Here is a 53,196-nt window from a genome sequence, read left to right on the forward strand (position 1 = left end):
CGAAGCCGGCGAGACGTTCACCGAGACGCGGACGTTCCGGCCCGAAGACGTCGACCAGTTCGCCGTCCTCTCCGGCGACGACCAGGCCCGCCACACCGACCCCGACGCGGAGGGTCGGCGGATGGTTCAGGGGTTGCTCACCGCGTCACTGCTTACCAGCATCGGCGGGGACCTCGAAGTGCTCGCCTCGCGGATGGACCTGCGGTTCCAGCGGCCGGTGTACACCGGCCAGCCGCTGGTCTGTGAACTGACGGTGACGAGCGTGGAGCCACGGGCCGACGGCGGCGTGGCCATCGTCGGCGACGTGACCGTCCGGCGCGTCGACCGCGGCGACGAAGCCGACCGGGCTGACGCGACCGCCGCGGAACCGGCCGGCGGGGACGGCACCGTCGTCCTCGAAGCCACCGTCGAAGGAATAATCAGGGAATGAGCTGTTCGCCGTCGTCGTCGTAGACGGTGATGGCGTCGACCGGGCAGGACCGGGCGGCGAACTTCGCGTCCAGTTCGGCGTCGTCCGGGACCTCCCGGACAAACACGTCTTCGTCCTGTTCTTCGCTGTCCGCCAGCACCGCTTTGCCGGCGTCCTCGTCGCGTTCGAAGGCGTCCCACTCCGCGACACACTGGAACATCCCGATACAGGTGTCGTAGTCGTACTCGACTCGCATACCTCGTGTTAGCCGCTCGCGGGCAAAGGCGTTCCCCTCGGTGCTCGATGGGCCAGCGGACCGAGCGGGTGCAGTGCGACAGTTTAAATCGGGGCAGGACCCAATCGGGGTGTAATGGACGTTGCGGACCTGCCGGGCGTGCCCGAGTGGCTCCCGGACCACCTGCGCGACGACGGCATCGAGGAGCTGTATCCGCCACAGGCCGAGGCCGTCGAGGCCGGCGTCACCGAGGGGGAGAACCTGGTCGCGTCGATTCCGACGGCCAGCGGGAAGACGCTCATCGCCGAGCTAGCGATGCTCTCTTCGGTCGCTCGCGGCGGCAAGGCACTGTACATCGTTCCGCTGCGGGCGCTGGCAAGCGAGAAGCAGGCCGACTTCGAGGAGTTCGAACAGTACGGCCTCGACATCGGTGTCTCGACGGGCAACTACGAGTCGGAGGGCGGGTGGCTCGCGGACAAGGACATCGTCGTCGCCACCAGCGAGAAAGTGGACTCGCTCGTGCGCAACGACGCCCCCTGGATAGAGGACCTCACCTGCGTCGTCACCGACGAGGTCCACCTCGTGGACGACGGCGAGCGCGGGCCGACGCTGGAGGTGACGCTGGCGAAGCTCCGGCGGCTCAATCCCGACCTGCAGACGGTGGCGCTGTCGGCGACCATCGGCAACGCCGAAGCGCTGGCGACGTGGCTCGACGCGGGCCTCGTCGACTCCGACTGGCGGCCCATCGACCTCCAGAAGGGGGTTCACTACGGGCAGGCGCTGCATCTCGAAGACGGGAGCCAGCAGCGCCTTTCGGTGCAGAATAACGAGAAACAGACGGCGGCCATCGTCCGGGATACGCTGGAAGACGACGGGTCGACGCTGGTGTTTGTCAACTCCCGGCGCAACGCCGAGGCGGCGGCGGGCCGGCTGGCAAACACCGTCCGGCCCCACCTCACCGATGAGGAGCGGGCCCAACTGGCCAACATCGCCGAGGAGATCCGCGACGTGAGCGATACCGAGACGAGCGACGACCTCGCGGACGCCGTCGCGGGCGGGGCGGCGTTCCACCACGCCGGCCTCTCGCGAGGCCACCGCGAACTCGTCGAGGACGCCTTCCGGGACCGGCTGGTGAAGGTCGTCTGTGCGACGCCGACGCTCGCGGCCGGCGTCAACACGCCCTCGCGCCGCGTCGTCGTCCGCGACTGGCGGCGCTACGACGGCTCGGCCGGCGGGATGGCCCCGTTGTCCGTACTGGAGGTCCACCAGATGATGGGGCGGGCCGGCCGGCCGGGGCTAGACCCCTACGGCGAGGCGGTCCTCATCGCGTCCAGCCACGACGAGGTGGACGAGCTGTTCGAGCGGTACGTCTGGGCCGATCCCGAGCCGGTCCGGTCGAAACTGGCCGCCGAGCCGGCCCTGCGGACGCACATCCTCGCGACCGTCGCCTCCGGCTTCGCCCGCTCGCGGTCGGGCCTGCTCGAATTCCTCGAACAGACGCTGTACGCCAGCCAGACCGACGAGGGCGGCCAGCTCGAACGGGTCGTCGACGACGTGCTCACGTACCTCCAGCGCAACGACTTTCTGGAAATCGACGACGGGGAACTGGACGCCACGTCGCTGGGCCACACCGTCTCGCGGCTCTATCTGGACCCGATGAGCGCCGCCGAAATCGTCGACGGCCTGCGGGACTGGGAACGGGGAGCCAGCGATAGCACGTCGGCAAGTGGGTCGCCGGCTGACACGCAAGCGGAACCGCCAGCGGACAGCGGCTTCACAACCGCAAGCGAACTGGCCGAGGACGCTCACGAAAGCGACGACGACAGGGACCCGGACGATATCTCAGCGCTGGGCCTGTACCATCTCGTCTCGCGCACGCCGGACATGTACCAGCTGTACCTCCGCTCGGGCGACCGCGAGGAGTACGAGATGGAACTGTTCGAGCGCGAGCAGGAGCTACTCGGCCCCACGCCCTCGGAGTTCGAGGAGGGCCGCTTCGAGGACTGGCTCTCGGCGCTGAAGACTGCCCGGCTGCTCGAAGACTGGGCGACGGAGGTCGACGAGGCGACCATCACGGAGCGGTACGGCGTCGGCCCGGGCGACATCCGCGGGAAGGTCGAGACGGCCCAGTGGCTGCTGGGGGCCGCCGAATCGCTGGCCAGCGAGGTCGACCTAGACGCCGCGCGGGCCATCAGCGAGGCCCGCATCCGCGTCGAACACGGTGTCCGCGAGGAGCTGGTCGACCTGGCCGGCGTCCGCGGCGTCGGCCGCAAGCGTGCCCGCCGGCTGTTCCAGGCCGGTATCACCGACCGCGCCGAACTCCGGGACGCCGAGAAACCGGTCGTGCTGGCGGCGCTCCGGGGCCGCCGGAAGACGGCTGAGAACGTGCTGGAAAACGCCGGTCACCGTGACCCGTCGATGGAGGGCGTCGAGCCCGCGGCGGACGTCTCGGTCGACCTCGACGACGGCGAAACGGACACGAACGAGGAAGCGACGGCAAGCGACGACCAGTCCAGTCTAGGTGATTTCTAATGGAGGTTGTCGAAGGCACTGCTGAAATCGACGAGGTGGGGTCGTTCGTGGAGACGCTCGGCGCTATCAGCGACCGCCACGGCGTCACGGTGCAGGCGTTCGACGCCCGCTACGTCGCGGACCGTGCCCATCTCGAACTGGCCGTCGACCTCGCCGCCCGAGCGCACGCCCGCGACGACGCCATCGCCGACGACTTCGGCGTCGAGATACTGCTGTACGCGGCCGGTCGCCGCCAGATAAACCGCGCGCTGACGATGGGCGTCAGTGAGGGGCACTGTCCCGTCGTGGCTGTCGTCGTCGACCCCGACGCGGACGGTTCCCACATGGGCAAAAACGGGGCTGGGGACATCGGCGCGGCCGCAGACGAGGTTCGTGACCGCCTCGCGCCCGCGTCGACGGTCGGCGAGTACGACGAGGACCGCGTCCGGTCGTTTTTCGACGTGACCGACACCGAACTCGCCGCGACGGCCGGCGGCCTCCCCGACGCCGTCCGGGAGCGGGTCGCGTTGTTGCCGGTCGAGAAGTAGCGATAGTGTTTTTGACGACGAGTGTGTTATTTCCACACATGAATCCACAGCGGACGGCACGGCAGCGGGCCAGCGAACGCGCCCGCCGGGTCGAAGCGACGGTCGGCCGCACCACCGGCGGCGACGCGTACCCGGTCCGCGTGGAGGAACTGGCAGACGAGTACGGCAGCACCACGCCACCCGCCGAGGACCGCCCGGCCGCGCTTGCTCACAGCACCGACGGCGAATTCGACTCGCCGACGGAGGTCCGGGCGGCCATCCAGCAGGCGACAGCGCGGGACAGCGCCCGCACAGCAGCGACGTTCGACGAGCGCGAGCAGTCGTGACTGCGCTGGAGACGCCGCTGTCCATCGGCGGCGTCGAGGTCCCCAACCGGCTGTATCGCGCACCGGTACTGGAGTGTGCCGGCAACGGCGAGGGGGCGGTCGACACCCTCGTCGACGAACTCGAACCGACGGCCGCCTCCGGGGTCGGCCTCCTCTTCCAGGGCGCGAGCATCGTCACCGACCGCGGTGGCTGCGCCGCGCCGAACATGACGCGGGTCCACGACCCGGCCTTCGTCGAGCGGCTCTCCCGGCTCACCGGAGCGGTCCACGACCACGGGGGCCGAATCTTCCTGCAACTGGCCCACGGCGGCCTCCGGAGCATGGCGACCTGGCACGCCGAGTACCGCCGACGGCACCCGGACCAGCGCCAACTGGCCGTCAGCCGCCCGCCCTGGCAACTCCGGGCGCTCGACCGGGCCGGCCTGATATCCCTGCGACCGGACGTGCTATCGACCGGCGAGGTGTGGGACCTGGCCGAGCAGTTCGGCCGGTGTGCCGGCTACGCCGTCGACGCCGGCTACGACGGCATCCACCTCTCGGCGGCGAACATGAGCCTGATCCAGCAGTTCCTCTCGCCGTTCTACAATCGCCGGGACGACGAGTTCGGCGACGGCGTCCGGTTCCTCGAAGCGATTCACGACGCCGTCCGCGACCACGCCGGGGACGTGCCGCTGGTCACGAAGGTCCCCGCGGAGACCGCTGCACCGGCTTTCGTTCGAAGGCACCTTTCCCGGGCCGACGGTGTGAGCATCGCCGAGCGGGCGGCGGCCATCGGCTACGACGGACTCGTCCCGGTCGAGGTGTCGCCGTTCTGGGACATGAGCATCGTCCGCGGCGCGTTCCCCGACCGCGCTTGGGCGGCCAGCGACCTGCAGGACGACTATGCGGCGGTCTTCGGCGGCCGACTGCGAGCGCACGCTGTCCAACTGCTCAACAGACTGCAGGCCCGCCGGTTCGGCCGCGACCCGGGCTGGAACGCCGCGTTCTGTCGGGCGGTCCGCGAGCGCGTGGACGTGCCGGTCCTGCTTGAGGGCGGACTCCGGACGCGCGCCGACTGCGACCGGTATCTCGGCGCGACCGGGGCCGCCCCCGCCGCCGACGCTGTCGGGATGGCCCGCCCCTTCTACGCGGAGCCGCGGCTCGGCGCGCGCCTGCTCGACGGCGCGGACGCGCTGTGTGAGAGCTGTAACAACTGCACCGTGCCACAGGTCACCGGCGAGCCAGGCCGGTGTCGGACGCCGGCCGTCGTCCGCGAACAGGCCCGGCTCCGAAAGGACGGTGCGTACGAGCGAACCGAGTGACGGGCTGTCGGAACTGAAAGGCTGATACGCGTCCGGTCCCGAACGAACGCCGATGACTACAGGGATTCGGTCCGAACGCGTCGAACTCTCCGTCGACGGTGAGGACGTCGACATCCACTACCGGACCGGCGGCGAGGGACCGCCTCTGGTGTTTCTCCACGGCATCGGGCTGGACGCCGCGACCGTCTCGTGGCGGCACGCGCTCCCCGCGCTCGCGCCGGATCGAACGGTGTACGCGCTCGATTTGCCGGGCCACGGCGACAGCGACAAGCCCGACCGCGCGTACACGACCGACTACTACCTGGAGACCCTCGCCGAGTTCCTCGACGCGCTCGGCATCGAGGAGCCCGCGCTGGCCGGCCTCTCGATGGGCGGCGCAATCGCGCTCGGCCACGCGCTCGATGGTGGTCCCGTCGAGCGGCTGGTGCTGGTCGACAGCTACGGACTGGGAGCCGATGCCTACTGGCGGACAGCGGCCAGCAGCGTCCTGCAGACCCCGATAGTCGGGAACATGCTCTGGCAGGGCGTCGGATCGTCCCAGTCGGCGATCCGAAACAGTCTCCGAAGTATGAGTCCCGGCGAACCGCCACAGCAACTGGTCGAGGACGTCAATAGCGCTGTCGACCGACAGACCGTCCGGGCGATGCGGCGCTGGCAGCGCAGCGAGTTTCAGTGGTGTGGGTTCCGGACCGACTACTCCGACCGATTAGCGGAACTAGACGTGCCGACGATGCTGATTCACGGGGCTGTCGACCCGCTGCTCCCCCGTCGATGGTCCGAGCGGGCGGCTGGGATGGTCACCGATAGCACGCTGAAAATATTCGACGACTGCGGGCACTGTCCACCGCGGGAACATCCCGACCGTTTCAACCGGGCCGTTCGAGCGTTCTGCTGAGTTATTCCGGCAACTCGTCGATGAGGACGACCGCTTCGCCGTCGATGACGACGTCGTCGTCAGCGAGGACGCGCGTGGTCAGCCGGTACTGTTCGTCGCCGAGGTCCTCGACGATTTCACATTCGGCAGTGAGCCGGTCACCGATACGGACCGGGTTGTGGAACTCCAGGTCCTGTGAGAGATAGATAGTCAGCCCCGGCAGCCGTGCCAGCGCCGCGCTGATGAGGCTCCCGACGAGCGTCCCGTGGGCGATACGGCCGCGAAAACGTGTCTGCTCCGCGAACTCGTCGTCAAGGTGAAGCGGATTCGTGTCGCCACTCGCGGCGGCGAACTGTTGCACGTCGTTTTCCGAGATTGTCTTTGTGAAATCGACGTGGTCGCCGACGCCGAGGCGGCCCGGGTGGTCTTCGGAGATCGAGACGTGCCATTCCGGGAGATCTTCGTCTGGTTCGATACGGTCTGCGGGCGTTACGCCGTCTTCGTCCTCCTGCTGGACGCCGAACGCGGCAAACGCTGCCCGGTTAGCTGCGACGACGCTGTTGAACATGTGTGACGATGTTTCAGTCCATGTGTCTAACAGCGGGTTTCGTGGCGATTCAGAACTCATCTGTCCTGCTAGTTTATTGGTCGGCTTATTAAACCTTGGCGTTGGTTTCGTCTCAGCTGTCGGTAAACGCCGTCTAACGGGCGTCAGACGGGTGTTTGGGCTTACCGTTACCGGTGCTACAGGGCGTAGCACGTCCCTCGCCGCTCATGAACCGCTGATACCACTCTTTACCATTCATTGGTACTCAATGGTTTTCAGCGGAAAGTTTATACTGTTGAGGAGAGTACATGTAGTTGACCGATGGCCGACGAGGATGATGGCCTGCTGTGGCCTCCGATGTTCAAGGGGATGCAACAGGCGAGCGAGAACGCGATGGAACAGCAACAGCAGCTGATGAAACAGATGTTCGCCAACGGTGGCATGCCGAGTTTCGATATGAATCAGCTCGGTGCCATGAGCCAGATGGCGACGTTCAAGACCCGCGTGCAGAGCGGGGGTCGGATCAGCATCCCCGATGCGGAGCGAGAGGCGCTGGGTATCGACGAAGGCGACATCGTGCAAGCCGTCGTCCTCCCGGTCACTAACAACAACAGCGAGTAACCCAACAATGGTAGACTACACAACCCCCGTCACGACAGCGTTCGAGATGCAGCGTGCGACGATAGAGCAGAGCCAGAAAGCGCTCGAGCAGAGCGTTTCCTTCCAGCAGAACGTCAACAACGCGGTTATCGACAGCCTCGACACACAGGAGTCGGCACAGCGCCGCGGTGTCGAGCTCCAGCAGACCGCGTTCCACAGCTACCTCGACGCGATGGCGTCGACGATGCCCGGCATGACCGAAACCGTCGAGCAGATCCGCGAGACCGTCGACGAGCAGTTCGACTTCCTGCTTGAGAACCACGCCGAACTGTTCGACAACATGGAAACGGAACTCGAAGAGGGCGTCGACACCTACGACGAGATGACCGACGAGTACGTCACAGCCGTCAACGACCAGATCGACATGCTCGTCGAGGCCCACGAGGAACTCGAATCGCAGTCTGTCGAGGCCGCCGAACAGTTCGGCGAGCAACTCGAAGAAGTCCAAGAACAGGTCGAGGAGATTCAGGAGCAGGTCGAGGAAGTGCAGGCCGAAGCCGCCGACGCTGTCGACGTCGAAGCGTAACTACGACAGTCGGCTTTTTTGTGCGCCCGCCGCCGAAGTACTATTATGAGCAACACAAACGACATTCAGGAGGAATGGACGGAGATGGTTGAGGAGATGAACAACGCGGTCGCCGACTCGATGGAGCAGAACATGAAGGCCCAGGCGGCCTTCGTGGAGTCGTGGGCCGATGCTGTCGAGGATACGATCCCGGAGCAAGAGGACCTTGCCGAGGGGATGGACGGCTACAACCGCGCCTACGAGGAGTGGATGGACGCCGCCGAGCAGATGGTCGAACGCTCTACCGACGCCGCTCGGGGCGAGGACGTCGATCCCGCCGAGTTCCGTGACATCTGGCTGCAGTCCGCCAACGAGGCGTTCAAACACGTCATGGGAACCTCGGCTTTTGCGGCCGCCAACGGCCAGCTCGTCGAGTCGATGATGGAGATGCAACAAGAAGCGGACGACCTGAGCCAGGACACGCTGGAACAGCTCGGCTTCCCGACGCGAGACGATGTCGACGAGGTCGGCGAGCGACTCATCGAGCTTGAGCGCCGACAGCACGCGGTCGAACAGAAACTCGACCGCGTGCTTGAACACTTAGAAGAGTAATCATGTCAAGCAATCCTTTCAATCCGTTCGAGGCCGCGCTCAACTGGCAGCGCAAGACACTGGAGAACATGACCGACGCCGCCGAGACCAGTCAGATCGCAGACGAGCGGCTGGAACTGCTGGAGTCCGTCGAAGTCGGTCAGACGCCAAGCAACGTCGTGTACGAGGAGAACAAGCTCGAACTCCTCCATTACGACGCCGAGGCTGCCGGCATCGAGGTACCGGACGAGGAGAAGGAAGATGTCCCGATCCTCATCGTCTACGCCCTCATTAACCGGCCGTACATCCTCGATCTGCAGGAGGAGCGGTCGGTCGTCCGACGGTTGCTTGAGGCAGGCCACGACGTGTACCTCATCGACTGGAACGAGCCCTCGCGGCTCGACCAGCACCTCACCCTCGACGACTACGTCAACCGTTACATGGACAACTGCGTCGACGTGGTCCGCGAGCGCTCCGGCCAGGACGCCATCAACATCCTCGGCTACTGCATGGGCGGGACGATGTCGGTGATGTACACCGCACTCCACAAGGAGAAAGTCAACGCTCTCGGGCTGATGGCCGCAGGACTGTGTTTCGACCACACCGGTGGCGTCCTCGAAGAGTGGGGCTCCGACGAGTACTACGAACCCAGCGACGTGACCGACACCTTCGGCAACGTCCCCGCGGACATGCTCGATATCGGGTTTGCGCTGATGGACCCCGTCGAGAACTACGTCACGAAGTACATCCGGTTCGCGGAGAACATGGAGAACGAGGGCTTTGTCGAGAACTTCGGCCGGATGGAGAAGTGGCTCGGCGACGGCATCGACGTGGCCGGCGAGGCCTACGTTCAGTTCCTCGAAGACGTGTATCAGGACAACAAGCTCTACAGGAACGAGCTGGAGCTCAACGGCAAGCACGTCGATCTGGACAACATCGACATGCCGGTCCTCCAGCTGATGGGCGAGTACGACCACCTCATCCCGCCGGAGGCCTCCAAGCCGTTCAACGATGTCATCGCTAGCGACGACACGCGCACCATCGAGTTCTCGACGGGCCACATCGGCCTCTCCGTCTCGTCGTCGACTCACGCCGACCTCTGGCCCGAGGTCGCCGAGTGGTACTCGGAGCGCAACGAGAGCGAGGAGGTCGACATCGAGGTTGAGTCCCCCGATTCCGGTGCCGAAGACGGTGACGACCAGTCGGAACTCACCGACATCGACGTTGACGCGACTGGTGACACTGCGGACGATGTGGAGGCCGACGACGAGCCCGCGGATGTGGATAGCGTCTCCGGTATCGGCCCGACCTACGCCGACCGTCTGCACGACGCTGGCATCCACAGCGTTGCGGACTTGGCTGAATACGACGCGGCCGAACTGGCTGACATCGCCGAGACCACCGAGTCCCGCGCGCAGGACTGGCTCGACCAGCTGTAATCCGGGGCCGTTTTTCCGTTCTCCCGCACATGTCCAGCTATGCGCGTTTCGGTCATCGGCGGGTCGACAGTCACAGACGAACAGTACCGACAGGCGCGTGAGGTGGGCCGGAACCTCGCCGAGCGGGGCCACGACGTGGTGTGTGGCGGGCTGTCCGGGGTGATGGAAGCGGTCTGTCGAGGCGCGAGCGAGGCTGACGGCCACACTATCGGCATCCTTCCCGGTGAGCGCCGGGCCGCCGCGAACGACTACGTCGAGACGGCGATAGCGACGGGACTCGGAAACGCCCGCAACGTCCTCGTCGTCATGAACGGCGCGGCTGTCATCGCCGTCGACGGCGGCACCGGGACGCTCTCGGAACTCGGCCACGCGCTTGACATGGGCCGGCCCGTCGCCGGGCTTGGAACCCACCGCCTCGACGGCGGCGACGCAATCGAACACGTCGACACACCTGCCGAAGCCGTCGAATACGTCGAGTCTGCCGTGCAGTAGCTTTTACTCCAACAGCCGCTTGAGAGCCGCCGCGACAGCCAGGAATCCGACGCCGAGCAGTCTGACCCGACGGCGGGACCCCTCCTGTGGCGTAAACTCTACCGCCAGCACCCAGCGATAGCCCAGTCGGGCCAGCGACAGTAACAGCCCCGGCACGAGCAGGTGAACCACGCCCGCAAGCGTCGTTCCGTTCCACAGCAGCCGTCGTTCGGTCCGTGTCAGGTCCATACCGGCCCAAGGTACTGTGTCGGTTTGACCGTGGCGTCTGCGCGTGACGCGTGGGCAGTGCGACAGCCGACAGAACGACAGCGTCGTGACTGGGTCGGATTGAAGACAGAGAAGATAGAACCGCGGTGATTGTCGCTCGAATCGGCGGGAAGTATCCGGCGCGCGCAGCGCGCCGGTTCAATCGCAGCGAGTGACTACCGCGCGCCGAAGGCGCGCGACAGGAACGAGCAGCGATTTTTCCCCAAGTTTTTGCACGACTGAGGGCGCGAAGCGCCCGAAGGAGTTGCAAAAAGTGGGTTTACATCATGCCGCCCATGCCGCCGCCCATGCCGCCCATGCCGCCGCCCATTCCGCCGGGCGCGCCGCCTGGGCCGCCAGGTCCGCCTTCGTCCTCGTCGTCGTCGCCCTGGCCACCCTTGAGGTCGCCAGCAGCGATGACGTCATCGATGCGGAGGATCATGACGGCTGCTTCGGTTGCGCTTTCGACAGCCTGGGTCTTGACACGGAGCGGCTCGACGACGCCGTCGTCTTCCATGTCGACGACCTCACCGGTGTAGGCGTCAAGCCCGGAGGTGACTGCGCCACCGTCGTGCTTGCTGCGGAGGTCGACCAGCGAGTCGATCGGGTCGAGACCGGCGTTCTCCGCGAGGGTGCGCGGGATGACGTCGATGGCGTCGGCGAAGGCCTCGACAGCGAGCTGTTCGCGCCCACCGACGGAGTCGGCGTAGTCACGCAGGCCGAGTGCGAGCTGCGTCTCGGGGGCACCGCCGCCGGGCAGGACCTTGCCGTCCTCCAGCGTGGCGGCGACGACGCCGAGCGAGTCCTCGATGGCGCGCTCGACTTCGTCGACGACGTGTTCGGTGCCGCCGCGGAGAATCATCGTGACAGCGCGGGCGTCCTCGACGTCCTCGACGAAGATGCGCTCGTCGCCAGCGATGTCCTTCTGGGCGACGGAGCCGGCGAAGCCGAGGTCGTCGGCTTCGATGTCGTCGATGTTGGAGATGATGCGCGCACCGGTCGAGCGCGAGAGCGCTTCGATGTCGGACTTCTTGGCGCGGCGAACAGCGAGGATGCCTTCCTGCGCGAGGTAGTGCTGGGCCATGTCGTCGATGCCCTTCTGGCAGAAGACGACGTCAGCACCGGCCTCGGCGAGCTTGTCGACCATTTCCTTGAGCTGTTTCTCTTCCTGGTCGAGGAACTGCTGGAGCTGGTCGGGGTCGGTGACGTTGACCTCGGTGTCGAGCTCCGTTTCCGGAACCTCGATGGCCGTGTCAAGCAGGGCCACGTCGGCGTCCTCGACGGCGAACGGCATGTTGTCGTGGACGCGCTCCTTGTCGACGATGACGCCCTCGACGAGTTCGGACTCGTCGGTTGCGCCGCCGACGACGGTCTCGATCTGGATGTTGTCGGTGTCGACGCTGCCGTCGTCGTCGACGACGGACTGTGCGGCGCGGACGACGAGTTCGGCGAGGACGTCCTTGGAGGATTCGGCGCCCTTGCCGGTCATCGCGGTCGCGGCGACCTTCTCGAGGGTCTCCGTGTCGTCGGCGTCGACGTCGATGGCGTTGTCTTCGAGAATCTCCTTGGCTTTCTCGGCGGCCTGGCGGTATCCCTGGGCCAGGATGCTGGCGTGGATGTCCTGGTCGAGGAGTTCCTCGGCCTTCGAGAGGAGTTCGCCGGCCATGACGACCGCCGTGGTCGTGCCGTCGCCCACTTCGTCTTCCTGCGTCTGGGCGACCTCGACGATCATGTTGGCGGCGGGGTGTTCGATGTCCATCTCGTCGAGGATGGTGACGCCGTCGTTCGTGACGACGACCGAGCCCGAGTTGTCGACGAGCATCTTGTCCATGCCCTTCGGACCCAGTGTCGTCCGAACGGCCTCGGCGACGGCCGTCCCGGCCGTGATGTTCATCGACTGCGCGTCCTTTCCGGATGTCCGCTGGGACTCCTCGGAAAGTACAATCATGGGCTGGTTGCCCATCTGCTGTTGAGCCATAGTCAAACGATGATTGAATGTGATTCTATATAAAAGCTGTGGTCACGGGCGGTATATCGCCCCACTGCATGCCACACTCGACAGTGTGATACTACCTAACGTGGGTGGTTTATATACCCATTCAGGACCGCTCAGCGACCCATTCCGAACCGTCGGTGGCGCAGTTCCGGCGTGATCTGGATGCGGGAGATGTCCTGCCCGGTTCGGTACCAGACGAACGCCGCTCTGGTGAACAGTTCGCGACACTCGATGCGGACTTCCCTGGGGTTGCCCTCCGTCCGCTCGTGGATGTCCTCGATTGCGGCCCGGGTGAACAGGTCCGGGGCCTGCCCTTCATAGGGGTCGTCCCGGAAGTACGCAAGCGAGCGGGCGGCGTACTCGGCCACGTCGTCCGGCGAGAACGGGTCGATACCCTCGTAGTACCGCAGCCGGGAGTCCAGCGTCCCGCGAATCTCGGCGACGCGCCGTTTCCCCTCCGGTGTCCCGGTGAGAAAGAGTCGGACGCCGGCGTCGCCGGCCACCTGCAGCGGCGACAGCAGGTCCGCCTCCAGCACCTCGATTTCGTCGACGACCAGCAGGAGTGTCTTGCCGTCCTCGCGCACGCGATGGACGATTTCGTGAACGGCGTCTTTCGCCTCCGCGGTCGCCCACGGAATCCCGTCGCGGACCTGCGAGTAGTTTCGCTGGTCGATGGAGTACCCTGCGGCGTAGGCGGCGGTCAACACCGTCTGGTACAGTTTCCGGGGCGTCGTCTCCCGCGGGTTGTCCAGGTGCGTGATGACAAACCCCTCGTGTTTCGAGAGGTCCCGAAGGACGATTTCGCGGAACGCCGTCTTTCCGGTGCCGTAAGGACTCACTAACCCGATGTGCTGGTCCTGGAGGAGCCAGGACGTGACCTGATTCAGCATCTCGGTGTCGTGGCGGACGTACAGCGGTTCGGGCATGTGGTCCAGCCCGGCTTCCTCTGTAAACGGGAGGTCTGTCACGGTGTCGGCGGTGCCGCCCAACGCCTCGCCGAAGGCCAGCAGCCGCTGTTCGACCTCCTTCAGCTGGTCCAGCAGGACGCCGGCGGTGGCGCTCTCGGCGCGTTCTTCCTCCGCAGACCGGAGCGATTCGAGCCGGTCCATCACCTCAGAGACGGACTGTCCCGAACCGCTGGCCTTCGGTTGCTCTGTGTCGTCCACCACGGCTATCTCTCTCAGTCTTGCTGGTCCGGCGCGTTATATGTTACGCCCGAATTTCGGGGAAGATAACGGACCTGCGGTGTTAGAACGGTAGCGGGAACGGAACCGAGCCGTAGGCGTACCCGTCCATGCTGCCGTCCGGTCGAGCGCGGAACACGATTGTCGGTGAGTACCCTACATCCGGCTGTTCGCCGTACACCCGTTTCCAGTCGTCGTCCGGGAAGGAACTGCAGTCGACCACGAGGACCGCACCGGGATGGGCTGCTAGCTGGTCGCGTGTCTTCGCGTCCCCGGAGGCCTTCACCGCACCAACGGCAGTGTCGACCTGCCGTCGGGACGGCGGCCGCGGCCGAGTGACTTCGACGAGCGTGTCTTCGACCCGGAAGTCGACGGAGTGCCCCGAGTCAAGTTCGACCTCGGGCGTGATGTCGTTGCCCGCATCGACGAGCAGCTTGGCGACGTTGAACTCGCCCATCGTCGCCCGCATTCGCGAGAGATCAAAGCCCTCGCTGGTCCCGAGTTTGCTCGCCATCGTGTAGCGGTAGTCGTCGAGTTCGCTGGTCGCGAGGAAGTCATCGTAGAATGCCAGCCCGTCCGCCCGGTCGGCGTCCGGGAAGCCGCCGGCGTGGTCTCGGAAGAACGTCCGTGTCGACTCGCGACCGTCCTTCGACAGAAACACAGGGAGGAAGAAGTGCGCCAGCGCCTCGTACTCGGTGAGCCACGGGTCTTCCACCTCTAGCTGTGCGAACAGTTCGCGCTGGACCCACTCGCTGATGTCGTCGGGGACCTCGTCGAACGTGTATTTTTCTGTCCGCCACAGCGTCTCCGGTGTCTCCGTGTTTCCGACCCAGTAGGCGCGCTGACCGTTCCAGCAAAACAGCGCCAGATCACCGTTGTCCATCTCCAGCCGGCGCGCGGCCCACCCTTCCGGCGGGGCGAACCACGGGCCCTCCATCGTCGCACCGAAGGTGTTCTGCAGCGGTGTCAGCAGGTCGTTCCGGACCCGATCTTCGCTCCATCGCTCGTTCGACTGTCGCAGACGTAAGGGACCAGCCACAGGGTCGTGTAGACGGTCAGTGGTCTTGGGCGTTCCGCCCTGCCGAAACGCCGCCGTTCGGACTGATTGATAGCTCTATCGCCCGTGTGGGACAGTTTCTGGGACCACCGTTACATTGATAGTCACTACCAGCCAAGTTTCACTGTGGTAACCTATGTCGATGGGAGCGTACGACGACGACGAACACGAACGCCGTGAACGCAAGAACAGCGAGGTCGACCTGTCGGAAGACGACGACCGGAGTACATACCACGGGAGTGTCGATTACGACGGCGAGGAGTCGACAGAGGAACTCCTCGACCAGTTCAAGCAGATTAACTCCGACTGACGCCGGCCGTTCTCGACCGGTAGCGCAATAGTCCGACAGAGACGGCCGTCACGGCTGTGACGGCTATCACGTGGCCGACCAGCGCCGCGAGCAACACCGGCTGGTCGAGGACGAATGGCACGAGTACGAGCTGGAGAACGCCAAAGCCCCAGATCTCTAAGTCGGCCCGCATGAACACCCGCGCTGTCTCGGGGTCGAACCGGTAGCGAGCCGACCGCCACAGGCCTGTGACGCTGGCCCACCACCCCGTCCCGATGCGGTAACTCACATCCCAGAGAATGAGCAGCGTCAGGTACACGACCAGTACCGGCGGCTCCGACCCGAACAGCCGGTTCAGCAGCGGCATCGAACTGACCTGTGGGTCGAACACGAACAGATGGGTGAGCAATGCGATGTACGCGAGGACGGACAACACGACTTCGACGTTCGAGGCGAACAGCAGCGCACGGTAGGTCGGTGGCACGTCGATACGCCGGATGAGCGTGCTGATCCGGAGCATTTCTGCGCTTCCGATGGTGGCGACGAACACGACGACGGTTCCAGCGATTGCGGCGCTCCAGACCTCGTAGTACCACGACAGGGCGATGATGGCAACCTCGAAGACGAGGAGCTGAATCGCCATCGCCGCCCACGTCGGGAGCCGAATCCCCGGCAGCGCGCCGATGATGCTCTCGTACACCCACGTTTCCCCGTACTCTGGCCGGGCGCTGTCGCCGCTCATCTGCCCGCACCACCCGTGGCTGCGGCCGCCCGTGCCGCGTCTCGACTCCGCGGCTCGCTGAGCGCCAGCCTGACCGCATCCGCGAACGATGTCGGGTCAACGGCGAACTGTGCCTGAGCAGCCTCGGTGTCCGCGACCACCGGCGTTTTCAGCCCGTGGATGAGCGGACGGGCGACACTTGATGGCACGTCGGTCATCAGGGCGACCCAGTACGCTGATAGTTTCGGCGTCAACACCGGTATCGGCACGATTGTCGGCTCACCGCTCCCCATGAGTCGCCCTGTCTGTTTCAGGATCTCAGCGTAGGTCAGCACCTCGGGGCCGCCGATTTCATAGGTTTCGCCGGCCGTTCCCGGCTTGTCGAGCACGCCGAACAAGTACGAGACGACGTCGTCGATAGCGATGGGGTGGCAGTCCGTCCGTACCCAGCGCGGTGTCAGCATCACGGGCAGTCGCGTCGTTAGCTCGCGTATCATCCGGAAGCTCGCCGAACCCGCGCCGATGATGATGGCCGCCCGGAACGTCGTCAGGTCGTACTCGCCGTCTCGGAGAATGAACTCGACCTCCCGGCGCGACCGGAGGTGTTTCGACAGCATCTCGTCGTCCTCGCCGAGGCCGCCGAGGTAGACGACCCGGTCGACGCCGGCTTCGTCGGCTGCTCGACGGAAGTTCCGCGCCGCCCGTCGGTCCCGCTCGGCGTAGTCGCTCCCGGCACGCATCGAATGGACCAGATAGTACGCGACATCGACGCCGTCGAGGCCGGCATCGAAACTGCCCGCGTCGAGCAGGTCACCTGTCACCACGTCGACGCCGTCGGGTGGAGCGTACTCGCTTGGGTCGCGAACGAGCGCGCGGACGCTGTGACCGGCCGCGAGGAGCGCCGGGACGAGGTGGTTCCCGACAAACCCCGTCGCACCGGTCACGAGCACATGCATACCCTTCCTGCAGGACGGAACGAGGTTAAAACCGTGGCCTGTTCGGTTGCCGTCGTGTCAGACTGCCTGCGATTCAGGACTGTCGAACGAGCGGCTCGTACCAGTCGCGGTTGTCTCGATACCAGTCGATGAACTTCGAGACGCCCTCTCGGATGGTGTGGTCCGGGTCGTAGCCCAGCAGTTCCTCGGCACGGTCGGTCGCGGCGTGGGTGTGTTCGGCGTCGGCGTCGTGGCGTTCCTCGTAGACCAGCTCGAGGTCCGGGTCGATCTGGTCGCGGATCTCCGTCGCGAGCGTCTTGATCTCGATGTTGTCGGTCGACCCGATGTTCACGGCCTTGCCGTCTGCAGCGTCTTCGTGTAGCAGCGTCATGTTCGCGTCGATGACGTCCTCGATGTAGGTGAAATCCCGCGTCTGCGTGCCGTCGCCGTAGATGACCGGTGGCTCGCCGTTGTGACACCGGGAGACGAAATTCGAGATGGCCATGTTCGGGCGCATCCGCGGGCCGTACACGGTGAAATAGCGGAGGGCAACGGCGGGGAGGTCATACACCTCGCTGTAGGCGCAAGCGTAGCGCTCGGCCGCGAGCTTCGACGCGCCGTAGGGAGAAACCGGTGTCGTCGGGTGCTCCTCGTCGTAGGGCAGGTACTGTGGCTTGCCATAGACCGAGGAGGAGGAGGCCATCACGAACCGCTCGATACCCTCGTCGCGACAGGCATCGAGGAGGTTCAGCGTCCCGTCAACGTTGACCTCGTCGTACTTGCGGGGGTTCTGGACGCTTGGACGGACGCCGGCTTGAGCGGCCTGGTGGTAGACGTAGTCCGCGTCGGCGACGAGCTCTGTCACCAGCTCCGCGTCGCGGACGTCGCCCTCGATAAACTCGTAGCTCCCGCCGCTGTTCCGGGCGGCTTCCCGTCCCGCTTCGACGTTGTGGTGCTTGATATCAAGATCATAAAATGGGTCGCGGTTGTCCAGTACGACGACATCGTGGCTGTCGGCGGCGAACCGCTGTGCTAGGTGACCGCCGATGAACCCGGCACCGCCTGTTACGAGTATTTGCATTACCTTGACGGAACCCATCAGATGATAAAAGTATGTCGAGAGTTAACCGTACTGAACTGTCGAAGGGGCCAGCTACCTTGAAGTATACACAGTGCATAAATATGGTTTAATGGCCTCTAGAGCCTGCGACGGGTGCGATACGAGCGTCTCGATAGCTGGCGGCATCGCCAATATCTGGTCGCAGGAGTCTCGCCCGACCGAGGGCATCGTTCTCGAACTCGGCGACGATACGGAGCATTTCCTCTGTTATGACTGCATTGACCAGTTGCCCGACGACCGGGAAGTAACGGCGGCGGATGTGGCCGCCCTCTAACGTCGTCGCGTCTCCCGTTCGAACCTCGGCGTCCACTGCGTCACGCGCTCGTCGATTCTGAGACGGCCGTCGCGCCAGCGAGCGTACGCCAGTAGCAGGAGGCCCCCGACGACGACGAAGAGCGAGTAGACGACTCCTTCCTCGCCGACCCAGCGAGCGGGACCGACGGTCTCGACGGCGAGCAGTTCGGGCGTCTGCTGGGAGTGACCGAGACCGAACACCGCGCTCTGAGTGAAGTTGTACCAGACGTGAAAGCCGATGGGGAGCGCGAGGTCGCCGGTGAGCACGTACGCGCCGCTCAGGACGAGTCCGGCGAGCAGGTAGTAGCCGTACTGGCTCGGGTGGTCGACCTTGCCCCCGTGCAGGAAGGCGAAGACGAGCGAACTCGCGAGTACTGCGACCCCGACCGCCGCCCAGCGCGGGACCGGACCGTCCGCCCCCTCGGCGAGGTTCTTCAACATTGCGCCCCGGAAGACGACCTCCTCCCACGCCGACGCGAGGGCGACGTACGTGAAGACGACGACCATCGCCGGCAGAAACGGGAGGTCGCCCGCACCCTCCGCGACGCCGACGACCGTGGCCCAGCCCGCGCCGACAGCAACGGCGAGCGCGCCGGCGTTGACGACGGTCGCTATCGCGCCGCCGACGGCGAACGACCGCCACCAGCGGCGGTCGAGTGACAGGCCGTACTCGTCGATGGGTCGACGGTCGAGGAGACGCGCGCTGACGAACACGGTGGCGACGAGGACCGCTCCGATTCCGGCCGCTTCGACCGGTTCTCGGATGGGATGTGTGAACTGCGCTCGAACGACGGTCTGTAGCGCCGCGAGGGCGAGAAACGACAGCACTGCCGGAAGCACGGCGCGGAGTGGTGCTCTGAGCCTGCCGTCTGCGCTGTTCCAGACCGGCCAGAGGACACGAGAGACGACCCGCTCGACGACGCTCTGGCTCTCCCGGCCGTCTCGCTGTTTCGGTGGCATACACTGGCGGTCTGCCGGAGCCGACATGTCCCCGCGGGCACTGCTTCTGAGTCGGAAGCCAGTGGACCGTTTTTATTGCGTCCCGTACGCTGGAAGCGAGCATGGACGCGGTCGGCGACGACGAGTTGCTCGCGCTGCTCGAAGACGAGTACGCGCGGGCCATCATCGCCGAACTCACCACCGGACCGATGTCAGTCTCCGAACTCTGTACGGCCTGTGAGATGTCCGACCCGACGGCGTACCGCCGCCTTGACCGACTGGAGGACGCCGGCCTCGTCGCCGAACGGCAGGCCGTCGATCCCGACGGTCACCACTACAAGCGCTACGTCGCGACGGTTGAGGACGTGAGCGTGACGTTTGCCGACGGCACGTACGACGTAACGGTCACGCGGTCCTCGAAGGACCCGGCGGACCGGTTCACCGACTTATTCGAGGGACTGTCCTGAGATGCTCGCGACGCTACTCCAGTTACGAACGGGCGGAACCGAGCCGGGAATCGCGCTAGCCGTCGTCGCGCTCTCGCTCCTCTCGGTCGCGCTCTCGGCCGCCATCGCCGTCGTCCTCGTCCGCGGTTACCGTCGCGGGCCGGGCCGGACCGGCATGCTGATGCTTGCCATCGGGCTGCTCCTGCTCACGACCGTGCCGGAACTCCTCCGAATCGCGCTGCCCACGGCCACCGGCGTCGGCGTCGTCGGGCGGTCGCTCCTCGTGAGCGCCTGCGAACTGCTGGGACTCGGAACGATCCTGTGGACCGTTTACAGGGGTGGGTCGTCGTGACGGTGGTCCTCGACTTGCTCGCACCGGATCTCGTCGCGGAACTCTCGCGGGCCGTGACGGCCGTCGTCGGACTGTTCGTCGCGTCGCTGGCCTACCGCGGCTACCGGCGCAACGACGCACCGAAGATGCAGTGGCTCGCCGTCGGCATTGCGTCGCTAACTGCCGGCGTCTACGCCGCCGTCACCGTCACTGACTGGGCGGGCGCGGGAACCGGGATCGTGTTACTCGTCAGGGGTCTCGTGACCGTTGCAGGGCTCTGTGCCGTGCTGTACGCGCTGCTCGTCGAGTGAGCTTCGATAAGAACAAGTGTCAGATACGGTCGCCGAGCGACCGGAAATCTGCCTTAGTTGCGGACGACGTTCGTCGCGCGGGGGCCCTTGTCGGCCTGTTCGATGTCGAATTCGATCTCCTCGCCTTCTTCGAGGTCAGGGCCGCCAACGTCTTCCATGTGGAAGAAAACGTCATCGTCCGCGTCCTCAGTCGAGATGAAACCGTAACCGCCTGTGTCGTTGAAGAAATCAACCTTACCGTTTGCCATTGCGAATATACGTACAGGGGGTATATGTATAAGAGTTCCGAGAGTATCAGTACCACGACCGTGTGCCTGTGAACACGACTCATCCCAGTAATACCGGACGGCTGGCCGACGCCCACCCGACGACAGGAAAGGTTTAGGCCGCCTCGTCCGTTGCTTTCTCGCGTGTACCCCGCGCGGATTACCGACGAGTTCCCTGCCCCGTCCTACCGGGGCAACCAGAAGCAGGCCCTGGCTGACATCCGTGCGGCCTTCGAGCGCGGCAAGGACGTGGTCCTCGTCCGCGCGCCGACCGGCAGCGGCAAATCGCTCCTTGCCCGGGCCATCGCCGGGTGTGCCCGGACTGCCGGCGAGGCGGCCCCCGAGCAGGTCGTCGACGCCTACTACACGACGCCGCAGGTCTCCCAGCTGGACGACGTGGCCGAAGACGCCCTCTTGGAGGACCTCTGTGTCATCCGCGGGAAGAACAACTACGACTGCATCCTCCCCGGCGAGACGGACACGCCGGTGAACCAGGCCCCGTGCGTGCGCGAACGGAAGTTCGACTGCCAGGTCAAGCACCGCTGTCCGTACTTCTCGGACCGCGCCATCGCCTCGAACCGGCGCATCGCCGCGATGACGCTGGCCTATTTCATGCAGACCGCCGGCAGCGACGTGTTCGGGAAACGCGACGTGGTCGTCATCGACGAGGCCCACGGGCTGGGCGAATGGGCCGAGATGTACGCCACCATCGACCTCTCGCCGGGCACGATTCCCATGTGGACCGACATCGACGTGCCCGACATCGACGGCCTGGACGAGGCCGTCGCCTTCACCGAACGGGTCGAACACCTCGCCGAGCGCCGGGTGAAGGAACTACGACAGAAGACGGAACTGACCGGCGAGGAGGTGGCCGAACGGGACTCGCTGAACACGCTCCGGCAGGATCTCGGGTGGTTCCGCGAGGACTACACCGACACCGAGAGCGCGACGACCTGGGTCGTCGACCAGGCCGACGGCGAGAACGCCCCGGTGACTATCAAGCCGATGAACCCCGAGCGCTACCTCAAACACACCGTCTGGGACCGGGGCAACCGCTTCGCCCTGCTGTCGGCGACTATCCTCAACAAGGAGGCGTTCTGCGCGAACGTCGGTCTCGACCCCGAGAACGTCGCGCTCGTGGAGGTCGGCCACACGTTCCCCGTCGAGAACCGGCCGCTGTACGACGTGGCCCAGGGGAAGATGACCTTCGAGCACCGCGACGACACGCTACCCGACATCGCCCGCACCGTCGTCCGCATCATGGCCCGCCACCCCGACGAGAAGGGGCTGGTCCACTGCCACTCGTACGCCATTCAGGAGCAACTGAAAGGGCTGCTCGACGACTTCGGCGTCGGCGCGCGCGTCCGCACCCACGACAAGGAGGGCCGGGACGGGGCGCTCGCGGCGTGGAAGCGCAGCGACAACCCCGACGTGTTCCTCTCGGTGAAAATGGAGGAGGCGCTGGACCTCGAAGGCGACCTCTGTCGCTGGCAGGTGCTGTGCAAGGCCCCCTATCCCAACACCCGCGACTCCCGCGTCGCCCGACGGCTCGAAGACGACCAGTGGGGTTGGTACTACCGGACCGCACTGCGGACGGTCATCCAGGCCTGTGGCCGCGTCGTCCGCGCGCCCGACGACTACGGCGCGACGTATCTCGCGGACTCGTCGCTGCTGGACCTCTTCGAGCGGGCCGACCACGACATGCCCGACTGGTTCCGCGCACAGGTCGACCGCCTCTCACAACCCGACCTGCCGCGGTTCGCGCCGGACCGGGCGCTGTCGGCGCTCAGCTCGGGCACGAAACGCCGACACGACCGCTCGCGCTCGCGGTCCGGGGACGGAAATCACCCGCTCTCCGACGTGTGGGACTAAAAGAAGGCGAAGGCTAACCCGTAGACCACCGACGACCCGACCATCAGGACGACCATGATGATGGCGATAATCTGCTGTGTATCCATGCAGACTCTTGATTACTCGTCTAATTAGGCGTTACGACCGTAGTCCGGGCTGCTCTTCGTTCCTCGTCGTAGTGGCTTACTGTACCCGTGCGTCGACGACAACGTGGGCGACGCCCTCGCTGTACTCCTTGACGCGCCGGGTGTCCAGAACCTCGACGCCGCGGTTGGCTTCGGCAGCGGCCGCCTCCAGTCGCTCGATTGGGCGGTCGAACACGAGCGGGTTCGGCGTCGCCTCGTGCATATGGATGACGCCGCCGGGCGCGAGTGCCGTGAGCGCGCTGTCGAGGTACTCGTAGGAAGCGTCAGGCGGAGCCCGACTGTCCTCCGCGCGCGGCGCGGAGGCCTCGTAGTACCCCATCACCACGCGGTCGGCCCGCGCCTCCTCAGCGAAGCCCGGGACCACATCCCGGCAGTCCGCCCGGTAGGGATGCACGCGCTCGTCGACGCCGTTGAGCCTGACGTTCTCGACGAGGAAGCGAAACGCCGTGGGGTTGCGCTCGACGGCGGTGACGTGTGCGCCGGCGCGGGCCATCGGGAGCGTGAAGTAGCCGATGCCGGCGAACATGTCCAGCACGCGCTCGTCGGGGTCGACGATGTCACCCATTCGCGCCCGCTCGGCCTTGTTACCGGGCGAGAACATGACCTCGGCGAGGTCCATCGCGTACCGGGTACCGTGTTCGGTGTGGACCGTCTCCGTGTCGCCGTCGCCGGCGATGACTTCGACGCTGGGTTCACGGTGATCGCCGGAGATGCCGTGGCGTGCCAGCACCGTCTCGGCCTCGCCGTGGAGTGACAGCAACGCTTCGCCGACCTCGGACGGCCGGGGGCTGTCGCCGATGTCGACCAGGACGACGGAGCCGAGCACGGCCCACGAGCCGGGTGCCCGTTCGATCTCCTCGTCGGTCCAGCCCCGTTCCCGGAGGTGGTCGTCGAGCGTTCGGAGACGGCGCTCGCCGACCTGCCGGACGATCTCCCGAAACTGCGTTTCCTGTGGCGGGGCGGTCACCGGAACGGCGACGCTGTCTGCGGTCCACTCGGTGACGCTCCTGGCGTCGTCGTAGACACCTTCGGCCTGCAGGGACTCGATGGCGACCTGCGAGCGGGGTTTGGCGACGACGGCGGCGAGTCGCTGGTCGGCCGCCTCGCTCGGGTCGTCACTCATCGGCGTCCGTGTCGGGGAGAATGTGCAACCCCGCGTGGCTCTTCAGCACCGGCACTTCGTCGGCGTCGGTGTCGAGGTAGTCCGGCCGCGGGACGGTCTTGCTCTCGAAGGTCTCGGGGTCGAGGACCTGCACCGCGTTCTCGTCTTCGACGGCGACGAGCGTCGTTTGCTGACCGTCCTCGCGGAACCCCAGCCGGCGGGCATCGGGCGTTTCGCCCGCCTCGAAGCTGGCCTCGTAGTCCTCGCCGGTCGCCAGCCGAACGCCTTTGAGGTTCCCCTGGACCGACCGGACCAGGACCGGCCCGTCGCCGTCCTCCGGGTCGATGACCTCGCCCTGTCGGTAGCGGGGCAGGCGGACGGCGTAGGTCATCCGGTACAGCTCTTGGCCGTCCTCGTCTTCCGAGATGAGACGCCGCGAATCGGAGTAGGAGCCCCCCAGCTGGGCGGTGATGCGCTTGGCGATGCCAAGCCCCATCTGGTTGGTCGAAATCTTCATGTCCAGCCCGTCGTCGACGGTCTTGGTCTCGGTGATGAACGCGTTGCGGTCGCCGGTCTCCTCGCGGGCGGCGATGTATTCTTGAGCTATCTCCTCGGCTCGCTCCCGCTCCTCGTCGGTCGGGTCGCGGCCGTCGGCCCGCACTTGGACGATGCTGGCGAAGGAGCCCCCGGCGATTTTCCCGCAGCGCTTGCACGTCTGCCGGGAGATGCGGACGGGGACGGTGACTTCCTCGGTGACCGGCGTCCCCCGGATGACGCCGGAGAACTCCGCGTGCATCCGGATGTTGTTCTTGTCGAGTTGCTCCGGGGCGACCTGCCAGGCCACTGACTGGGCGTCGACGTGAATTCCTAGGGCCTCGCTGACCTGCTCGACGGCGATGTCGGTGTAGTCCTCCGCGCCGATGTCGACCCAGCGGTTCCCCTTGTGGACCGCGCCACACCGTGAACAGACCCGCACCTGGATTGTGTCGGGGGCGTCCACCAGGTCGAACTCCTCGAAGTAGCAGGCGTCACAGAGGACGTGCTCGGAGTTGCGCTGACCGCCGGCACCCGCAAGCTCCGGACGCTCGTCAGTGCCCTCCGGTATCTCGTCACCGCAGCGTGGACAGAACTCTCCCGACCGGCTCATTACCCGCACTACTGGACTGAACCGTTTAAGAAATGTGTTCCGCCTCTGCGACTCACTCGCCGGTGAGCGTCGGCGTGTCGACGTCGGCCTCGGCGGCCTCGTGCCAGCGGTGCTCCGGCGCCCAGTCCAGCAGGCCCTGGGCCTTCGCCGTCGAGAGCGCCGACTGGTCGCCGTCCAGTTCGCACTCGGCTGGCAGTTCACCCCACTGTTCCGCTACGAGGTCGGCGGTCGGTCGGCCCACGTAGTTCTCGGCGGCGGCGACGTTGAACGCCTCGTGGCCGCCGAGGTCGGCGTCCAGCGCGGCCCCGACTGCTGTCGCCACGTCGCGCACGTCGACGTACGACCAGCAGTTACCCGCACCGTCGGCGAGGTCGCCCGCGGCCACGTCTCGGCAGTTGTACTCGCCGGGATACTGAATCCACGACGGCCGTATCGAGGCCACGTCCACGCCGTCGCGCCGGACGACCATCTTCGCCACCTCCTCGCCGGCGACCTTCGAGGTGCCGTACGGGTCCTCCGGTGCGGTCGGATGGGATTCATCTATCGGGAGATACGCCGGCAGCGGCGTCTCATCGGCGAAGGCCAGCCCGTATGCGCTCTCGGAGGACGCCCAGACGACATCTGCGCCGGCGCGACCTGCGGCGTCGATGACGTTGTACGTCGCCGAAATGTTAGTGTCGAACACTCGCGTGCCCGCGTGTCGCTCCGGCGCTGGCAACGCAGCCCAGTGGACGACGGCGTCCGGATCGACCTCGCTACAGAGGTCCCGAACTTCCACCCCCTGGGTCACGTCGACAGCTTTGAAATCTATATGCTCTCGCGTCGGAATCTCCCAGCCGGGGTGGTCTAGGTCCACGCAGACGACGTGATACTCGCCGGCGAGGTAATCGCAGATCCAGCGCCCGGACCGCCCGCGTCCACCAGTGACGACGACTGTGTCGGTCATGTATCCGATTGTTGCCCGGAGAGTAAATGCGTGTGGACAACTGACTCGTTGACGGTCCACGGGCCCGTTCCGTGTGGCGCTTTCCCACGATAGCGAGGTTTTAGAGTGTCGACCGTCTATCAAGGAGTATGGAGTGGCAAACAGACTGGGGGCTCCGTGGCCGGATGGCCCTGACGATGTTCCTGCTGTTCGCGCTGTACATCGTCTTCCTTGGAGCGCTCACGCTGTATTTCAGCAATCTCGCCCTTATCGTGGTCGTCATGGGACTGTTCCTCGGCGCGCAGTTCTTCTTCAGCGACAAGCTAGCCCTGTATTCGATGGGTGCCCGGACGGTCGAACCGGAGGAGTATCCGGAACTCCACCGGACCGTCGACCGCCTGGCCCAGCAGGCCGACCTCCCGAAGCCGAAGGTCGCCGTCGCCGACTCTCGGGTGCCCAACGCCTTCGCCACCGGCCGGTCGAAGAGTAGTTCGGCCGTCTGCGTGACGACGGGCATCATGAATACGCTGGACCAGGACGAACTGGAGGGCGTCATCGCGCACGAACTGGCCCACATCAAGAACCGCGACGTGATGGTGATGACCATCGCCTCGTTCCTCTCGACGATTGCCTTCCTCATCGTCCGGTGGGGCTGGCTGTTCAGCGGCGGCCGAGAACGGGGCGGCCAGCAGGTCCCGGTCATCGTCGCCATTCTCATTTCACTGGTCGTCTGGGTCATCTCCTTCCTCTTGATCCGGACGCTCAGCCGCTACCGCGAGTACGCCGCTGACCGCGGCGGCGCGATGATCACCGGCAAGCCTGCCGCCCTCGCGAACGCACTGATGAAAATCGACGGTCGGATGGACAAGGTGCCAAAGGAGGACATGCGCGATCAGGCCGAGATGAACGCGTTTTTCATCATCCCGATTGACGTCGGGTGGATCGGCCGTCTGGCCAGCACTCACCCCTCGACCGAGAAACGCATCGACCGCCTGCAGGACCTCGAACGCGAACTCGAAAGTCGGTAACTTTAGCTGGCCGTCTGGCTGTTCGAATACGCGCCACCGAACACAGACCACCGACTGGTCGAGACACAAACCACCTTGGTCTCCGGCCCGTAGGGGCTCGCATATGGGACTGCTCGACGGACTCAAGAGCGTCCTCGGGGTGAAAGCCGAGGCCGACGCGACGCGGGACGCCGACCCGGACGACCTGTTCGGGATGAGTACCGCCTACATCACGATGGAAGCCGACCTGGGGTACGAGTCGACCGGCGAGGCGGCGCTGTGTTTCGCCGACGTGGACAGCACGGACTTTCAGGACGCCGTCGACGAGGTCGAATCGATCCTCGACGCCGGGATGGTCGAGACGGGGACGCGGGCGACCTTCGAGACCGACGACCACGGCTACCAGTGGGTCGTTCTGCACGACGACGATTTCGAGGACCTGCTCACGTCCATCCACTTCGCCGCGGACACGCTCGTTGAGCGACGCTACGGCTCGCGCCTGCTCGCTGCCCTGTTCGCGTTCGAGCATGCGCGCGACGACCAGACCGTCTACTGGGTGTACTCTTTCCGCCGGGGCGCGTACTACCCGTTCGCGCCGGACCCTCACGACAGCCACGAGCGCAACACGTCTGCGGAGTTCAAACTGGACAGCAACCTCAGCGACGAAATCACCGTCGAGGACGACAAAGAGTACTGGTATCCACTGTGGCCCGACCGCCCCGGCTACCACCCCTGGGAGTGACATGACTGACGGCGGCGTCGCTGTCGGTGACCACGTCCGGCCGAGCGAGACGGCACTGACTGGCCTCATCCTCGTCGGGGCGCTCCTGTTCGTCTACCTTGGTCGAACGGGGCTGACCTGAGCCCGTTTCCGCCGCATTCCGACTCCCCTTCACTTCTAAAACTCCCGATTCTGTCCCGAACCATGCCGCTGCAGTCCCACACTTTCACTTTCACTCTGGTGTTAACGAGGCTTTATACCCCCGGACGCACAAGCCACGTCTATGTCCGCAAGTGAGGACCTCGAAGAGCTGCCGGGTGTCGGTCCGGCGACAGCAGAGAAACTCGAAGACAACGGCTACGACTCCTACCAGGGAATCGCGGTTGCCTCTCCCGGCGAACTGTCGAACACGGCTGACATCGGCGAATCGTCGGCAGCTGATATCATCCAGGCCGCCCGTGAAGCGGCCGATATCGGTGGGTTCGAAACTGGATCGACGGTACTCGAACGCCGCGAACAGATCGGGAAGCTCTCCTGGGGCGTCGACGAGGTCGACGACCTGCTCGGCGGCGGCGTCGAGACCCAGTCCATCACCGAGGTGTACGGCGAGTTCGGGGCCGGTAAATCTCAGGTAACGCACCAGCTCGCGGTCAACGTCCAGCTCCCGGCCGAACACGGTGGACTGGAAGGCAGCGCTATCTTCGTCGACTCTGAGGACACGTTCCGACCCGAGCGTATCGAACAGATGGTCAAAGGTCTTGACGACGAGGTTCTGGCCGACACGCTGGTCCTCCACGGCATCGTTGAGGAAACAGACGACGCCGACCCCACCGACGAGGACCAGCTCGACGCCCTCGTCTCCTCCGTGCTGGAGAAGATTCACGTCGCGAAGGCGTTCAACTCCAATCACCAGATCCTTCTCGCCGAGAAGGCACAGGAAATCGCCAGCGAGAGCCAGGACGAGGAGTTCCCCGTCCGCCTGCTCGCCGTCGACTCGCTGACTGCTCACTTCCGCGCTGAGTACGTCGGTCGTGGCGAACTCGCCGACCGCCAGCAGAAGCTCAACAAACACCTCCACGACCTCATGCGGGTCGGCGACCTCAACAACACCGCCGTCGTCGTCACGAACCAGGTCGCCTCGAACCCCGACTCCTTCTTCGGCGACCCGACCCAGCCCATCGGTGGCAACATCCTCGGCCACACTTCGACGTTCCGGATGTACCTCCGCAAGTCCAAAGGGAATAAGCGCATCGTCAAACTCGTCGACGCGCCGAACCTCCCGGACGGCGAGGGTGTCATGCGCGTCGAAGAGGACGGCCTGCTGAACGAGTAACACGACCGGCGGCACCGACGCGGCGGTCCGGTCCGCTTTCTTTGGCGACTGTCGAGCCAGCCACGTCCGGACTGGCATGTGGACTGCTCCCGCGACCCGAACCCCTTCGTTTCATCTCGAACCGACTCCCGTCTGGCGTCTTGCGGCCGTCAGACGCACCGTGGTGAATGTGAAACTTCGCCACCCCAACCGCAGGACGGCGGTACATCTCCTATTGAAACAGAGGGGTAGTAGCTAAGAACCGGTAGACGGCTGCCAGGTCGTCGGTGTCTGCAGAGGGTAACCCGTCGACTGGAGATTTCAGTGCCTACTCCTCGGTGTTCGGACGGTGCGAAAATCAGGTGCGCGGCGTCAAATCAGTCGCCCGCCGACTTCATACCCGTCTCTTCGAGGTCCGCACCGCCGACCGACGAGCGCAGAGCGTCCATCCCGTCATCGCGGTCGATGCCGAAGTTGTCCCGGTACAGGTCCTGCACGCGGTCGTACTCCTCGTCACTCAGCGGCGGCGTGTCGGGCGCACCGGCCCACTCGTCGATGTCGGCGTTTGTCCGGAACGTCGGGGTGACCGACGCCACCTCGTCGTTGTAGAGGAGCCACTGGATTGCGGCCTGTCCCATCGTCCGCGCGCCGTCCCGCTCCAAGAAGCGGATTTCTTCGACCTTCTCCCAGCCGGTCTCGTACCACTCGCTAGGCCGGTGGGAACGGTGGTCGCCCTTGCCGAGTTCCGTCTCGGGAGTCACCTGCTCGTTCAGCAGGCCTGAAGAGTGGGGGACGCGAGCCAGCACCGACGTGTCCGCGTTCTGCTCGCGGATGGTGTCGATGAAGTGCTGGCCGGGGGTCTGCTCGAAGAGGTTGAAGACGGTCTGGAGCGCGTCGAACTCGTTGGCGACCGCGGCGTCGCCCTCTGCGAGCCAGCCGATTGACGGACCGAGCGCCCAGCCGATGGCCTCGACTTTGCCTTCTTCGCGGAGTTCGTCCAGCGCTTCCAGTACGTCCTCGTTGACCTCGTCGACGTTGGCGTTGTGGAGCATCAGGAGTTCGACGTGGTCCATGCCGAGCCGGTCGAGTGAGCGGTCGACGGCGGTGTGGACCCACTCGGGCGTGACTTTCTTCGGGAGTTCGCCGTGACCGGCCTGTGGGTTGTTGTAGAAGTCGTAGCCGATCTTCGTCGAGACGGTGACTTCGTCGCGGTGTTCCGCCAGCGCCTCGCCGATGATCTCCTCGCTGTCGCCGTGGCCGTACACGTCGCCGGTGTCGAAGAACGTCACGTCTTGGTCGAGCGCGTGCTGGACCATGTCGATGGCATCGTCCCGGGTGCGGTCGCCCCACCAGTCCGTACCGACGACCCAGGCACCGAATCCGACTTCCGAAACCTCGACGCCGGAGTTTCCGAGTGTCGCGTATTCCATATCTGACGTAGCGGCGCTGTCCACTTAGCCGTCTTGGTTTGCGGTGTCGGACCGCGTCCGAACCCGGAGCTGTGGGGTCGCGACGCCGTCGAGGATTTCGACCGCGCCGTACTCGCGGCGGACCCACCAGTACAGCGCGGCCCCGCCAACGCCGAGCAGCGGAATGGCGATAAGCCCCCCTTCAGGGCCGAACCCGCCGCCGGTCACGAGCGCGGGACCGGTTGCGCTCGTCGAGAGCATGGCGACGCCCATCCGGAGGCCGCTGACTGGGAAGCCAAGCAGTGCCAGCGTGTAGTTCCAGGCGACGTGGAAGCCGCTCGCGACCCCGAGTCGCCCGGTCAGGACGTAACACGCACCGAGCAGGAGGCCGTAGAGAGTAATGTTGGCCACACTGAGCAGCGACGCGCTGGGGTTCGTCCAGTGGAGGACACCGAACAGTGCGCCCGTCAGCCCCGTCGCCGCGATGATCGCGCCCCGCTTGCCGACCCACCCGGCGAGCCCCTCAGCCGTGTTTGTCAGGAGATACCCACGGACGAGCACCTCCTCGGCAGTTGCTTGGACGAGGAAGAACCCCCCCAGAAGGAGGACGGCGACCGGTGGTCCGAACGCAGTCAGCGGGAGCGGTCCGCTGTCGACGGTTGCGAGGGCGACGCTAACCTCGGCGAACCCGACGGCCACCTCGACGAGCAGAACCAGCGTGGGAAGCCCCGCCCCGAGCGCGAGGCCGAAAGCCGCGTCGCGCCACCACTGGCGGTCGAACCCCAACCCATAGTCGGAGAGCGTCCGCCGGTCGAGCAGATAGCCGATCACGACCGCGATGACGGTGCCGGCAGCGAAGAGCGCGATCTGGCGTGCAACTGCGACCGCCGGCGTCATGCGCACCACTGACGACACCACTGCGACCACTCCAGAGAGGAGGACAAGGCCGAACCCGGCGAGAAACAGCCAGAGGGTGACCCGCCACGGCGCCCGCAGTCGGCGCTCTGCGGGATTGACAATATAGCGCCGTATCTCCATGATGAAGTCCGACCTGACCATGCCGTCGTCTGGAACGGCGGCGTCTTAACTGTGGCTTGCTCGCTGTGCCACTTGGTGTCGTGACACAGATGTTACTGGGTAGGTTTCAGGTAACGGAAACCCCTATCTGCCCGCGAAGCCACGTACTCGACATGACGAAGCGTCACGTGTCGCTGCCACCGCTCGCCGAAGAGGGGCTCAGGGCGTTCATCGACGAGGTCGACGAACGCCTCTCCGGTGACGAGGACACCTGCGATGTTGTCACTGACGTGCTTATCGACCTCCACGGCGACCGGGAGGCCTACGAGCGCTGGCAGGACGGCGCGGATATCTCCCCGGCCGAGCGGGTCCGGCTTCAGGGCTATGACCCCTGTAACACGACCCTCGAGAGCGAGTACTACGCCGAGAAAGACGAGGAGCGATTCAAACGCTCGAAGCACCTCCAGTGGCTCTGGCGGCAGTTCGACGCGACGCCGATGGCGGACAACGTCGAGTTCGCCCTCCGCTTTCGCCGGATGCTCGCCGACCACCTCTTCGAATCCTGTGGTGAGGGCTGTCGATTTTTCAAGGGCATCTCCTTTACCTACGGCCACAACATCGAGATCGGCGACAACGTCGTTGTCCATGACGACGTTCATCTGGACGACCGGGGGAAGCTCACCATCGGCGACCGCGTCTCCATCTCTGACGATACCCACGTCTACAGCCACGACCACGACGCCGTCGACCAGACCCACGTCGACAACTACCACACTATCATCGAAGACGACGTGCGCCTGACCTACGACTCGATGGTCCGAGCCGGCGTGAAGGTCGGGGAAAACGCCATCCTTGCAGCAAAGTCTATCGCCGGGAAGGACATCCCTGCCCACCACATCGCCGCCGGCACGCCGGCGAAATCCCTGACAGTCAAGGATGGCTGGGAGTCTGTCGCAGCACCGATTGAGGGGGCGAACGTCGACCGCCGCGCCGAGCGGCAGTTGTCGTACGACCTGCCCGACGACTTAGAGCAGTTCGACGAGTTCCAGCGCGACCTCTCGCCGCCGGACCGGAAGTAGTCGCAGCACCGCGTCGTCACTCCTTTTGTTGCGCCCGCCGACGGTCACGTATGCGAAGTGTCGCTATCAACGTCGGAGCCAACACGAACGAACCCGGCTTCCGGGGGCCGCTGTTTCCCGACGGCTCTTTCGAGTACATCCCGATCCCCGAATCGAAACCGACCAGCGAGCCGGTGCCGACCTACGGCGACCTCGACCTGCGGACCGACGTGTCCGCGGTGGCCGACCAGCCGGTTCACTTCGATCCGGAGTTCCCGGAAGCCGGCGGCGAACGCTACACGTACGGGGACGAACACGGCGTGAAGGCGGGGCCGCTCTCCGAACTGTCGGCCGGTGACTACCTCTTCTTTTACGCGACGCTATCGGTGGCTGGTGAGCGCCCGGCCTGGGCATCTCCGGAGTGGGGAGCGCACGTCATCGGCCACTTCCGACTTGCACGTGATGCGGTGTCCGGTGAGACATACCGCGACCTCCCGCCCGAGGAGCAGGCCCAGTTCGCCTCGAACGCCCACGTGAAACGGGATCCATTCGACGCTCGCGTTCTCATTCGCGGCAATGCCGAGGAGTCACAACTGTACAACACAGTGGTCCCGCTGTCGGCCCCGAGCGGCGGCACCGACGCCAACGAACTGGTCACCGACCTGTCCTCGGACTCGGGGAAGGGGCCGTGGTGGCGGCGGCCGATGCGGTTCGATGAGGCTGGCACGGAGCGACTGCTCGAACTGGCCGACAGCAACCCCAGCGCTATCGAACGCTGACGCAGCCGAATGAGTTATCACCGGTGAAAATAGAATGTGAAAGCATATGTCCAGACGGACTCAGATAGCTGATATGCGTCTCTCTAGTGGGGTCCCCGGATTCGATGAACTCATTGAGGGGGGTTTACTTCCGAACCGTCTCTACGTGGTCAGCGGCCCGCCGGGCAGCGGGAAGACAACGTTTTGTTCACAGTTCATTACACAGGGCGTCAAGGAGGGTGAGACGTGCCTGTACGTGACGATGCACGAAACCAAGTCGGAGTTGATGCAGGACATGGCCGGCTACGACTTCGGCTTCGACCGGGCCATGCAGTCTGACGCCATCCAGTTCCTCAACCTCGTTACTGAGAGCGGGAAACGAACTATCACGCAGTTCGGCAGCGAAGGCGGCCTGACGAACCGACTCGTCGCATACATCAGGCAGAACGATATCCAGCGGGTCGTCATCGACTCGACGATGCTGTTGCAGCACTTCATGAACGACGTCGAGGACGAGATCACGGGCTTTCTCTCCGCGCTGAAACAGACGGACGCGACGACACTTCTTATTTCCGAGATGACGGACCCGTCGTCCTACAGTGACGAGCACTACCTCGCCCACGGTGTTGTCTTCTTCCACAACTTCCTCGAAAACGGAAGCATGACCCGCGGCGTTCAGGTTATCAAGATGCGGGGCACAGCTATCGACTGTGACATCCGTGAAATCTCCTTTTCTGACGCGGGACTGCGGGTCAACCCTGATCGGAAAGTGGAGACATGAGCCGCTACGAGCGTGAGTTCGGCACCGACTGGGACACTCTCGACAAGGACGAGGCCACCGACCGGGCCTACGCTATCGGCGTCGCCGAGCGCCTCGGGGAGTTCAACCGCGACGAACTCGAAGCCATCTACGCCGAGATGAACTCGGCGTACCACAAGAGCATGGTCGAACTCGCGTACGACGAAGGTCGCAACGAAGCGAAGGAAGCGGCGGAGGCGACCAGCGCCGACCGGGACGCCGTCTGGGCCGATCTGGTCAACGGCGAAAAGACGTACATCGACGAGGCGGACGTACCGACCGGCGGCCGCGACGGCCTGCCGTCGGCGCTCGATTCGTCGGAACTGCTGGACAGGCAGTCAATCGACAGTACTGACGCCGTCGACAAACCGGACTTTCTCGACCGATAGCCGTTCCAGGGTGCGTGCGGCGACTGCCCGAACAGTGCCGCCGCTTGCCTGTGTAAAACCGAAGGAGACGGAAAATCCGTCCAGAGCTGGGGTGACTGCAGGTCGGTCTGGGCCGTTAGAAGGAGACCTGGTCCGGCCCGTCTTCGCCCATGCAGATCGGGTCGCGGTCGGAGTAGCCCTTCCGGCCGATGGCCTTGCTCGACACACCCGAGAACGCTGCGAACTCGGCGTCTTCCGCGCTTTCGAAGGTTTCCGGGGCCGACCGGCTGAGTGCGTCGCCCAGCCGTTCGGTGCCGTTTGGCAGCTCCAGTTCCATGTCGCCGTCGCTCTCGATAATTTCCTCCGCGGAAATCGGGTAGTCGTACGATTGGAAGGCGTCCGTCGCGTTGCTTAACATTCGCATATCTATCGAAAGTTCATGGTTCCTAATAAACCTTCACTATAGATAATCATAATATCCCTTAATGCGTATAAGGAACTCACGTTTCGTGTGGTCACGACGCATGGCCTAATCAGAAGCGGCTTGCTGCTGGGTCGTCTGGACCTGGTATGGTCGTCGCTGACTTGCACGTACACACGACTCGCTCCGACGGCACCCTCTCTCTGGACGAGGTTCCGGCCGCCGCGAGGCGAGCGGGCGTCGAGGTCGTCGCCGTTACGGACCACGACCGCCTCCAGCCTGCTCTCGACGGTCCCATCACCGAGCGCGACGGTGTGACGCTGCTCCACGGTATCGAACTCCGCGTCGAAACCGAGACCCAGCGGCTGGACCTGCTGGGCTACGGCGTCGACCCCACCGACGAACTCCGGGCCGAGTGTGCGCGCATCCAGCGGAACCGCCGCGAGCGCGGCGCGCGCATCATCGAATGTGTCGAGGACCGCCTGGGCGTCTCGCTACCCGTCGAGCCCCGCGACGGCCTCGGTCGGCCGCACATTGCCAGCGCTATCGCCGAGGTGTCGGATCACTCCTTCCAGTCCGCGTTCGACGACCTCATCGGCGACGACTGCCCCTGTTATGTCGCCCGGGAGGTCCCGTCCTTTGAGCGCGGCTGTGCGGTACTCTCGGATGCGTGCGGGCTGGTCGGCCTCGCTCATCCGTTTCGCTACCCTGACACCGCGGCCGCACTCTCCCGATGTGACTCGCTCGATGCCGTCGAACGGTGGTATCCCTACGGCCGAACGGTCGACAACGGTCTCGTCGACGACGCCATCGAGCGGCACGGACTGATTCCGACCGGCGGCAGCGACGCCCACGGCGAGACACTGGGTGACACCGGTCTGGGCGCGACCGCCTGGGACCGGGTCCAAACAGCCCTCGGTGTCTGACAACCGGCAGACGGAACCCGAGGGTTCAATGTCGTGCGGGACTACCCTTCATGTATGCAGTGTCACTACTGCGACCGTGAAGCCGATATCGCCGTCGAGAACGACGGCGTCAAGGTCGGTGTCTGCAAGACGCACTTCCGTGAACAGATGGCGGAACTGGAAGACGCCGACTGGCTCGAAGACCTCGACGAGGAACTCGACATCGACCGACGCGAGTGACCGACGCTCCGTTTTGCTGCTTCTGCTGTGGTGTGTCCCCCGCGTCTCCGCTGTGACCCACTCCGACTAACCGTTAAGGACTGTCCGCCGTACATGGCAACTATGGAGAAAGTCAGCATCGACGCCGTCGACTCGCGGATGGGGCCGGCGTCGGTCAAGCGGGCGCTCGCTGGTCCACTCGGCACCGACAATATCGCGTTGAATCACTACGAACTGGCACCCGGCGAATCCTTCGGCTTCGGCTACCACCGCCACCCGGATCAGGAGGAGGTGTTCATAATCCAGTCAGGCACAGCGACGTTCGAAACGGAGGACGGCGACGTCCGCGTCGAAGCCGGAGAGGCCATCCGATTTGCGCCCGGTGAATGGCAACGCGGCCACAACGAGGGTGAGGAGCGTGTGGTCGCGCTTGCGCTCGGCGCACCACAGGAAATGGGCGATACGGATATGCTTCGACACTGCGAGGAGTGTGGCGGTCGCACGCACAACCACGTCGAGATGACGCCCGACCGCGACGCGCTCGTGACACGCTGTGCGGAATGTGACGCAGAAACCGGCCGGTTCTCGTAGCGCCGCTGCGGCGAAGCCGGTCGGTTAGTCGTCGGCAGCGGTGGTCGCGCCGGTCACGTCACCCGCCTGACGCACAGCGAACTCGGTGAAGTTGTCGAACAGCTGTTTGGCCTCGCAGGCGGCGCGATAGTTCGCCTCGGTGACGCCGTCCAGTACCGCTTCGATGCGCTCGTCGGCGAGCTGGTCGTCCTTGCCCTTCGTCACTGTCTCGGCCGTCTCGGGGTCGTATTCGGGGTGGAACTGCACCGAGAAGACGTTCTCCTTCCGGAACCCGTGGATGCCGTAGTCGTTCTCGGCGAACGTGGTCGCGCCCGGTGGCACCTCGGCGACGCGGTCCGAGTGCGTCGTAAAGACAGTGAACGACTCGTCGACGCCAGCAAGCAGTTCGTTCTCGCCGTCGTGGTCGACCGTTCGGTAGCCGATCTCGTACTCGTCCATCGGTTCGACGGTGCCGCCGAGCGCATGTGCGAGCAACTGGTGGCCGAAACAGACGCCCAGGAACGCGATATCGCGGTCGACTGCGTCCGTGACCCATGATTCGAGGTCACGGATCCATGGCTCGTCCCAGTAGACGGACGCGCGGCTGCCCGTGACCAGACAGCCGTCGAACGCGAAGGTGTCGGGCAGTTCGCGCTCGGTCACGTCGTATTCCACGAGGTCGGCGTCGAGTTCCCGCCGGAAGTTCCGGCGGTTGTCGTCGCCGTCGTGGGCTGCGTTCAGCAGGGCGATTCGTGGCCTCATTACCAGTACGGAGCGGTTCGAATCGTAAAAACGTGCGTACCGACGGCAGTGATTGCCGCTCACGGTGACGGGGAACCGGTGTCGAAGCGCCCGCTGGTACAGCGGCTATCGGGAGCAGTTGCCACTCAGAATCGTCCCGCTACGGGTCGACAACTGCGATACGTGTTACGTCTGGTCTGCTTCCGGGTTGTTCGTCCGCCGATAGGAGCCGACCATCTTCCACAGCGTGTCGTTGAAGTCGTCGTTGTTGGCCTCGCTCTCGATCTGCCGGTACAGGTTTTCCGAGACTTCGATACGGGGCATCAAGCGTGTATAGAGAGCGGGAGTAAATAAATCTCCGCTGACACGGAATCGAGTAAAAGCTTCAACGCACCCCTCTAGGGGCCGTATAACCATTTGGCACCGAAAAAGACGAACCAGGCCATCCAGATGCAAAAGACGAGCAGCCACGTCCCGTACTGGATCGTCGGGTCGGGAATCAGAACGTATGCCACGACGAGCAAAACGGCGACACTTGCCGCGGCCGTGGCGTCCCAGCGGTCCAGTGCGGGCGGTTCGACCATCGGAACCTATTGCGAGATACCGTAGGTGTCGTTGTCCCAGTCGTAGACGCCGGTGTCGTAGACTGCCTGCTCGCGTTCGATGGCGTCGATGCGCTCGTGGTCGGCGGCATCGAGGTCCCAGTCGAACAGGTCGCAGTTCTGGCGGACGTGCTCGGGCGAGGAGGACTTCGGCAGGACGACCACCTCGTTTTCGACCGCCCACTTCAGGACGATCTGAGCCGGCGACCTGTCGTATTTCTCTGCCAGGTCCTGAACGACATCGTCCGCGAACACGTCCGTTCGACCCAGTGGCGCGGCAGCCTCCACGACAGTGTCGGTGTCGCGGCAGAACTCGACCACCTGGTCCTGCGTGTTCCAGGGATGGTACTCGATCTGATTGACAGCGATAGGCACGTCGGCGACGTGCTGGGCGGCCCCGAGCTGGTACGCGCTGAAGTTCGAGACGCCGACGTTACGGATCTTCCCCTGGTCGTGGAGCGTGGCCATCGCGTCCATCGTCTCCCGAATCGAGGTCGCAGGGTTGGGCCAGTGGACGAGATACAGGTCGAGGTAGTCAGTCCCAAGTCGGTCCAGCGACGCCTCACAGGCCTCGATGACCGACTCGTAGTCGAGATGCTTTGGCAGCACCTTGGATGTGAGGAACACGTCCTCGCGGTCGTAGTCGGCGAGGGCCTCGCCGATTTCGCCCTCGTTCTTGTACCCTTCGGCCGTGTCCACGTGGCCGTAGCCCGCGTCGAGTCCGGCCCGAACTGACTGCTGGACGGTGTCGCCGTCGATGTCCCACGTCCCGACGCCGACCATCGGCAGTTCGTCGCCACTCGGGAGTGTCGCTGTTGGGGGTGTCACAGTACGTGTCTCACCCGCGGCAGTCAAAACCGTTTCGCGCTCGTCGCATTGCGGTACACACCCGGTCGTCTTTCACTCGGGACTGGCGACGTGGACTGGTTCGCCTGTGTCCGCGCTTCTGGCCAGCGCATCTATGGCGCGCATATTCCCCAGTGTCTCGGCCCGGTCGATGGGTGGTGTCTCCCCGCTCTCCACGGCGTCAGCGAACGCCTCAACCTGCAACCGGTAGTGGTCGACCGGATCGAACGTCTCCGTGACCTCGCGGCCATCGACGCTGTAGGTCAGCGAGACTGACTCGTCGTGGTCCGGGCCGAAGCAGTTCGGCGCTTCGAGCCAGCCATCGTCGGTTTCGACTCGGTAGTACTCCCGTCTCGGCCCGTCGAACCCACAGGAAATCGAGGCGACACGCCCGTCGTCGTACGACAGGATGCCGCTGAGGTTCGTGTCAACGCCACTGTTCTGGGAGTCCCGGGCATGCGCAAACGCTCGGTCTGGCTCGCCGAGGAAGCCCCGGACCGCGCTGACGGCGTAACAGCCCACGTCCATCAGGCTCCCACCGGCCAGCTCCGGGTCCAGACGGATGTCGTCTGGGTCTGTGAGCGAGAATTTGAACGATGCGTCGACGGTGTGTACCTCGCCCAGCTCGGTTTCGACGATCTCCCTGGCCCGCCGGGTCCGCGGGTGGAACTGATACATGAACGCTTCCATCAGCGTGACGCCCTGCTCGGCACAGTAGTCGAAGAGGTCCACTGCTTCAGCGGTGTCGACGGTCAGTGGCTTCTCACAGAGCACGTCGAGCCCGTGGTCGGCCGCCCGCTGGCTCCACTTGGCGTGGAGCGCGTTCGGAAGCGGGTTGTACACCGCATCGATGTCCGCCTCGGCGAACATCGTCCCGTAATCGCCGAAGGCACTGTCGATATCGAAGTCGTCGGCTACCTCGCTGGCACGGGCATGGGTTCTGGAGCTGATGGCCGCGACCGTGTGGTCAGACTTCTGGATACCCGGAATCACGTCCTTGCGTGCGATTCCCGCCGTTGAAATAATCCCAAAGCGCATACCGATACCCGGCCTCCCGGTGATAAACAATTACCGACCTTTCGGCTCCGCCTCGACGCTGACGCCCTGTTCGGACACAGGGGCCAGTTCGCCCGCCGCCGGCTCGCGTCTGTCAGCCACGAGCTCGGCGGCAACTTCGCGTGCGCGCTCGAAGTGTGCCGCTGCGCTGTCACACGCGGTCCCGGCTGCCGCTCGCTTTGACTCACCAGTTTCCCGGAGCGCCTGTTGCCCCGCCTCACGATGTGCATCGACCAGTTTGACGGCGATGTCCGCGAGCGCCTCTCGGAGTGACGCTCGGTCGCCGTCGAAGCGGCGGTCACGGCCCCAGTCCAGTTCGTACGCTGTCCGGTAGCGGTCGAGAGCGTCCTCCAAATGTCTCGCTCGCTCTGCTGGGTCTGCCGCCGCTCTGGCTGCGCTTGCAGCTACCTGCGCCGCGTCGACTGGGGCTGACAGGAGTTCGGTGTACTCCGCTTCGACTGCGTTTCGAGCGTCCGTGATCGCTTCTGTGGGCGGCTCCGATGCCGGTACAGCCAGCGCTCGCTCGTACTCGACCTTGGCCTGTGCGTACGCGTCCGCAGCCCGTTCGTACGACCTGTTCTCCCATGCGCGGCGGGCCGTGTCGCGGTGCTCATCGCCCGCGCTGACGTGGCGTCGGCGCTGACAGGTGTCGATCCGTGCCTGCGTCGACTGGAGGCGTCCATCGATGGCCGCTCTCGCTCCCGTATCCAGGGCTTCGACTCGCTTTTGTCCGTTGTCGAGCGCTTCCTGCGCGGCCGTGATATGCGTGGCTGCTGTCTCGAACTCAGTTGCCTCGAGTGCGGTCACAGCGGCCTCGACTTGGGACTCTGCCCGATCAAGCTCGGTGAGCGTGCGCGTCCAGACCTGTGTGGCTTCGTCGACGAACGACTGAACTGGCGTCAGGTCGCCCTTACATTCGAACGCCCAGCGGTCTTCGTCGACGGTGACGATTTCGAGCGTCGACGTGCGGAGTCCCGACGTACAGCGTACGGCAACGATGTCTTCGTGGGGAAGCGAGATGGTCCGGTCGCGGTCGTCGTCGCCGACGACGAACAGGACTCGAACGGTTGTGGCGAGGAGATACGCGCGGTAGTCGCCGGCCGGCGCGAGCGACTCGCTGTTCCCCCGGGTAGCGACGACACCGGACCGGTCGTTGTATGCGAGATAGCGCGGCGTCTCTGCCCCCTGTAGATACTGCCCCAGCGGCTGTTGCAGGCGGCGCTTGCACCCGAACAGCCCGTCGGTGTTCGCCTGGTCGAATACCGCTGGTCGACCCGCGGAACGTACGTCAATAACAGTTTCCACAGTTCACCCCCGTTCGTGACAGTATATTCACGTATGTCGTTGTAGAGATAAATCCTTCGGCCGATAGCAACGCTCAAACTGGTCGTTTCGACTCTAGGCCTTGCAACGCTCTCAGTACGGCTGGCTTCGGTCCGTCGGCTGGCGCTGCGGGCTTCCGCTCGTCAGGTCGGCGACGCACTGCCGGCAGAACTGATAGTCCTGCTCGTTCCTCGCCCCGCAATGGGGACAGTCGATGGATTCAGTGCTGTCGTCGGTGGCGCTGCCACGGCGCCCTTCGGTCTCGCCCTGCCCAGTCGCCCCGGCTGGGTCACCCCGGTGCCGGTACGCGTACAGCATGGTCAGGACGTGGAGCCCCACGAGAAGCGCGATTGCGCCGTAGAGCCACTCGCTCACCATCATATGTAACGGTACGTGAACGTACTACTTGAGGGTTGTGCCGAGTTACCAATGGTCGACGATTTCGGCGGGTCGGGAACCGTCTCCTGTACCGAGCAGGCATCGGGGTGTCCTGTGGGCCAGCGTTCAAATAGGACCACGCAGCCAGGGGTACGCATGCCCGTTGACACGCTCGGTGGTCCCTGATGGGCCGTCGAACGCTCGTCGCCGTCGCTCGCCCCGACGGCCGCTACGACTGTCGCATCGCACACTGGGGCGTCGACGCCGACCCCATCGCTCAGTCTCGACCGTTCGGGACCGGCCTGACCGCGTCGGCTGCCCTCAGTGCCATCGATGCCACCTACGAGCAGTTCGTCGTACTCGACCGCTCGGTCCGGACCTACGCCGTCTGCTGGCTCGACCCGACACTGTCGGCCCTCGATGACATCGTCCTCGCCCGTACTGCCGACCCTGAGTCGTTCCGGACGTGGTGGGTCGATCGGAAGAACAAGGCCTGTCGCGCCCTCGACAGCGGAGGCTGTGACCCGGCGACCGTCCGGCGTACCCTGCTCGTGTCGCTCCGCGACCGTGCTTCGTCCGTCCACTGCCCCGACGACGCGTCCTTTTTACGCGGGGACCGCTAACCGCCATCCGTGACCGCCGTCGAGACGCTGACTTACCCCGAACCCGCCGGCGCGCTGGACCTCGCGTCGCGTGCCACCGACCGCGGCGCGCTAGTGACGCTCGTCGGCACCTGTACGGTCGAGTACGAGGGGAGAGCGGCCAGTTCGCTGGGACTTGGCGACCGCCACGTGATGCTCAAGCCCGACGGGGCCGCACTGGTCCACACCGACGAGGGCCAACAGCCGGTGAACTGGCAGCCGCCGGGCTGTGAACACAGCATCAGCGTCGATGACGGTTCGCTGGTCGTCCGCTCCACGCGGTCGACCCCCGAGGAGTCGCTGGAGGTCGCCTTCGAGACAGTCGCCCACGCCGCCGCCTTCGACGTGACGGACTCCAAAGACCTCACACTCACCGGGACGGAAGCCGACCTGAAAGACCGCATCCTCGACGAGCCGGCGCTGGTCGAGTCAGGGTTTACGCCGCTGGCGACCGAACGCGAGACCCCCGCCGGAGCAGTCGACATTTACGGCGAAGACGCCGACGGTCGGACGACGATACTCGAACTCAAACGCCGCCGTGTGGGTCCCGACGCCGTCGGCCAGCTTGGTCGGTACGTCGATGCTCTGGGACGCGATTTACACGCCGACACCGAGGTCCGGGGGATTCTCGTCGCCCCCTCCGTGACGGACCGGGCGCGGCAGTTGCTTGCCGAGAACGGTCTGGAGTTCGTTTCGCTGGAGCCCCCATAGCCGCTATCTTCCGTTTTTACGGCGTTGTGTGTCCTGTGCCCGCACCGACTGCCGCAGTCACCACACGGTCGGATGACGACCCTATCCGTCTACGGTGACCGTTCCATCAGTGTCGACGACCACGCGGTGGCCGCTGTAGTCGAACGCCACGTGGCCGGTAGTGTCCGAATCTGCGATACACGTCGTCAGTGCATCTGGATTGATACTGTCGGCCAGCGGCGGGAGCGTCTTGACCGGCCGCCTCTCCGCGGTCGCGACAGCGCGAACGACTGCCGTGACGATAGACTGGTCAGTGCCGTGAACTTCGATAACGGTTGGTGATGTTCCAGACACGGTTCTCTACCCTCGTGCTGGATTCACTCTGTAGCTGTAAAGTTCAGTATGGCTAGCATAGTAAACGCCGAACCATGACCCATGCCAACATTCTTCACGGTATACCGACTGCACTTATATATGTCCCAACAGTCTGGTAACGGCCGGACGGTAACCCGTGTGGAATTTGCCCTGTCTGATGGGTCGTATCCTTTTGTATCGGTGTCTGCAGCCGAGTCGTGTTCAGTGGTTCTCGAGAAATGTCTGCCACAGACGGACAACACGTACGCGGAGTTTTTTTCCGTCGAAGACACACGCCCTGAGCGGCTTGTCGAGCGAATCGATGACGACACTCGTAGCGAGGCGCGGGTTCTTGAGCGTACTGGGGACGGTGGTCTCGTCGAAATCGACGTACAGGACAACTGCCCCGTTGTCTCGCTTGTGGACGCTGGGGCGGTACCACGGACCGCCCGGAGTGTCGATGGGCAGGGGACTGTCGTAGCTGATGTTCCACGGCAGACTGAGACGGCTGCGGTTATCGAATCGTTCCTGACAGCCCATTCCGAGGCCGAACTCACAGCGAAAAAACAGCACGAGTCCATCGCCCCGCTGTTCGGCTTCCAGAACTACGCGTCTCACACCGAATCACTGACCGACCGCCAGCGGGAGGCTCTCGTGACGGCCCACGAAGCAGGGTACTACAGCTGGCCCCGCGAAGCGACGGCTGCGGACCTCGCTTCGCTTCTCGATGTTTCGGAGCCAACGCTTCACAAGCATCTGCGAGCCGCTGAGCAGAAACTCGTTGCGACTATGTTTGCCTGCCCGCACGACGACCTGGTTGCTGACGGTGATAGCTGACCGGCGCTGTTATTGGAGTCGGTCCTGCAAGTCCGCGAGCGCGTTCATCGCCTCTATCGGCGTCATCGTCGCGACATCCAGCGACGCTAACTGCTGTGCCACTGACTCTGGTAACTCACCCTCGGCGGCTCCGTTCGCTCGAAGCATCTCTTGTCTGTAATCGTCTGCTGGACCCTCATCGGCCGACGCCGCCGCTGTTCCGTTCTCCGTCGCTCCAGTCGTCGCCGTGGGGGCGGCATCCGTATCGGAGTCACCCGTTGTCTTGGCCTCTGTCCCACTCGACCCTTCGACACCCGCATCGGCCGCTTCGGCCTCCGCCAGAAGGCCCCGTGACCGCTCGACGACAGATTCAGGCACGCCGGCCATGCTCGCCACCTCGACGCCGTAGGAGGCCGCCGCGGGGCCGGGCGCGAGTTCGTGGTCGAAGCGGACGTCGCCGTCCTCGCGGCTGGTCTCGAAGTGGCGGTTGGTCGCGCCGGGCAGGTCGGCGGCGACGGCCGTCAGGTCGTGGTGGTGGGTCGCAAACAGCGTGTGCGAACCGACCTCGTCGTGGAGATACTCGGTGACGGCGCGGGCGATAGCCAGTCCGTCGGCCGTCGACGTGCCGCGGCCGACCTCGTCCAGCAGGACCAGCGAGTCGGCGGTCGCCGCGTCGAGAATCGTCGCCAGCTCGGTCATCTCGATCATGAACGTCGAGCGGCCGCCGGCGATGTCGTCGCTGGCACCGACGCGAGTGAACACCCGGTCGAGAATCGGCAGGTCGGCAGCCTTCGCGGGGACGAAACTGCCGGCCTGTGCGAGCAGGCAAATCAGCGCGACCTGACGCATGTACGTCGACTTCCCGCTCATGTTCGGGCCTGTGACGACGGCGAGGAATGGGTCCTGTGCGGGCACTTCCGCGTCGCTGCCGTCCCCGCTCGTTGTCACTGGTCCGCTTCCGAGATGCGTGTCGTTGGGGACGAAGGCGTCCTCGGTGCGCTCGACGACGGGGTGGCGGCCGGCGGTGATGTCGATGCCGTCGCCGCCGACGGCCGGCCGACAGTAGTCGTACTGCGCCGCGACCTCGGCGAAGGAGACCAGTACATCGAGCCGGGCGAGACGGTCGGCAAGTGCCTGCACGCGCTCGGCCTCGCCTGCCACCTCGTCCCGGACCGCACAGAACAGGTCGTACTCCAGGTCGTCGGCCGCGTTCTCGGCGCGCAGAATCTCCTCTTCGCGCTCCTTGAGTTCTGGCGTGTAGTAGCGCTCGCTGTTTTTCAGCGTCTGGCGGCGCTGGTAGTCCTCGGGAACGGAATCGAGATTCGCGTTCGTCACCTCGATGTAGTAGCCGTGGACGGAGTTGTGGCCGACCTTCAGCGAGTCGATGCCGGTGCGCTCGCGTTCGCTCGCTTCTAGTTCGTCTATCCACTCCTTGCCGGACTGTTCGGTCGAGCGCAGTCGGTCCAGTTCCTCGTCGTAGCCCTCGCGGATGACGCCGCCTTCGGTCACCTGCTGTGGCGGGTCCGGGCGAATTGCCGCCTCGATTTCCTCGCGGGTCTCGGTCAGCGGGTCAAGCGTCGCATGCAGGTCCGCGAGCAGGCGAGCATCAGCGTCGGCAAGGTGGTCTCGGATGTCCGGTACGACCGATAGCGTGGCGGCCAGCGACCGGAGGTCACGGGCGTTCGCCCGACCCCGAGAGACGCGTGAAATGAGCCGCTCGAGGTCGTAGACCTCCGCGAGGAGGTCAGACAGCGCTTCTCTGGTGGCGGGGTCGCGCTGAAGTTCTGCGACCGCGCCGTGGCGGGCTTCGATGCGGTCGGCGTCGAGCAGCGGCCGGCGGAGCCAATCGGTCAGCTTCCGCCGGCCCAGCGCACACGCCGTCTCGTCGACCGTGTCCACGAGCGTGCGGTTCTCGTGGCCTCGTACGGAGCGCCGCTCGAACAGTTCGAGGCTCTCGACAGCCACCGCGTCAAGCAACATGTACTCTCGCGGGTCGTACCGCGTGAGGTGATTGAGGTAGTCGAGCGTGCCGGCGGGGTCCACGTCCGCGTCGACCGGTTCGCCGTCGGGACCGACCGCGCCGCTGCTGCCGCGGGTGTACTCCGCGTAGGCCAGCAGACCGCCACAGGCACGGATTTCCGCGTTACTGGCAAGCAGGCGCTCCGGTGGGCCGAAGTACTGGGCCACGCGGTCCTCGGCGCGCTCCCGGCCGAAGGCGTCGGCGTCGTAGCGGGTCACCAGACAGGCCGGGCCGAAGACGGCGTCCCGGTCCACGTCGACGTCCGGCCCGACGATTGCCTCGGCGGGGCCGAACCGGCTGAGTTCGTCGGCGACGGCGGCCGCCGAACCGACGCTCGTGGCGTAGCAGTCGCCGGTCGAGATATCCAGCAGGGCCAGCCCGTACCGCTCGCCTTCGGTCAGAGCGGCGACGTAGTTGTTGTCCGCCCCGCCGAGTAGCTCGCTCTCGGTCAGCGTCCCCGGCGTGACGATTCGCGTGACCGCCCGTTCGACGACGCCGCTGACCTCGTCGGGGTCCTCGACCTGATCGGCGACGGCGACCCGGTAGCCCGCGTCCAGCAGCGTCTCGACGTAGGACTCGGCGTTGTCGATGGGGATGCCGGCCATCGGGTACTCGCCGGTCGAGTCCTCGCGCTGGGTCAGCGTAATCTCACACAGCCGGGCGACCCGTTTCGCGGCCGCACAGAAGGCCTCGTAGAAGTCCCCGACCTGAAAGAGGACCAGGGCGTCGTCGTACTGCCGGCACAGCTCGTAGTACTGTGCCATCATCGGCGTCAGGTCCTCCTCCAGCTCGGCCATCTGCTCGGGCGGGCCAAGCGCAGCGTCCATACCCGTTGGCAACAGCCGACCCCCCATAGGCGCTCCGCTCTCCGCCGTACCGTGACCGCCCGGCACCGCCGACCCGGCCACTGATTTTTATACCGGCCGGGAGACGTTGCTCGTATGTCACGTCGCGCCAACTACGCGCTCTGTCAGTTCCAGCAACACCTCGGTCCGTCTGCGGACTCGCTCGACGTTCCCTGGGCTGAATACACCGGTGATGCGACCGATCCGGTTTCCTTCGACATCCCTACCCCGTCACCGGCGGACCCGTACGTGCAGATGCAGGTCTACGACGTCGAGGATTTCGACCACGAAATCGTGGTCAACGGCGAGGCGCTATCGGGGTTCGACATCGCGCCGGGCGATGGGTGGCAGCTCTGGATGGACACGATTGCGCCCGAGCGACTGCACCGCGGCGAGAACACGATTCAGTTCCGGCGGGACACTGACTCGAAGGACGCATTCGTCGTTGGGTCGGTCACGGTCCACTGGACGGAACCCGTCGACTGAATATATAAACAGCCCGCCACCGTTCTGATGGGGCGTGCCAACAGCTACCACTGTTGGCGGACAGTGCCACCTCTGTCGGGTGATTTCACCTGTTCCAGTCGTGTTGGCGGGCAGCCGGCGAGCATTCCATAACCCCTGCTTTTATATAGAACCACATGCAATCTTCGCTTGATTATGAGCCAACGCCAGATGCAGGGCCAGCCGATGATCATCCTGGGAGAGGACTCCCAGCGGATGAAGGACAAGTCTGCACAGGAACATAACATCTCGGCCGCTCGCGCGGTCGCCGAGTCAGTACGCTCGACGCTCGGCCCGAAGGGGATGGACAAGATGCTCGTCTCCTCGATGGGTGACGTGACCGTCACGAACGACGGTGTCACCATCCTCTCGGAGATGGACATCGACAACCCGACAGCCTCGATGATCGTCGAGGTTGCCGAGACACAGGAAGACGAGGCCGGTGACGGCACCACCTCCGCCGTCGCCATCGCAGGCGAACTCCTCAAGAACGCCGAGGACCTCCTCGAACAGGACATCCACCCGACGGCGATCATCAAGGGCTTCAACATGGCCGCCACGCAGGCCAAGGACGAACTCGCGGACATTGCCACGGACGTCGACCCCGACGACGAGGAACTCCTGAAGAAGGTCGCCGAAACCTCGATGACGGGCAAGGGCGCGGAGCTCAACAAGGAACTGCTCGCCCAGCTTATCGTCGACGCGGTCAACGCCGTGACCGTCGAGGCCGATGACGGTTCCGTCGTCGCCGACCTCGAATACCTCAACATCGAGACCCAGACCGGCAGCTCCGCCGGCAACTCCGAGCTCCTCGAAGGCGCAGTCATCGACAAGGACCCGGTCCACGAGGAGATGCCGACCGAAGTCGACGACGCCGACGTCCTGCTCGTCGACACGGCCATCGAACTCGACGAGACCGAAGTTGACGCCCAGCTCTCCGTCGACGACCCGAGCCAGCTCCAGAACTTCCTCGACAAGGAAGAGGAGCAGCTCAAGCAGATGGTCGACCAGATCGCAGACACCGGTGCCGACGTCGTCTTCTGTCAGAAGGGCATCGACGACATGGCCCAGCACTACCTCGCCGAGAAGGGTATTCTGGCCGTCCGCCGCGCCAAGAAGTCCGACATCGAGTTCCTCAAGGAAGTCCTCGGCGCTCGCATCGTCTCGGACCTCGACTCCGCGACCGCGGAAGATCTGGGTCACGGCTCCGTCACCCGAGACGACGCCGAAGGCCTGTTCTACGTCGAGGGCAGCGGCGACGAGGCCCACGGCGTCACCCTGCTGCTCCGTGGCTCGACCGACCACGTCGTCGACGAACTCGAACGTGGCGTCACGGACGCACTCGACGTCGTCGCGTCCACCGTTGCCAACGGCAGCGTTCTCGGTGGCGGCGGCGCGCCCGAAGTCGAAGTCGCTCGCCGGCTCCGCGATTACGCTGACGGCATCGAAGGCCGCGAGCAGCTCGCTATCGAGTCCTTCGCCGACGCGCTGGAGATCATCCCGCGCACCCTCGCTGAGAACGCGGGTCTCGACAGCATCGACACGCTGGTCGACCTGCGTGCCGCTCACGAGGACGGCGACGTCAGCGCCGGCCTGAACGTCTTCTCCGGTGACGTCGAGAACACGCTCGATACCGGCGTCGTCGAGCCAGCCCACGCCAAGCGACAGGCGATTTCCTCGGCTGCAGAGGCCGCGAACCTGGTCCTCAAGATCGACGACATCATCGCTGCTGGCGAGCTTTCGACCTCTGGCGGCGACGAAGACGGCCCCGGCGGCCCCGGTGGCGCCCCTGGCGGTATGGGCGGCATGGGCGGCGGTATGGGCGGCATGATGTAAGCGAGGTTCCGAAGGAACCTCAGATTGCGAGCGGGAGCGTAGCGACACGCGAACACCGCAGCTGAGCAGAAGCGGCTTTTCTGAACGAACGCCGACACAGCCTCGCTGTGCGGACGTCGCTTTCTAACCGCCTGTAGACGACAGTGTACCGATTGTACTTCACCCTCGCACGGTGGTGACGCCGCTGTGAGACCGCTGATATCGAGATGTGAAACTGGAGGAACAGTTAGGTGGCTCTCTGCGAAGTATCGACTGTCCCGGTCCGTTTGGTGGGACGGACTGGTGACAGCGGGTGGGGGCCCTCTCCGTTTTGACGCTACCGTGACGGCATCCAGCCGTCCCGCGCATCAGTCGGGTCGTGTTGTTCGGTTTCCATGGTGTCGGTCTTCGAACACCACGTCCGTCGTCCCGAGGTCGCTGTAGCGGAGAATCTCTGTCACTCTGCGGGTATCCGTTCCGCTGACGGCCGTGTACTGGAGCGCGTAGCTCCGAACGATGCCGTTTGGCGTCACGGTCGCCGAGAGGGAGACATTGCTTACACGGTCGACGGGGCGGGTGGCAACTGCGCTGCTGTCGGCCGACCCGGTTCCCTTGATGCGGTACAACGAAACGCCGTACAGCTGCTTGATGACTTCGTCGCCAGGGCGGATAGATGTGATGTTGGTGGCGGAAAACAACGCTCTGAGACGCGCATTGAATGTGGGTTCAAAGAACAGTGCGGCCCGCGGTGAGCGCGGCGGGCCACCGATACCACGGCTGTCCGCGACCACCTCTGTCGATGTCGACCCGTTGACGGTTGTCCGCCTGAGCGCACGGCCGTCCCGCCAGGTGCTGTGGACCGCACGCGGTGTCACACTCTGTCCAGATATCGTTCGAGTGGCGGTATACGACTCGTAGCCTGCGCTGATACTGGCACGGGTCCGGACGCGCTTTTGCAAGCCGCTGCCGTTCATGACGGTTCTGGTGTGGTGGACTCGATAGGAGGTGTTCGAGAGTGCGCTGACGTGGGCGCGGCCGAGCGCGGTAGCGTCGACGACGCGGTCGCCGACGACGCCCGGGGCACGCTGAACCGGACTCGTCGGTGCGTCTGCAGTCGGGACTGGGGCTGGCGTCACCGTCTCCCTGTGGGCCGTGTCGTCCCCGAACAGACCGGTACACCCGGCGCTCAGCAGGCAGAGACAGACCGCGGCAATCGCCACCCCGCGACGCATACCGATGCCTGGTCGCGTGGTAATATAACCCCTGTGACGGCGGAGGTATAAGTGCTACCGAGTACCAATATTTCGTATGCAGACGCTGCTTCTCGGCGCGGACGCGGTTGAGGACCACGCGACGATGCCGGCAGTCATCGACGCGGTTGCCGCGGCCTTCGCCGCCGATGCCAGAGACAACACCATCATGCCGGCCAAGTCCTACATCGACCTGCCGCAGTACAACGGCGATTTCAGGTCGATGCCGGCCTACGTCAACGCGGCCTCGTGGGACGCCGCCGCGGTCAAGTGGGTCAACGTCCATCTGGACAACCCCCGCGACCACGACCTGCCGACCGTCCTCGGGACGCTCATCTACTCGGACCCCGAGACGGCGTTCCCGCTGGCCGTGATGGACGGGACTGTCCTGACGCGCCTGCGGACCGGGGCGGCGGCCGCCGTCGCCACGGACCACCTCGCCGTCGCCGACGCGGACTCGCTCGGACTGGTCGGGGCCGGCACGCAGGCGTACACGCAACTGGCGGCCATCTCGTCGGTCCGGGACATCGAGACGGTGGTCGTCGCCGACCAGAACGCGGAGAAACAGCAGGCGTTCGTCGACGCCTTCGCCGATCGGTTCGACGTGCGGGCGGGCACCATCAAGGAGGCCGCCGGCTGTGACGTGCTGTCGACGATTACGCCCGTCGAGTCGCCCATCGTCGAGCGGGCGTGGCTCGGCGAGCACACCCATATCAACGCCATCGGGGCCGACGCCGCCGGCAAGCAGGAACACGACGAACGCACGCTGCTCGACGCGAAACTCGTCATCGACAACTACGAGCAGTGTACCCACTCCGGCGAAATTAACGTCCCGTGGGGCGAGGGCGTCCTGACCGCCGCCGACCTCCACGGGGAACTCGGGGCCATCGTCGCGGGCACGCTCTCCGGGCGGACCGACGACGACGGCATCACGCTGTTTGACTCGACGGGGCTGGCTATTCAGGATGTCGCGGCCGCACACGTCGTCTACGAGAACGCGAGCGACGATGGCGACGGGACGGCGTTCCCGCTGGTCGACACCGACGCGACCTGATTACGAGGGTGTGAGGGCGTCCGTGACCTTCGAGATGCCCCAGACGATGACGATAAACGGCAGGAGCGGGACCAGCAAGACGAGCAGGCCGGCGAGCATGCCCCAGCCGATCATGTCCATGCCCTCGTTGGGGCGGCTCCGCGACCCCGGCGTGACCGACCGGAGCGCCGTCGGCAATCGTCCGCTGTCGTCCATCTCGTCGGCAGATGAGTCGGCCATACTGTCTCTTTCAGTGAGACGTGTATAAGCCTAGGCCCCGGCGGCTACATCGCGCCGGCGACGCCGCTGCCGATGGCGGCCCCGCAGTTGCCACAGGCCACGAGGTAGAACCGCTTGGAGGCCTTGAAGAAGCCGGTCGTCGAGTCCATGTCGAGGAACTCCACGTCGTCCCGGTCGGTCATCTCCGCGTCGCACTCGGGGCAGTGGACCATCAGGCCGCACCCCCGTTGGACTTCGCGCCGGCGACGCCGCTACCGATAGTGACGCCACAGGCCGCGCAGTTGGCGGTGTAGGAGCGCTTGGAGGCCTTGATGAAGCCGGTCGCCGAGTCCACTTCGACGAACTCGATGTCGTCGGCCGTTTCGAGCGAGGTCTCACAGTCAGGGCAGTGTACCATACGTGTTGGACACCCGCGGAGTCCGGCAAAAATCTTGTGTGGGGAGCCGCTCTCTCGGTTCGACAGTCCGGCGATATCGCTGAACTGGCTGTTGCGGGTGGCGTCTGGCCTTCGAAACACCCGAAACAGTGACAGTCTACCACACGCAATAGTCTGTTCACTGGGAACGCACCATGGGTAGCAAATCCGTTCTAGTCGTCACAACTGACAGAGTGGATACACCCGCTCTCGAATCCGCTCTCGCTGAGACGGCGGCTTCGATCACGTATCTGGCGGACCTCACAGCCCTCTTTGACACGCTCACCCGTTCGGCGTTCCACGCGCTTGTTCTGCCCGAAACAGTCGATGGCCAGTCCGGAACCGACATCGCGTACGGCGTCAGGAAGCTGTTTCCCGACCTGCCGGTGATCATCGCCGGCGAGGACCCGGCGGCGGTCCCAGATAATCTCGACGTGAGGGCCATCGAGTCGTCGACACATCTCGAAGACGCCATCGCCGAGGCCGTCCGAGACAGTCTCGACGCTGAGCCGCCGACTGTTGCCGGACGCCTCCCCTCCCCAATGGAGACACTGTTACTCTCCCTGTTCAACGAGCTGCCGGACCACCTGTACGCGAAAGACGAGCAGGCCCGACACGTCCTGATGGGACGGGGGTTCAACGAGCCGACAGACCGTCTCGGCCTCACTGATGTCGAAGTCCCGGAACTCGATGATGAACACGCGAAAGCGGCCCTGCGTGATGAAATGGACGTCATCGAGGAGGAAATAGATCAGATCGAAGTGGAGGAGTTCCTCGACCTCGACGCGTCGTACGTCCGCACTCGCAAGATGCCGTGGTACGATTCCACTGGAGACGTTCGGGGAATCGTCGGCCACACTCAGAATATCACTGAGCGAAAGCTCCGCGAGCACGCGTTTCGCCGCCAGAACGAACGGATGGTGAAAGTCGCACTTGTGGCGTCTCACGAACTCCGAAACGAACTCCAGATCGCCTACGGCCGACTCGAAGAACTGGCTGATTGTGACGATTCGACCGCCGACATCGAGGAGTCACTTTCCCAGATCTCTGCGATTATCGATACCGTAGTTGAGCTCTCCACAAGCGACCCGAATGGCCAGATTCAGCACGACGAGATCGAACAGATCCCGAAGCGAAAACACATGTGGCTCTCCCGTCTCAGCCGGGAAGTATGGGACACGCTCGCTGACGGGCAGGCGTGCCTGACCTTCGACGGGGACACCCGTATTGTCGCCGATCAGGAGTCCGCCGGGCTACTGCTCCAGATACTGTTCCAGAACGCGCTCGAACACGCTGGTCCGTCGGTCACTGTCACCGTC

64 protein-coding genes (2 of these 64 only partly in view) are annotated in these 53,196 nt (G+C 65.0%); 34 read left to right on the top strand and 30 right to left on the bottom strand.

Annotated elements, in window-relative coordinates; all coding sequences use genetic code 11:
• Window positions 1-430: the 3' portion of a MaoC/PaaZ C-terminal domain-containing protein gene (locus AMS69_RS04800; RefSeq protein ID WP_053966927.1), read on the top strand. The gene continues 11 nt to the left of window position 1, outside the view; the window shows 430 of its 441 coding nt (coding positions 12-441); the start codon falls outside the window, past its left edge; the stop codon is at window positions 428-430.
• Here the strand turns inward: AMS69_RS04800 and AMS69_RS04805 are convergent.
• Window positions 420-665, bottom strand: a complete 246-nt coding sequence (locus AMS69_RS04805; RefSeq protein ID WP_053966928.1) for a ferredoxin — start codon at window positions 663-665, stop codon at window positions 420-422. The genes AMS69_RS04800 and AMS69_RS04805 overlap by 11 nt on opposite strands.
• 114 nt (window positions 666-779) lie before the next feature.
• Between AMS69_RS04805 and AMS69_RS04810 the strand changes: the two genes are divergently transcribed.
• The 5 genes from AMS69_RS04810 to AMS69_RS04830 are packed head-to-tail and all read left to right on the top strand — an operon-like array spanning window position 780 to window position 6,225.
• On the top strand, window positions 780-3,176 hold the full coding sequence (locus tag AMS69_RS04810; RefSeq protein ID WP_053966929.1) for an ATP-dependent DNA helicase: 2,397 nt from the start codon (window positions 780-782) through the stop codon (window positions 3,174-3,176).
• Complete coding sequence (cgi121, locus tag AMS69_RS04815) at window positions 3,176-3,703, top strand: KEOPS complex subunit Cgi121 (protein WP_053966930.1); 528 nt, start codon at window positions 3,176-3,178, stop codon at window positions 3,701-3,703. Before AMS69_RS04810 ends, cgi121 begins: the two co-directional genes overlap by 1 nt.
• A gap of 38 nt (window positions 3,704-3,741) precedes the next feature.
• Complete coding sequence (locus AMS69_RS04820; RefSeq protein WP_053966931.1) at window positions 3,742-4,029, top strand: hypothetical protein; 288 nt, start codon at window positions 3,742-3,744, stop codon at window positions 4,027-4,029.
• Window positions 4,026-5,330, top strand: coding sequence for an oxidoreductase (locus tag AMS69_RS04825; RefSeq protein WP_053966932.1), 1,305 nt, complete (start codon window positions 4,026-4,028; stop codon window positions 5,328-5,330). The genes AMS69_RS04820 and AMS69_RS04825 overlap by 4 nt, the downstream gene beginning before the upstream one ends.
• 52 nt (window positions 5,331-5,382) lie before the next feature.
• Window positions 5,383-6,225: an alpha/beta fold hydrolase gene (locus AMS69_RS04830; RefSeq protein WP_053966933.1), complete on the top strand. Its 843-nt coding sequence runs from the start codon at window positions 5,383-5,385 to the stop codon at window positions 6,223-6,225.
• 1 nt (window position 6,226) lies between these two features.
• Here the strand turns inward: AMS69_RS04830 and AMS69_RS04835 are convergent, their stop codons facing one another.
• A complete protein-coding gene (locus AMS69_RS04835) occupies window positions 6,227-6,772 on the bottom strand; it encodes a MaoC family dehydratase (RefSeq protein WP_080508796.1) in 546 nt (181 codons plus the stop codon).
• Window positions 6,773-7,072: 300 nt separating this feature from the next.
• Here AMS69_RS04835 and AMS69_RS04840 point away from each other — a divergent pair, with 300 nt between their 5' ends.
• Genes AMS69_RS04840 through AMS69_RS04860 form a run of 5 tightly spaced genes read left to right on the top strand, consistent with a single transcriptional unit; the run spans window position 7,073 to window position 10,438 of the window.
• The gene (locus AMS69_RS04840) at window positions 7,073-7,372 is read left to right on the top strand and encodes an AbrB/MazE/SpoVT family DNA-binding domain-containing protein (protein ID WP_053966935.1); all 300 of its coding nucleotides are present in this window, start codon (window positions 7,073-7,075) and stop codon (window positions 7,370-7,372) included.
• Window positions 7,373-7,379: 7 nt separating this feature from the next.
• Window positions 7,380-7,937, top strand: coding sequence for a hypothetical protein (locus AMS69_RS04845; protein ID WP_053966936.1), 558 nt, complete (start codon window positions 7,380-7,382; stop codon window positions 7,935-7,937).
• A 45-nt stretch (window positions 7,938-7,982) separates the two neighbouring features.
• Window positions 7,983-8,528, top strand: a complete 546-nt coding sequence (locus AMS69_RS04850; RefSeq protein ID WP_053966937.1) for a poly(R)-hydroxyalkanoic acid synthase subunit PhaE — start codon at window positions 7,983-7,985, stop codon at window positions 8,526-8,528.
• Between the two features lie 2 nt (window positions 8,529-8,530).
• Entirely contained in the window at window positions 8,531-9,946 is a 1,416-nt protein-coding gene (phaC, locus tag AMS69_RS04855; RefSeq protein ID WP_053966938.1) for a poly(3-hydroxyalkanoate) polymerase subunit PhaC, read from the top strand.
• Window positions 9,947-9,985: 39 nt separating this feature from the next.
• Window positions 9,986-10,438, top strand: a complete 453-nt coding sequence (locus AMS69_RS04860) for a TIGR00725 family protein (protein WP_053966939.1) — start codon at window positions 9,986-9,988, stop codon at window positions 10,436-10,438.
• Between the two features lie 3 nt (window positions 10,439-10,441).
• On the opposite strand, the gene AMS69_RS04865 is transcribed toward AMS69_RS04860, so the two are convergent.
• The 4 genes from AMS69_RS04865 to AMS69_RS04880 all read right to left on the bottom strand — a co-directional run bounded on the left by AMS69_RS04865 (window position 10,442) and on the right by AMS69_RS04880 (window position 14,903).
• Window positions 10,442-10,666 carry a hypothetical protein gene (locus tag AMS69_RS04865; RefSeq protein ID WP_053966940.1) on the bottom strand — a complete coding sequence of 75 codons (225 nt, stop codon included), beginning with the start codon at window positions 10,664-10,666 and terminating at the stop codon, window positions 10,442-10,444.
• A 298-nt stretch (window positions 10,667-10,964) separates the two neighbouring features.
• The gene (gene thsA, locus AMS69_RS04870; protein ID WP_053967035.1) at window positions 10,965-12,647 is read right to left on the bottom strand and encodes a thermosome subunit alpha; all 1,683 of its coding nucleotides are present in this window, start codon (window positions 12,645-12,647) and stop codon (window positions 10,965-10,967) included.
• Between the two features lie 146 nt (window positions 12,648-12,793).
• Window positions 12,794-13,789: an ATP-binding protein gene (locus AMS69_RS04875; RefSeq protein WP_053967036.1), complete on the bottom strand. Its 996-nt coding sequence runs from the start codon at window positions 13,787-13,789 to the stop codon at window positions 12,794-12,796.
• 139 nt (window positions 13,790-13,928) lie between these two features.
• Window positions 13,929-14,903, bottom strand: a complete 975-nt coding sequence (locus AMS69_RS04880; RefSeq protein WP_053966941.1) for a DUF5784 family protein — start codon at window positions 14,901-14,903, stop codon at window positions 13,929-13,931.
• A 154-nt stretch (window positions 14,904-15,057) separates the two neighbouring features.
• Here AMS69_RS04880 and AMS69_RS20525 point away from each other — a divergent pair, with 154 nt between their 5' ends.
• On the top strand, window positions 15,058-15,231 hold the full coding sequence (locus AMS69_RS20525; RefSeq protein ID WP_170082563.1) for a DUF5786 family protein: 174 nt from the start codon (window positions 15,058-15,060) through the stop codon (window positions 15,229-15,231).
• Here AMS69_RS20525 and AMS69_RS04885 read toward each other — a convergent pair.
• The 3 genes from AMS69_RS04885 to AMS69_RS04895 all read right to left on the bottom strand — a co-directional run bounded on the left by AMS69_RS04885 (window position 15,218) and on the right by AMS69_RS04895 (window position 17,947).
• On the bottom strand, window positions 15,218-15,952 hold the full coding sequence (locus AMS69_RS04885; protein WP_053966942.1) for a DUF7530 family protein: 735 nt from the start codon (window positions 15,950-15,952) through the stop codon (window positions 15,218-15,220). The genes AMS69_RS20525 and AMS69_RS04885 overlap by 14 nt on opposite strands.
• A complete protein-coding gene (locus tag AMS69_RS04890; RefSeq protein WP_053966943.1) occupies window positions 15,949-16,887 on the bottom strand; it encodes an NAD(P)H-binding protein in 939 nt (312 codons plus the stop codon). Before AMS69_RS04890 ends, AMS69_RS04885 begins: the two co-directional genes overlap by 4 nt.
• Before the next feature lie 73 nt (window positions 16,888-16,960).
• Window positions 16,961-17,947, bottom strand: coding sequence for an SDR family oxidoreductase (locus AMS69_RS04895; protein ID WP_053966944.1), 987 nt, complete (start codon window positions 17,945-17,947; stop codon window positions 16,961-16,963).
• 109 nt (window positions 17,948-18,056) lie between these two features.
• Here AMS69_RS04895 and AMS69_RS04900 point away from each other — a divergent pair, with 109 nt between their 5' ends.
• The gene (locus AMS69_RS04900; RefSeq protein ID WP_053966945.1) at window positions 18,057-18,260 is read left to right on the top strand and encodes a DUF7561 family protein; all 204 of its coding nucleotides are present in this window, start codon (window positions 18,057-18,059) and stop codon (window positions 18,258-18,260) included.
• On the opposite strand, the gene AMS69_RS04905 is transcribed toward AMS69_RS04900, so the two are convergent.
• Window positions 18,257-19,240 (bottom strand): CPBP family intramembrane glutamic endopeptidase, encoded by a 984-nt coding sequence (locus AMS69_RS04905; RefSeq protein WP_053967037.1) that lies wholly within the window; start codon window positions 19,238-19,240, stop codon window positions 18,257-18,259. The genes AMS69_RS04900 and AMS69_RS04905 overlap by 4 nt on opposite strands.
• A gap of 101 nt (window positions 19,241-19,341) precedes the next feature.
• Between AMS69_RS04905 and AMS69_RS04910 the strand changes: the two genes are divergently transcribed.
• The 3 genes from AMS69_RS04910 to AMS69_RS04920 are packed head-to-tail and all read left to right on the top strand — an operon-like array spanning window position 19,342 to window position 20,307.
• Window positions 19,342-19,686 (top strand): ArsR/SmtB family transcription factor, encoded by a 345-nt coding sequence (locus tag AMS69_RS04910; protein WP_053966946.1) that lies wholly within the window; start codon window positions 19,342-19,344, stop codon window positions 19,684-19,686.
• Between the two features lies 1 nt (window position 19,687).
• Window positions 19,688-20,017 carry a hypothetical protein gene (locus AMS69_RS04915; RefSeq protein ID WP_053966947.1) on the top strand — a complete coding sequence of 110 codons (330 nt, stop codon included), beginning with the start codon at window positions 19,688-19,690 and terminating at the stop codon, window positions 20,015-20,017.
• A complete protein-coding gene (locus AMS69_RS04920) occupies window positions 20,014-20,307 on the top strand; it encodes a DUF7521 family protein (RefSeq protein ID WP_053966948.1) in 294 nt (97 codons plus the stop codon). The genes AMS69_RS04915 and AMS69_RS04920 overlap by 4 nt, the downstream gene beginning before the upstream one ends.
• Window positions 20,308-20,360: 53 nt before the next feature.
• Here AMS69_RS04920 and AMS69_RS04925 read toward each other — a convergent pair whose 3' ends face one another.
• Complete coding sequence (locus AMS69_RS04925; RefSeq protein ID WP_004516469.1) at window positions 20,361-20,555, bottom strand: cold-shock protein; 195 nt, start codon at window positions 20,553-20,555, stop codon at window positions 20,361-20,363.
• Window positions 20,556-20,717: 162 nt separating this feature from the next.
• Between AMS69_RS04925 and AMS69_RS04930 the strand changes: the two genes are divergently transcribed.
• Entirely contained in the window at window positions 20,718-22,445 is a 1,728-nt protein-coding gene (locus tag AMS69_RS04930) for an ATP-dependent DNA helicase (protein WP_053966949.1), read from the top strand.
• A 162-nt stretch (window positions 22,446-22,607) separates the two neighbouring features.
• Here AMS69_RS04930 and AMS69_RS04935 read toward each other — a convergent pair whose 3' ends face one another.
• The 3 genes from AMS69_RS04935 to AMS69_RS04945 are packed head-to-tail and all read right to left on the bottom strand — an operon-like array spanning window position 22,608 to window position 25,765.
• Window positions 22,608-23,693, bottom strand: a complete 1,086-nt coding sequence (locus AMS69_RS04935; RefSeq protein WP_053966950.1) for a class I SAM-dependent methyltransferase — start codon at window positions 23,691-23,693, stop codon at window positions 22,608-22,610.
• The gene (locus AMS69_RS04940) at window positions 23,686-24,819 is read right to left on the bottom strand and encodes a 60S ribosomal export protein NMD3 (RefSeq protein ID WP_053966951.1); all 1,134 of its coding nucleotides are present in this window, start codon (window positions 24,817-24,819) and stop codon (window positions 23,686-23,688) included. Before AMS69_RS04940 ends, AMS69_RS04935 begins: the two co-directional genes overlap by 8 nt.
• 52 nt (window positions 24,820-24,871) lie before the next feature.
• Window positions 24,872-25,765: an NAD-dependent epimerase/dehydratase family protein gene (locus tag AMS69_RS04945; RefSeq protein WP_053966952.1), complete on the bottom strand. Its 894-nt coding sequence runs from the start codon at window positions 25,763-25,765 to the stop codon at window positions 24,872-24,874.
• 128 nt (window positions 25,766-25,893) lie between these two features.
• Here AMS69_RS04945 and htpX point away from each other — a divergent pair, with 128 nt between their 5' ends.
• From htpX to radA, 3 genes are all read left to right on the top strand, one after another.
• Window positions 25,894-26,772, top strand: coding sequence for a zinc metalloprotease HtpX (gene htpX, locus AMS69_RS04950; protein ID WP_053966953.1), 879 nt, complete (start codon window positions 25,894-25,896; stop codon window positions 26,770-26,772).
• Between the two features lie 103 nt (window positions 26,773-26,875).
• Window positions 26,876-27,493: a PspA-associated protein PspAB gene (gene pspAB, locus AMS69_RS04955; RefSeq protein ID WP_053966954.1), complete on the top strand. Its 618-nt coding sequence runs from the start codon at window positions 26,876-26,878 to the stop codon at window positions 27,491-27,493.
• Between the two features lie 262 nt (window positions 27,494-27,755).
• Window positions 27,756-28,805, top strand: a complete 1,050-nt coding sequence (radA, locus tag AMS69_RS04960) for a DNA repair and recombination protein RadA (RefSeq protein ID WP_053966955.1) — start codon at window positions 27,756-27,758, stop codon at window positions 28,803-28,805.
• Between the two features lie 356 nt (window positions 28,806-29,161).
• Here the strand turns inward: radA and AMS69_RS04965 are convergent, their stop codons facing one another.
• Together AMS69_RS04965 and AMS69_RS04970 are read right to left on the bottom strand one after the other, a co-directional pair.
• Complete coding sequence (locus AMS69_RS04965; protein ID WP_053967038.1) at window positions 29,162-30,214, bottom strand: aldo/keto reductase; 1,053 nt, start codon at window positions 30,212-30,214, stop codon at window positions 29,162-29,164.
• A 24-nt stretch (window positions 30,215-30,238) separates the two neighbouring features.
• Window positions 30,239-31,252, bottom strand: coding sequence for a CPBP family intramembrane glutamic endopeptidase (locus AMS69_RS04970; protein ID WP_053966956.1), 1,014 nt, complete (start codon window positions 31,250-31,252; stop codon window positions 30,239-30,241).
• A 131-nt stretch (window positions 31,253-31,383) separates the two neighbouring features.
• Here AMS69_RS04970 and AMS69_RS04975 point away from each other — a divergent pair, with 131 nt between their 5' ends.
• The 4 genes from AMS69_RS04975 (at window position 31,384) to AMS69_RS04990 (ending at window position 34,214) form a co-directional block, all read left to right on the top strand.
• Window positions 31,384-32,289 carry an acyltransferase gene (locus AMS69_RS04975; RefSeq protein ID WP_053966957.1) on the top strand — a complete coding sequence of 302 codons (906 nt, stop codon included), beginning with the start codon at window positions 31,384-31,386 and terminating at the stop codon, window positions 32,287-32,289.
• Window positions 32,290-32,339: 50 nt separating this feature from the next.
• Window positions 32,340-33,047, top strand: coding sequence for an Nmad3 family putative nucleotide modification protein (locus AMS69_RS04980; RefSeq protein ID WP_053966958.1), 708 nt, complete (start codon window positions 32,340-32,342; stop codon window positions 33,045-33,047).
• A gap of 73 nt (window positions 33,048-33,120) precedes the next feature.
• Window positions 33,121-33,807, top strand: coding sequence for an RAD55 family ATPase (locus AMS69_RS04985; RefSeq protein ID WP_053966959.1), 687 nt, complete (start codon window positions 33,121-33,123; stop codon window positions 33,805-33,807).
• Window positions 33,804-34,214, top strand: a complete 411-nt coding sequence (locus AMS69_RS04990) for a hypothetical protein (RefSeq protein ID WP_053966960.1) — start codon at window positions 33,804-33,806, stop codon at window positions 34,212-34,214. Before AMS69_RS04985 ends, AMS69_RS04990 begins: the two co-directional genes overlap by 4 nt.
• A gap of 115 nt (window positions 34,215-34,329) precedes the next feature.
• Here AMS69_RS04990 and AMS69_RS04995 read toward each other — a convergent pair whose 3' ends face one another.
• Entirely contained in the window at window positions 34,330-34,617 is a 288-nt protein-coding gene (locus AMS69_RS04995) for a DUF5789 family protein (RefSeq protein WP_080508797.1), read from the bottom strand.
• A 146-nt stretch (window positions 34,618-34,763) separates the two neighbouring features.
• Here AMS69_RS04995 and AMS69_RS05000 point away from each other — a divergent pair, with 146 nt between their 5' ends.
• The 3 genes from AMS69_RS05000 to AMS69_RS05005 all read left to right on the top strand — a co-directional run bounded on the left by AMS69_RS05000 (window position 34,764) and on the right by AMS69_RS05005 (window position 36,329).
• Window positions 34,764-35,540 (top strand): PHP domain-containing protein, encoded by a 777-nt coding sequence (locus AMS69_RS05000; RefSeq protein WP_053966961.1) that lies wholly within the window; start codon window positions 34,764-34,766, stop codon window positions 35,538-35,540.
• A 54-nt stretch (window positions 35,541-35,594) separates the two neighbouring features.
• Window positions 35,595-35,759 (top strand): DUF6757 family protein, encoded by a 165-nt coding sequence (locus tag AMS69_RS20530; RefSeq protein WP_004516452.1) that lies wholly within the window; start codon window positions 35,595-35,597, stop codon window positions 35,757-35,759.
• 102 nt (window positions 35,760-35,861) lie between these two features.
• Window positions 35,862-36,329, top strand: coding sequence for a cupin domain-containing protein (locus AMS69_RS05005; protein ID WP_053966962.1), 468 nt, complete (start codon window positions 35,862-35,864; stop codon window positions 36,327-36,329).
• A gap of 24 nt (window positions 36,330-36,353) precedes the next feature.
• On the opposite strand, the gene AMS69_RS05010 is transcribed toward AMS69_RS05005, so the two are convergent.
• The 7 genes from AMS69_RS05010 to AMS69_RS05035 all read right to left on the bottom strand — a co-directional run bounded on the left by AMS69_RS05010 (window position 36,354) and on the right by AMS69_RS05035 (window position 41,257).
• On the bottom strand, window positions 36,354-37,070 hold the full coding sequence (locus AMS69_RS05010; protein WP_053966963.1) for a type 1 glutamine amidotransferase: 717 nt from the start codon (window positions 37,068-37,070) through the stop codon (window positions 36,354-36,356).
• A 165-nt stretch (window positions 37,071-37,235) separates the two neighbouring features.
• Window positions 37,236-37,373, bottom strand: a complete 138-nt coding sequence (locus tag AMS69_RS20535; RefSeq protein ID WP_004516449.1) for a hypothetical protein — start codon at window positions 37,371-37,373, stop codon at window positions 37,236-37,238.
• A gap of 74 nt (window positions 37,374-37,447) precedes the next feature.
• A complete protein-coding gene (locus tag AMS69_RS05015) occupies window positions 37,448-37,633 on the bottom strand; it encodes a hypothetical protein (protein WP_053966964.1) in 186 nt (61 codons plus the stop codon).
• 6 nt (window positions 37,634-37,639) lie between these two features.
• Window positions 37,640-38,434 carry an aldo/keto reductase gene (locus AMS69_RS05020; protein ID WP_053967040.1) on the bottom strand — a complete coding sequence of 265 codons (795 nt, stop codon included), beginning with the start codon at window positions 38,432-38,434 and terminating at the stop codon, window positions 37,640-37,642.
• 117 nt (window positions 38,435-38,551) lie between these two features.
• On the bottom strand, window positions 38,552-39,535 hold the full coding sequence (locus AMS69_RS05025) for a Gfo/Idh/MocA family protein (protein WP_053966965.1): 984 nt from the start codon (window positions 39,533-39,535) through the stop codon (window positions 38,552-38,554).
• Between the two features lie 30 nt (window positions 39,536-39,565).
• Window positions 39,566-40,858 carry a hypothetical protein gene (locus tag AMS69_RS05030; RefSeq protein WP_053966966.1) on the bottom strand — a complete coding sequence of 431 codons (1,293 nt, stop codon included), beginning with the start codon at window positions 40,856-40,858 and terminating at the stop codon, window positions 39,566-39,568.
• A 111-nt stretch (window positions 40,859-40,969) separates the two neighbouring features.
• A complete protein-coding gene (locus AMS69_RS05035; RefSeq protein ID WP_053966967.1) occupies window positions 40,970-41,257 on the bottom strand; it encodes a zinc ribbon domain-containing protein in 288 nt (95 codons plus the stop codon).
• A gap of 182 nt (window positions 41,258-41,439) precedes the next feature.
• Here AMS69_RS05035 and AMS69_RS05040 point away from each other — a divergent pair, with 182 nt between their 5' ends.
• Window positions 41,440-41,877: a DUF6735 family protein gene (locus tag AMS69_RS05040; protein ID WP_053966968.1), complete on the top strand. Its 438-nt coding sequence runs from the start codon at window positions 41,440-41,442 to the stop codon at window positions 41,875-41,877.
• Between the two features lie 9 nt (window positions 41,878-41,886).
• Window positions 41,887-42,606, top strand: coding sequence for an endonuclease NucS (nucS, locus tag AMS69_RS05045; RefSeq protein ID WP_053966969.1), 720 nt, complete (start codon window positions 41,887-41,889; stop codon window positions 42,604-42,606).
• A gap of 81 nt (window positions 42,607-42,687) precedes the next feature.
• Here the strand turns inward: nucS and AMS69_RS05050 are convergent, their stop codons facing one another.
• A complete protein-coding gene (locus AMS69_RS05050) occupies window positions 42,688-42,939 on the bottom strand; it encodes a HalOD1 output domain-containing protein (RefSeq protein WP_053966970.1) in 252 nt (83 codons plus the stop codon).
• Between the two features lie 120 nt (window positions 42,940-43,059).
• Between AMS69_RS05050 and AMS69_RS05055 the strand changes: the two genes are divergently transcribed.
• Complete coding sequence (locus tag AMS69_RS05055; protein WP_077067750.1) at window positions 43,060-43,776, top strand: helix-turn-helix domain-containing protein; 717 nt, start codon at window positions 43,060-43,062, stop codon at window positions 43,774-43,776.
• A gap of 9 nt (window positions 43,777-43,785) precedes the next feature.
• Here the strand turns inward: AMS69_RS05055 and mutS are convergent, their stop codons facing one another.
• Entirely contained in the window at window positions 43,786-46,602 is a 2,817-nt protein-coding gene (gene mutS, locus AMS69_RS05060) for a DNA mismatch repair protein MutS (protein WP_053966972.1), read from the bottom strand.
• A gap of 114 nt (window positions 46,603-46,716) precedes the next feature.
• Here mutS and AMS69_RS05065 point away from each other — a divergent pair, with 114 nt between their 5' ends.
• Complete coding sequence (locus tag AMS69_RS05065) at window positions 46,717-47,106, top strand: DUF7383 domain-containing protein (RefSeq protein ID WP_053966973.1); 390 nt, start codon at window positions 46,717-46,719, stop codon at window positions 47,104-47,106.
• Window positions 47,107-47,280: 174 nt separating this feature from the next.
• On the top strand, window positions 47,281-48,960 hold the full coding sequence (gene thsB, locus AMS69_RS05070; RefSeq protein WP_053966974.1) for a thermosome subunit beta: 1,680 nt from the start codon (window positions 47,281-47,283) through the stop codon (window positions 48,958-48,960).
• A gap of 347 nt (window positions 48,961-49,307) precedes the next feature.
• Here the strand turns inward: thsB and AMS69_RS05075 are convergent, their stop codons facing one another.
• Window positions 49,308-50,171 carry a hypothetical protein gene (locus tag AMS69_RS05075; protein WP_053966975.1) on the bottom strand — a complete coding sequence of 288 codons (864 nt, stop codon included), beginning with the start codon at window positions 50,169-50,171 and terminating at the stop codon, window positions 49,308-49,310.
• Window positions 50,172-50,247: 76 nt separating this feature from the next.
• Here AMS69_RS05075 and AMS69_RS05080 point away from each other — a divergent pair, with 76 nt between their 5' ends.
• Complete coding sequence (locus AMS69_RS05080) at window positions 50,248-51,243, top strand: ornithine cyclodeaminase family protein (protein WP_053966976.1); 996 nt, start codon at window positions 50,248-50,250, stop codon at window positions 51,241-51,243.
• Here the strand turns inward: AMS69_RS05080 and AMS69_RS05085 are convergent, their stop codons facing one another.
• From AMS69_RS05085 to AMS69_RS05090, 3 genes are read right to left on the bottom strand one after another with little or no spacing between them, the layout of a single operon-like run.
• A complete protein-coding gene (locus AMS69_RS05085) occupies window positions 51,244-51,462 on the bottom strand; it encodes a DUF7535 family protein (protein ID WP_053966977.1) in 219 nt (72 codons plus the stop codon).
• A gap of 44 nt (window positions 51,463-51,506) precedes the next feature.
• Entirely contained in the window at window positions 51,507-51,674 is a 168-nt protein-coding gene (locus AMS69_RS20540) for a hypothetical protein (protein WP_202904514.1), read from the bottom strand.
• A complete protein-coding gene (locus tag AMS69_RS05090) occupies window positions 51,674-51,859 on the bottom strand; it encodes a hypothetical protein (protein ID WP_053966978.1) in 186 nt (61 codons plus the stop codon). The genes AMS69_RS20540 and AMS69_RS05090 overlap by 1 nt, the downstream gene beginning before the upstream one ends.
• A 173-nt stretch (window positions 51,860-52,032) precedes the next feature.
• Here AMS69_RS05090 and AMS69_RS05095 point away from each other — a divergent pair, with 173 nt between their 5' ends.
• Window positions 52,033-53,196, top strand: the 5' portion of a protein-coding gene (locus AMS69_RS05095) for a sensor histidine kinase (RefSeq protein ID WP_053966979.1). Its footprint extends 228 nt past the window's final position; only the first 1,164 of its 1,392 coding nucleotides appear in the window; it begins with the start codon at window positions 52,033-52,035; its stop codon lies beyond the right edge, outside the window.

This window comes from Haloarcula rubripromontorii (assembly GCF_001280425.1).
Classification (GTDB): Archaea; Halobacteriota; Halobacteria; order Halobacteriales; family Haloarculaceae; genus Haloarcula; species Haloarcula rubripromontorii.

What these genes read in the sequence shown, in the direction of transcription:
- AMS69_RS05090 (WP_053966978.1), bottom strand. Translation starts at nt 51,859, where the DNA reads ATGGTACACTGCCCTGACTGTGAGACCTCGCTCGAAACGGCCGACGAC.
- AMS69_RS04985 (WP_053966959.1), top strand. Translation starts at nt 33,121, where the DNA reads ATGCGTCTCTCTAGTGGGGTCCCCGGATTCGATGAACTCATTGAGGGG.
- AMS69_RS20525 (WP_170082563.1), top strand. Translation starts at nt 15,058, where the DNA reads ATGTCGATGGGAGCGTACGACGACGACGAACACGAACGCCGTGAACGC.
- AMS69_RS05075 (WP_053966975.1), bottom strand. Translation starts at nt 50,171, where the DNA reads ATGCGTCGCGGGGTGGCGATTGCCGCGGTCTGTCTCTGCCTGCTGAGC.
- AMS69_RS04850 (WP_053966937.1), top strand. Translation starts at nt 7,983, where the DNA reads ATGAGCAACACAAACGACATTCAGGAGGAATGGACGGAGATGGTTGAG.
- AMS69_RS04840 (WP_053966935.1), top strand. Translation starts at nt 7,073, where the DNA reads ATGGCCGACGAGGATGATGGCCTGCTGTGGCCTCCGATGTTCAAGGGG.
- radA (WP_053966955.1), top strand. Translation starts at nt 27,756, where the DNA reads ATGTCCGCAAGTGAGGACCTCGAAGAGCTGCCGGGTGTCGGTCCGGCG.
- AMS69_RS04885 (WP_053966942.1), bottom strand. Translation starts at nt 15,952, where the DNA reads ATGAGCGGCGACAGCGCCCGGCCAGAGTACGGGGAAACGTGGGTGTAC.
- thsA (WP_053967035.1), bottom strand. Translation starts at nt 12,647, where the DNA reads ATGGGCAACCAGCCCATGATTGTACTTTCCGAGGAGTCCCAGCGGACA.
- AMS69_RS04915 (WP_053966947.1), top strand. Translation starts at nt 19,688, where the DNA reads ATGCTCGCGACGCTACTCCAGTTACGAACGGGCGGAACCGAGCCGGGA.
- AMS69_RS05000 (WP_053966961.1), top strand. Translation starts at nt 34,764, where the DNA reads ATGGTCGTCGCTGACTTGCACGTACACACGACTCGCTCCGACGGCACC.
- AMS69_RS04810 (WP_053966929.1), top strand. Translation starts at nt 780, where the DNA reads ATGGACGTTGCGGACCTGCCGGGCGTGCCCGAGTGGCTCCCGGACCAC.
- AMS69_RS04830 (WP_053966933.1), top strand. Translation starts at nt 5,383, where the DNA reads ATGACTACAGGGATTCGGTCCGAACGCGTCGAACTCTCCGTCGACGGT.
- AMS69_RS05085 (WP_053966977.1), bottom strand. Translation starts at nt 51,462, where the DNA reads ATGGCCGACTCATCTGCCGACGAGATGGACGACAGCGGACGATTGCCG.
- htpX (WP_053966953.1), top strand. Translation starts at nt 25,894, where the DNA reads ATGGAGTGGCAAACAGACTGGGGGCTCCGTGGCCGGATGGCCCTGACG.
- phaC (WP_053966938.1), top strand. Translation starts at nt 8,531, where the DNA reads ATGTCAAGCAATCCTTTCAATCCGTTCGAGGCCGCGCTCAACTGGCAG.
- AMS69_RS04940 (WP_053966951.1), bottom strand. Translation starts at nt 24,819, where the DNA reads ATGAGCCGGTCGGGAGAGTTCTGTCCACGCTGCGGTGACGAGATACCG.
- AMS69_RS04990 (WP_053966960.1), top strand. Translation starts at nt 33,804, where the DNA reads ATGAGCCGCTACGAGCGTGAGTTCGGCACCGACTGGGACACTCTCGAC.
- AMS69_RS04975 (WP_053966957.1), top strand. Translation starts at nt 31,384, where the DNA reads ATGACGAAGCGTCACGTGTCGCTGCCACCGCTCGCCGAAGAGGGGCTC.
- AMS69_RS04995 (WP_080508797.1), bottom strand. Translation starts at nt 34,617, where the DNA reads ATGCGAATGTTAAGCAACGCGACGGACGCCTTCCAATCGTACGACTAC.
- AMS69_RS05055 (WP_077067750.1), top strand. Translation starts at nt 43,060, where the DNA reads ATGTCCCAACAGTCTGGTAACGGCCGGACGGTAACCCGTGTGGAATTT.
- mutS (WP_053966972.1), bottom strand. Translation starts at nt 46,602, where the DNA reads ATGGACGCTGCGCTTGGCCCGCCCGAGCAGATGGCCGAGCTGGAGGAG.
- AMS69_RS04860 (WP_053966939.1), top strand. Translation starts at nt 9,986, where the DNA reads ATGCGCGTTTCGGTCATCGGCGGGTCGACAGTCACAGACGAACAGTAC.
- thsB (WP_053966974.1), top strand. Translation starts at nt 47,281, where the DNA reads ATGAGCCAACGCCAGATGCAGGGCCAGCCGATGATCATCCTGGGAGAG.
- AMS69_RS04845 (WP_053966936.1), top strand. Translation starts at nt 7,380, where the DNA reads ATGGTAGACTACACAACCCCCGTCACGACAGCGTTCGAGATGCAGCGT.
- AMS69_RS20540 (WP_202904514.1), bottom strand. Translation starts at nt 51,674, where the DNA reads ATGGTCCACTGCCCCGAGTGCGACGCGGAGATGACCGACCGGGACGAC.
- AMS69_RS04835 (WP_080508796.1), bottom strand. Translation starts at nt 6,772, where the DNA reads ATGTTCAACAGCGTCGTCGCAGCTAACCGGGCAGCGTTTGCCGCGTTC.
- AMS69_RS05080 (WP_053966976.1), top strand. Translation starts at nt 50,248, where the DNA reads ATGCAGACGCTGCTTCTCGGCGCGGACGCGGTTGAGGACCACGCGACG.
- pspAB (WP_053966954.1), top strand. Translation starts at nt 26,876, where the DNA reads ATGGGACTGCTCGACGGACTCAAGAGCGTCCTCGGGGTGAAAGCCGAG.
- AMS69_RS04970 (WP_053966956.1), bottom strand. Translation starts at nt 31,252, where the DNA reads ATGGTCAGGTCGGACTTCATCATGGAGATACGGCGCTATATTGTCAAT.
- AMS69_RS05035 (WP_053966967.1), bottom strand. Translation starts at nt 41,257, where the DNA reads ATGATGGTGAGCGAGTGGCTCTACGGCGCAATCGCGCTTCTCGTGGGG.
- AMS69_RS05010 (WP_053966963.1), bottom strand. Translation starts at nt 37,070, where the DNA reads ATGAGGCCACGAATCGCCCTGCTGAACGCAGCCCACGACGGCGACGAC.
- AMS69_RS04980 (WP_053966958.1), top strand. Translation starts at nt 32,340, where the DNA reads ATGCGAAGTGTCGCTATCAACGTCGGAGCCAACACGAACGAACCCGGC.
- AMS69_RS05015 (WP_053966964.1), bottom strand. Translation starts at nt 37,633, where the DNA reads ATGGTCGAACCGCCCGCACTGGACCGCTGGGACGCCACGGCCGCGGCA.
- AMS69_RS04965 (WP_053967038.1), bottom strand. Translation starts at nt 30,214, where the DNA reads ATGGAATACGCGACACTCGGAAACTCCGGCGTCGAGGTTTCGGAAGTC.
- cgi121 (WP_053966930.1), top strand. Translation starts at nt 3,176, where the DNA reads ATGGAGGTTGTCGAAGGCACTGCTGAAATCGACGAGGTGGGGTCGTTC.
- AMS69_RS04925 (WP_004516469.1), bottom strand. Translation starts at nt 20,555, where the DNA reads ATGGCAAACGGTAAGGTTGATTTCTTCAACGACACAGGCGGTTACGGT.
- AMS69_RS04865 (WP_053966940.1), bottom strand. Translation starts at nt 10,666, where the DNA reads ATGGACCTGACACGGACCGAACGACGGCTGCTGTGGAACGGAACGACG.
- AMS69_RS04900 (WP_053966945.1), top strand. Translation starts at nt 18,057, where the DNA reads ATGGCCTCTAGAGCCTGCGACGGGTGCGATACGAGCGTCTCGATAGCT.
- AMS69_RS04895 (WP_053966944.1), bottom strand. Translation starts at nt 17,947, where the DNA reads ATGCAAATACTCGTAACAGGCGGTGCCGGGTTCATCGGCGGTCACCTA.
- AMS69_RS20530 (WP_004516452.1), top strand. Translation starts at nt 35,595, where the DNA reads ATGCAGTGTCACTACTGCGACCGTGAAGCCGATATCGCCGTCGAGAAC.
- AMS69_RS04905 (WP_053967037.1), bottom strand. Translation starts at nt 19,240, where the DNA reads ATGCCACCGAAACAGCGAGACGGCCGGGAGAGCCAGAGCGTCGTCGAG.
- AMS69_RS04945 (WP_053966952.1), bottom strand. Translation starts at nt 25,765, where the DNA reads ATGACCGACACAGTCGTCGTCACTGGTGGACGCGGGCGGTCCGGGCGC.
- AMS69_RS05065 (WP_053966973.1), top strand. Translation starts at nt 46,717, where the DNA reads ATGTCACGTCGCGCCAACTACGCGCTCTGTCAGTTCCAGCAACACCTC.
- AMS69_RS04805 (WP_053966928.1), bottom strand. Translation starts at nt 665, where the DNA reads ATGCGAGTCGAGTACGACTACGACACCTGTATCGGGATGTTCCAGTGT.
- AMS69_RS04875 (WP_053967036.1), bottom strand. Translation starts at nt 13,789, where the DNA reads ATGGACCGGCTCGAATCGCTCCGGTCTGCGGAGGAAGAACGCGCCGAG.
- AMS69_RS04890 (WP_053966943.1), bottom strand. Translation starts at nt 16,887, where the DNA reads ATGCATGTGCTCGTGACCGGTGCGACGGGGTTTGTCGGGAACCACCTC.
- AMS69_RS04820 (WP_053966931.1), top strand. Translation starts at nt 3,742, where the DNA reads ATGAATCCACAGCGGACGGCACGGCAGCGGGCCAGCGAACGCGCCCGC.
- AMS69_RS05020 (WP_053967040.1), bottom strand. Translation starts at nt 38,434, where the DNA reads ATGGTCGGCGTCGGGACGTGGGACATCGACGGCGACACCGTCCAGCAG.
- AMS69_RS04935 (WP_053966950.1), bottom strand. Translation starts at nt 23,693, where the DNA reads ATGAGTGACGACCCGAGCGAGGCGGCCGACCAGCGACTCGCCGCCGTC.
- AMS69_RS05025 (WP_053966965.1), bottom strand. Translation starts at nt 39,535, where the DNA reads ATGCGCTTTGGGATTATTTCAACGGCGGGAATCGCACGCAAGGACGTG.
- AMS69_RS20535 (WP_004516449.1), bottom strand. Translation starts at nt 37,373, where the DNA reads ATGCCCCGTATCGAAGTCTCGGAAAACCTGTACCGGCAGATCGAGAGC.
- AMS69_RS05040 (WP_053966968.1), top strand. Translation starts at nt 41,440, where the DNA reads ATGGGCCGTCGAACGCTCGTCGCCGTCGCTCGCCCCGACGGCCGCTAC.
- AMS69_RS05005 (WP_053966962.1), top strand. Translation starts at nt 35,862, where the DNA reads ATGGAGAAAGTCAGCATCGACGCCGTCGACTCGCGGATGGGGCCGGCG.
- AMS69_RS04910 (WP_053966946.1), top strand. Translation starts at nt 19,342, where the DNA reads ATGGACGCGGTCGGCGACGACGAGTTGCTCGCGCTGCTCGAAGACGAG.